The organism is Brevundimonas sp. FV2ps16 (genome assembly GCF_058681075.1).
The window spans coordinates 2,186,416-2,242,373 of the sequence record NZ_CM178728.1; the positions used below are offsets into that span (position 1 = coordinate 2,186,416).

A 55,958-nucleotide genomic window follows, 5' to 3' on the forward strand; every position below is an offset into this window, starting at 1 on the left:
CTATCTGAACACCCAGGACCAGTGGGGCGGCACGGTGGCGCTGCAGTATCGCCCGTCGTCCAACTTCAGCCTGGCCTTCGACGCCATGGTCGGCAGCTATGAGACCACCGAGGACGAATACGACGCGGCGGCCTATTCGGCCTCCAGCCGCTCGACCCTGGAGACCATCCACGAATATGACGCCACCACCCTGGCCGACTACGGCATGGTCGTGCTGCGCGACGTCTCCTACACCCAGACCCAGCACGAGTTCCTCAGCAAGGAGCGGATCAACAACACCGACTACCAGCAGTTCGGAACCGAGCTCAACTGGAGCGGCGACAGCTGGAAGCTGCACGCCATCGCCGGCTATTCCGGCGCCGAGAAGACGCTGGACAACGCCAACCTGAAGCACGTCGCCTATGCGCCGTCGCGGACGCGCTGGACGGCGGAAGGCGGCGAGACCATTCCGAGCGCCAGTTCCGCCGGCTTTGACATGTACAGCTCGCCGTCGCGCTATCTGTTCGAGGCTTACGAGACCAACTACGAAGCCATCAACGACGACAAGTACGCCGCTCAGATCGATTTCACCAAATACCTCGACTTCAGCTTCTTCCCCGCGCTGAAGAGCATTCAGGTCGGTGCGCGCTATACGGACAAGTCCAAGGAGCGTCAGTACGGTTCGCTGAACATCCAGGGTCCTTCTGCCGGCAGCACCGCCTGGCTGAACACCCGTACTCTGGCGCAGAGCGAACTGACCCCGATCGGCGATCTGGTGCCCGGTGGTGACTACAGCATCCGAGACCTGACCTGGAGCCAGGTGTCGAACGACTACGCCCGCCGCACCTTCCGCTATGATGGCTTCTTCACCCCGTTCAACGTGGCCGACTACTACGAGGTGACGGAAGAGGTCCTGGCCGCCTACGCCATGGCCGACCTAGAGTTCGACCTGGGACCGGTGCCGGTCGCGATCAACGGCGGCGCCCGCTACATCGACACCTCGATCACTTCGTCGGGCTATCACCAGATTCAGAACCCGAACGGCTCGACCGGCTATACTCCGGCTCCGGTGTCCAGCGACGGCAGCTATGACAAGGTTCTACCCAGCCTGAACATCACGGCTGACCTGACCGACAGCCTAATCTTCCGCGCCGCGGCTTCGGAAACCCTGATCCGCCCAGCCCTGACCGATCTTGCCTACAAGCGCACGGCCAGCTGGAACTCATTCCGCTTCACCGACGGCAACCCCAACCTGAAGCCGACCTACGCCAAGCAGTGGGAAGTGGGCCTGGAGCAGTATCTGGGCGACGGCGGCCTGCTGGCGGTCTCGTACTTCTGGAAGGAAATCGAGGGCGTGGTGCGCCAGGCCCTGACGGGCACGGTGCCGAACGTCACCAAGTACAACGCCAACGGCACGATCGACGGCGTGTACGAGTTCGACGTTTATCAGCCGATCAACCAGCCGGGTTCGTATGAAGTCAGCGGCGTCGAGCTGGTCGCTGTGGTGCCGTTTGGGCAGTTCTTCGCCCCGCTGGAAGGGTTCGGGATCAACGCCAACTACACCGTTCTGGACAGCTCGCTGACCGGTAACTCGACCCTGGGCATCCCGACCCCGCCGGCTGGTCTGGCCGACAACACCTACAACGTCACCCTGTTCTACGAGAACGCCAAGTTCCAGGCGCGCGCGTCCTACAATTACAAGGACAAGTATGTCGAAGGCATCGGCTACGAGATGTATCCGATCTGGCGCGAGGGCTATGGCCAGATCGATCTGTCGGCCAGCTACAATGTGACCGACAGCCTCCAGCTCAATGTGGAAGGCATCAACGTCACCGACGAAGCGACCAAGGGCTATACGATGGATCCGTCCTTCCCGACGATGTACGAGAAGTCGGGACGCCGCATCAACTTCGGCCTGCGGATGGAGTTCTGATCCATTCCAACGCGCGACTGTCATGTTGAAGGCGGGGGGCGATTGACGTCGTCCACCGCCTTTCCCGGCCGCGAGACCGCGTTCGCCCCTTGGGGCGGCGGGGTCACGCCTCGGAACAATGCCTGGCGCGACGCCCCTTCCGCGAGGAGGGGGCGTCTTCGCATATTCTCGCCTGACGCTCTGCAAAGAGGCGATGATGGCGGTTGATCAACTCTTCGCCGCCCTGCGTCGCGACCTGATGGCCTATGTCCAGCGCAAGGGGCTGTCGGTCGAGGACGCCGAGGACGTCGTGCAGGAAGCCTTCACGCGGTTTCATCGAGCCGGACATGACCTGTCCGGCCCCGACGCCCGGCCCCTGTTGTTCGTCATCGCGCGCAATCTGCAGACGGACCGTTGGAAGGCGGCGGGCCGGACGGGTGTTCGCGGGACCGACGATATTCATTCGCTGGACGCCGGGCCGCGCGCCGTCGCCAGCGACACGCCGGCCGCCGACCAGCATCTGATCGGACGCGAGAATCTGGCCGCCGCGGCCCGGGTGATCCGCGCCTTGCCGCCGCGAACCCGAGACGCCTTCCTGCTGCACCGGTTCGAGGATCAGACCTACGGCCAGATCGCCAAACGCCTGGGCGTATCGGTGAGCATGGTCGAGAAACATATCGCCGAAGCCCTCCGTCAGCTGAAGATTTCACGTGATGGCTGAGGTGTGCGGTGAAACTGTCGTTGTGAATATTGAAGGCGTCGGCGCCGTATCCCCCAGCCGCGCTCCGGAGCGTTCTGTTCGCGCATGATCCAGCGCCTGACATCCCTGTTCGATCGTCGGCCGCAGACTGCCGAAGCCTGGCTGGCGCGCATGCGTCGGCCTGCTGTTTCCGCGCGCGACCAGGCGGCTTTCCTCGAATGGCTGGAAGCGGACGAAGACCACCTAAGCCAGTATGAGGCCGCCAAGGCCGGCCTGGCGGAGCTGTCGCCGCTGAGCGGAGCCTTCTCGGCCGATCTGGCGCGGCTGCGGGGCCGCGGAACTGCCCGGCCGCAGAGGCGCCTTTTGATCGCTGGCGGCCTGGCGACGGGCGCGGTCGCGGCTCTGGTCGGCCTTGTCCTGGTTCTCCCCGGCCTGGGCCATGAGCCGCCTGTTCAGGCGGGTCGTCTCTATGCCAGCGCGCCGGGTCAGATCACCGATGTCGCGCTTGAAGACGGGTCTCGCGTCACTCTGGACGCCGATACGCGGATTCAGGTCGCCTACGGCCGTGACGCCCGGCGTGTGGTGCTGCTGCAGGGCGCGGCCTATTTCGACGTCGCCCATGATGCCGAACAGCCCTTCCAGGTCGCCGTCGAGGATCGCCGGGTGATCGTCACGGGCACGCGGTTCGCCGTCGCATTGAGGAAGGATCAGGCTGAGGTGTCCCTGCTGGAAGGGCGGGTCGCCATCGGCCGTACGGACATCGGCAAGGCGCGCGCGCTGGAGCGGGCCGTGGCCCTGGCGCCTGGCCAGCAGGCGGTGTTCACCCCGGGACGGGACGGACTGCGGGTTCGTCGGATCGACGTCGAGGCCGCCACCGCCTGGCGTGAGCGCAGGCTGGTCTTCCACGACACGCCGCTGTCGGTGGTGATTGATGAGGCGGGACGGTACGCCGGCAGGCCGATGGTCATCGCCGATCCCGCCCTGGCCGATATAAGAGTCACGGCCGTTCTGCCCCTGACAGGCGAGGCGGGCCTGATTGATCGCATGGACGCGCTGCTGCCGATCACTGTCGAGCATACCGCCGACGGTCGCGCCCTGATCCGCGCCGACTAGGTCTATCGCAGAGCTGTCACGCAAGCGCGCTAAGCGTTGCCTCTCTGTTGTTGCTCTCTTGTCGCAAGGCACGGCCCGCGTGAAACCGCCCGCACCATCGACGCCGTTCGGTGCGCGCCGTGGCGTGGTCGCGATGGTCGCAGCCCTGTCTTTCCTGACTGCCGGAGGATGGACCTCGTCCGCCCAGGCGCAGGAGGGAATGCGCGCCTTCGACATCCCCGCGCAAGACGCCCGACGCGCCCTGGTGCAGCTCTGCGTTTCGGCAGGATGCGAACTGGCGTTTGTCGCGCCTGCGGACGAAGTGCGCCGTAGTCGCGCGGTTCGGGGTCGAATGTCCTGGCGTGCGGCCGTGCGCCAGATGCTTGAAGGAACGGGCCTGAGGCACCGGTTCATCGGCGCCCGTGGGGTGCGCGTCTGGATGGAGGCCTCGGCGACGCCCGAGCCGCTGCCTGTCCTGGCTGCTGAGCTCGAATCGATCACTGTGGTGGGGCGGTTGTCCGAGCAGATTGAAGAGTCCCTGCGCCGCAAACAGGCCGCGGATGTCATATCCGACAGCGCGTCCTCGACCCGTATCGGCGAGCTTCCCGCCGCCAACCTGGCCGAGGCCCTGCAGCGCGTGCCGGGCGTGGCCATCGAGCGCGAGGTGGGCGAGGGGCAGTTCGTCAGTGTTCGGGGGCTGGGGCCGCTGTTTCAATCGGTCACGCTGAACGGGGCGCCGGTCGCCTTCAATGAGAACATCCGCAACTCGACCCAGAGCGGCCGGCAGTTCCGGTTCCGCGCCCTGTCAGCCGATCTGCTGGCGGGGGCGCAACTGACCAAGTCTGCGACGCCCGATCTGATCGAGGGCGGGATTGGGTCGAATATCGACATCGAGACCATCGGGGGGCTGGACGGCGATCCCTTTCTTAGCGTCAGGGCGGGTGCGGCGATCGAGGCCCGCACGCGCCGGCCGGAGACGGATATCTCCGTCGCGGGGCGGTTCGTGTCCGGGGGCGGGGACTGGGGGCTGGTCGGTGGGATGTCTCAGGAGGGGCGGTCTGTCCTCTACGACCGCTTCCAAGTCGGGCGCTATACGGCGGTAAGGATCGGCGGCGACGACGTCATGGCGCCGAACGACGTCCGCACGACCGTCGAACACGAAGATCGGTTGCGGCGCAGCGTTTTTCTGGGCGGGGAATGGCGGGCGTCGCCATCGGTTCGACTGAGGTTCGACAGCCTGGTGTCGACCTTCGACAACACTATTCGAGAGGACAGGATCGCCTATGGATTGGGTGCTCTGCTGGAGGCGGCCGATGCGACGGCGGTCATTCAGGACGGCGTGGTCACGGCAGGTTCTGTTCAGGCCGGCACGATCGACAACAACACCGAATTTTCGGACCAGGCGCATCTGAACGTCGTGGTGTCCGGCGTGGCGACGGTGACGCTCGGCGAATGGACGCTCAAGCCTCGGATCAGTCTGTCCCGCGCCCAATCACGGTTGGATACGCCGCTGGAGCGGATTTCCTTTCGGTCGATTGCGCCGCCCGCCTATGGGTTTGACGTCCGCGACGCCGCGTCTGATCGGCAGGCGGCGCTGCTGGAGACCAGCCTCGACCTCACCGACGCTTCGGCCATTGTATTTAGACGGCTGGGCGTGCGGGCGATCGAATCCGTCGACGACGACCTTACGGCGCTCGTCGATGTAAGGCGTCCGGTGGATGTGCCGCTGGGCGGGATGGAGTTTGTCGACGTGCGGTTCGGCGGCCAGATCAGCGACCGGTCACGGGACTATCAGAGGCGGGATCGCGAAGCGGCGCTAAGGCCCGGTGTGGAGATGACGCCCGCCTTTCTGGGCGCGCGGGTTCATGACGGCGTATTCGACGAATTGATCCGACGCCATCCGGGACGCTGGGCTGCGGCAGACTTCGACCTGTTTCAGGATGCCTTTTTGATTCTCGGGGAAAGCGACGCTCTCAGCGTGGGCCCTGACGCCCTGGTCCCAACCGGCGCGGATCTGCAGAACTCCTACGCGGTCGGAGAGCGTGTGGGCGCTGTATACGGCCGGGCCGACTTCGAGGGACAGGCCGCCGGAACACCCTTCTTCGGCAACTTCGGACTTCGTCTGGTCACGACGCGGACGGAAGTGAACGGGGCGTTTCTGAACGCGGGGCAGAACGGCGTGGCGGCTATCCGTCCGGTGTCGCACACCGGCGCCGACACGGCCCTTCTGCCCAGTTTCAACATCGCCTTCGACCTTGATCAGGGGCGGCGGCTGCGGCTCGCCGCATCGCGGACGATGACCCGGCCGTCTCTGGCCGATCTGCGTGTGGCGACCGTGCCCGCCAGTTCCCTCGTCTCGAAGATCTACGAGCGGGGACAGGCGGAGATCGACGCTCCGTCTCCCGGGTCGATCTTCACCGGGGTCGGCGGAAACCCGGATCTCAGCCCCTATATGTCGACCAATCTCGACGCCTCCTACGAGTGGAGCTTCCCGCAGGGCGCGCTCAGCATCGCGATCTTCCACAAGGCGATCGACGATTTCATCGGCCTGGTGGAGACCCCAGAGACCCTGGTGTTCGAGACCCGCGCCGGTCCCCTGGTGCGCGCCGCGGTGCTGATGTCCCGGCCCGCCAATCTGGGGCGCGCCACCAGCCGGGGGTTGGAGATCGGGCTTCATCGCCGGCTGCCCTCCGGTTTCGGCCTGTGGGCCAGCGGCACCTTCACGGACGGCCATGGGCCTGGAGGGCGCAGCCTGGCCGGGGTGTCGCGCCTGGCCTATTCGATCAATCCCTTCTTCGAACGGGGACCGGTCGCGGTCGGCCTGTCCTGGTCCTGGCGGTCCGCCTTCCGGTCCGAGGCCGACATGCAGGGGGGAGGGGTGTCCGACTTCACTGTCGGCGCCGCCGGCTATCTGGACGCCCAGGCCTCGTTCGATATCGGATCGGGCGGCGCCTTGGTGATCGCCGCCTCGAACCTGACCGACACGACCGACCTGGCCTACGAACACGACACGCGGCGCCTGCTGCAGTTGGGACGCGTCGGACCCAGTGTGACCGCCAGCCTGCGCTGGTCGCTGTGATCATCTTTCAAAGTCTATGTGAACTCGAGGAGTGCTTATGCTCAATCTGATGGCCGCCCTGATGGCGAGCTCGGCTCTGGCCGGCGCGGCGCCGGCCTGCGACCTGGACGCCGCCGACGTGCGGGCGGCGGGGGGGGACGCCTGCGCCGAGGCCTGGATGGACCGGAGCCTGGGCATGAACGACCTGACGGCCGTGGGCACCCACAACAGCTACAAACTGCCGATCCCGGACGCCGAGCTCCAGGCCATGATCGCCGTAAATCCCGCCGCGGTCGCCCTGGACTATTCGCACCGGCCCCTGGCTGAGCAGCTGGACGCCGGCGCGCGCCAGATCGAGATCGACGTGCTGAATGATCCGCAAGGCGGGCGCTACGCCCATCCCCTGTCCGCTCTGGGCCGACCGGGGCAGGGGGCGCCGGTCAGCGCGGCCTTCGCCGAGACCATGGCTCGACCGGGCTTCAAGACCCTGCACATGCCGGACGTCGATTTCCGCAGCACCTGCCTGACCTTCGTCGCCTGTCTCACCGAAATCCGTGACTGGTCCCGCGCCCATCCGGACCACGCTCCAATCCTGATCATGCTGAACGCCAAGACAGGCGGCGCCTCCATGCCGGGGGGGACGACCCCGCTGGACTTCGACACGGCCGCCTGGGACGCGCTGGACGCCGAGGTGCGTTCGGTCTTTGACGCCGACCGGCTGATCACGCCCGATCAGGTGCAGGGACGTCACGTGACTTTGCGTGAAGGCGTTCTGGCCGGCGGGTGGCCTAAGCTGGGCGCGGCGCGAGGCAAGGTCTTCTTCGCTCTGGACGAGGGGCCCGAGAAGGTCGCCGCTTATCGGGGCGCACGCCGTTCGCTGGAGGGCCGGGTTTTCTTCGTCAATACTGACGAGGCTTCGCCGACCGCCGCCTATCTCACGCTGAACGACCCCGTCGGCGAGCAGGCGCGCATACGGGCCGCCGTGCGCGCGGGCTTCATTGTCCGCACCCGCGCTGACGCCGACACCGCAGCGCCGCGGACGGGCGACGTCACGCAACGCAGCGCCGCTTTTGCCAGCGGTGCGCAATATGTGTCGACCGACTATATGTGGCCCGATCCGCGTTTTCCCGCCTATCAGGTGCGGCTGACGGGCGGCGCGGCGGCCGTCTGCAACTCGCTGCGGACCGAGAAGCGTTGCGACGGTCTGGCGGCCGAACGGACCGGCGAGGCGGCGCCGCGGGGCTATCTGGCCCAGGTGGAGCGGCCGGATCTGACGACCGTGCTGGCTCCGCCGCCCGAGCCGGGTTCGCCTCGCGCTGTCGGGGACCGGGGAGTCTTCGTCGAGACCCGGGCCTTGCAGGGCACGCCCCGATGGGCGCTGGCGACCTCTGATGTCTCGGGCGAGACCTATGACCACTTCGCCGAGGCGCTTGGCGTGCGCCTGACGCCAGAGGAGGCTCCCATTCTTACTGCTCTGCTAGACCGGGCAGGCAACGATCGGTCGGCGGTCGGGGACGCCAAGACGCATTGGGACACAAAACGACCCTATATCGGTACGGACCAGCCGATCTGCGAAGCCAAGACCGACCACCTGGCCGGCAACCCCGACTATCCGTCCGGTCACTCGGCCCACGGCGCCCATGTGGCCATGATCCTGGCCGAACTGGCGCCCCAGCGCGCCGACGCCCTGTACGCCCGGGGCCGCGAGTTCGCCGAGAGCCGCTACGTCTGCGGCGCCCACAGCTACAGCGCCGCCGAAGCGGGCATCTTGTCGGGCATGGTCATCTATGGCGCCGAGCAACGCTCCGACGTCTTCCGCCGCGACATGGAAGCCGCCCGGGCCGAGGTGCAGGCGGCGTTGGCGCGTGCAGGGTTGGCGCAGTAGGCCTGTGTGGGGTTCCGGCGGTCGAAAGGCCGGCGGATCCCGTTTTGCTCGCGCCGCAGTGGGGCGGAAGGATGCCTCAGGCGATGAGATCGAGCCTGTCGCAACATGTCCGCCGCCGAGCATGGCAGAGACTGAAAAATTGCTTCGGTTGTCTGGAAGAACAGCCCTGAACCCGTGCGCATCCCATCCTTGATCGCCTTATATGGGCAAGCCTAGGCTTGGTATTGGATGCAGGCCCTGATTCTACGGAGTGTTTGGCGCATTCGGCCTTCGAGTAGGTCGATCCGCAAGGCGTGTGACATTAGGCGTGCAATAAAAAACCATCAGATCCAGTTTTCGGCGCAGAATTGACCTTCATGCTCGGTCTTTTTCGTCCTGATCGGTCATAACCACTATGTCGCCATATTGACACAGCTACGTCCGAAACGTGTCGCGAACTCGGAGTATTGGCATTAAATTGGGCTCTTTGGGTGGTCATTGGTATTGACACCAGTCGCGCGTCTGGGCGTGTTTGGACACCGTCAGTTTTTGGCGGTCTTCGCGACTGAGGGGCACGATGAACAATACCATTTTGAAACTGATGCTGACGACGAGCTTGTTGGCCTTGGCGGGGCAGGTGCAAGCGCAGACGGTAAGCGCCGCCCAGAACACCGCGACCGCCGACGACAAGGCCGAGGTCGGCGAGGTGGTTGTGACCGGCACGCGGATCGTGCGGCCGAACAACCAGTCCGCAGCGCCGGTCACGAGCGTCACCGCAGCGGAAATCGAGGCTTCGGCCGCGGTCAACATCGAAGAAATCCTCAACCGGCTGCCGCAGGTCGCGCCGGACAGCCAGCAGAACTATCAGGATTCCGACGGCCGCCAGCGTATCAAGCTGCGTAACCTCGGCTTTGAACGCACCCTCGTGCTGGTGGACGGCAAGCGTCTCGGGACGATGAACGGCCAGGACGCCGGCATCATTCCGACGTCGATGGTCCAGCGGATCGACGTCCTGTCGGGCGGCGCCTCTTCGGTTTACGGTTCTGACGCCATTTCGGGTGTGGTCAACTTCATCCTGAAGGATGATTTTGAAGGCCTGCAGCTGGACGCGAACTACAGCTTCTACAACCACGAGAACAAGACCACGATCGTCACGCCGGTTGCGCAGGCCTCGGCCTTCCCCACGCCGATCGGCACGGTCAACGACGGCGGTCGCAAAGACATCACCCTGACCTACGGCAAGCATCTGTTCGACGACGCCCTGACCCTGTCGGGCTTCGTGAACTACCGCGATGCGGACCTGGTCCCCTATTCGGATCGGGCCACATCGGCCTGCTACCTGACGCAAAGCGTTGCGGACGGCCCGTTGAGCTGCCTGGCGTCGACCTATACGCCGGCCGGCTATCTTTCGCCCCAGGGCGGCAGCAATAGCGGGTCAGTGTATCTGAACAATCCGGATGGTTCGCGCACCTTCGTGCCTTATGGCCTTGGCGAAGGCAAAGCCGCCAACCCCTACGACGGCTACTCGTACCAGCGGGAATCGGAGCGCCTGAACGCCGGCCTCTTCGGCACCCTGAAGCTGAACGACAGCGCCGAGATTTACGGGAACGTCATCTGGTTTAAGGATGAATCGTACAACCGCTTCCCGACGCGGGTCTACAGCTACACGGCGTACGGCAGCACGCCTTACAGCGTGAACTGCGACAACCCCCTGATGTCCGCTGCGCAAGCCACAGGGATCTGCGGAACCCAGGCCGGCACCTCGGCCATGATGCCGCTGGAAGTCCGCTATCGCTTCGACGAGCTGCCCTATACGTTGGCCACCTATGTGAATGAAGGCGTGCGGGCCACCGGCGGCGTTCGCGGCGTGTTCGGCAACGTCTGGAACTATGACATCGGCGGCGTCTATGCGCGCAACCAGATGGACTCCAACGGCGGCGCCTTCGCCGACTTCGCCAAGGTCAATCGGTCCTTGAACGTCGTCAACGTCAACGGCACGCCGACCTGCGTGTCAAAGGTCGACGGCACCGACCCCAACTGCGTGCCCTTCGACGCCTTCAAAGCGGGCAATAACGATCAGGCGCTGGCCGACTATCTGTTCACCGGCCAAAACGGCACGAGCACCGGCGTCGGCACCCTGTACGACCTGGTCGCCACGGTTTCGGGCGACCTAGCCGAGTACGGGATCGTCAGCCCCTGGGCGGATCAAGGCGTCGCGGTTTCGGCCGGCCTCGAGTACCGAGAAGAGCATTGGGAATCGACGGCTGACGCGATCTATCGTCTTGAAAACGGCGGGTCCGACGTCAGCCTCTCGCAGAGCGTCGTCGAAGGAAACATCGAGTTCCAGGCTCCGCTGATGGAAGAGCGCAAATATGCGCACCTGCTTCAGGTCAACGGCGGCTATCGTCTGTCGCGCTACGACACCAACCCGGAGACCTTCAGCACCTGGAAGATCGAAGGTCTGTACGCGCCGGTTCAGGACGTGACCTTCCGCGCCGCCTTCAACAAGGCCCAGCGCGCCCCGACGGTGATCGAGATGTCGCAGGCGTCGAACATCAGCTTCACGACCCAGGGCGGATCGCAAAACGACTTCTGCGCGGGCATCGCTCGCCAGATTCAGGATCCCAACGACCCGACGAAGCAAATCACCGTCATCGACGCCCCGACCGCTTCGCGCGAAGTCTGCCGTGCGACCGGCCTCAGCGACGCCCTGTACGGCAGCACCAGCCTGTCGTGCCCGAACTCGCAATGTACGGTTCGGACCGGCGGCTTCACGGTCGATCCCGAGACCGCCAATACGACCACCTTCGGCGTGGTTCTGCGCCCGCACTTCCTGCCGGGTCTGACCCTTTCGATCGACCGGTTCATCATCGATCTGGACGACTCGATCAACTACAACGACTATAGCTACTACCAGAACGGGTGCCTGACCAGCGGCGGCGATGCCTACTTCTGCGACAAGATCGTTCGCGATCCGGTCACGGGCGTCCTGTACAGCAGCGCCGCTTCCGAGCCGACCTCGGGCTTCATCAGCCAGGGCACGACCAACGCCTACAAGTCGAAATCCCATGGCTGGGACTTCCAGGGCCAGTACGGCCTCGAGCTGGAGCACATCGGCAAGTTCGACTGGACCTTCAACGGTTCGCTGTCCACGCGTCAGAGCGGCCAGGACTCGCCCCTGCGGCCCGAGATCAACTGCATCGGCTACTTCGGCTCGTGCGGTGGTCAGTTCGTGCCGGAATGGACGCACGGCCTGCGTACGACCTACACCATCCCGAACGATCGTCTGAGCGTGTCGGTGAACTGGCGCTACGTCTCGTCGCTGACCCACACGGCGAACTCCGGCGATCCTCTGCTGGGCTGGGTCGCAGGCAAAGAGCTGAAGACCTTCTACCGCATTCCGGCCTACAACTACTTCGACGTGTCGGTGGCCTATAAGGTGACGGATGATGCGTCGCTGCGGGTGTCGGCCAACAACATTCTGGATGAAGAGCCGCCGATCGTCCCGAACTCCTACAACGTCAGCCTGGCGCGGAATAACACCCTGCCTCAGCGCTATGACTCGCTGGGACGTCAGATTTCGATCGGCCTGACGGTCAACTTCTAAGCGGCTGATTCCAGCCTCCAAGGCCTGAGTCGTTTCGGCGGAGCTGCACCCTGCAGCTCCGCCGATTCAATTGGCGAAGAGCATGGCTTGTGTCGGCTGCAGGGCTGCTGCGAGCGTGGTTGGCCGTGGATCTAAGTGGGCGCCCTGGGGGCGCGTGGCGGCCGCACCGCTTCTCGACATCCATGACGCAGTTGCCGGAGCACTGTGTGGAGGCCGTTTTAAATTGAGGATCAGCGCCGCTTCGTCGCGTGACCGATGCGGCGAGGAAGCGCCGTATAGGGTCAGCCCTAGGCTGTCTCTTCTGCTCTAACGAAGAATGGCGGAGAGGGTGGGATTCGAACCCACGGTACCCTTCCAGGCACGCCGCATTTCGAGTGCGGTACATTCGACCACTCTGCCACCTCTCCGCGGTGCATAGTCGCTTGGTCGAGCGAGCGGCTTCTCTAATGGCAGGCGCGGCGTACCGCAAGCGCTCTGTGAAAGAATTCCGACCTATCTTTGCGCGGGCAGGGAAAGGCCCGGCGCGGCGCCGGTTTGGGGATCGACGCCCTTGAATCGAAACAGTTCCGCCGGGCGGCCGCCGGTGGCGGAGGATAGCTGTCCGGTGGGTTCGACGAGGCCTGTCCGTTCGACGCCGCGGCGGAAATTCTGTTTGTGCAGGGTGAGGCCCGAGACGGCCTCTGCGGCGGCCTGGAGCGTCGACAGGGTGAAGACGCCTGGGGTCAGGTCGAACAGGACCGGGCGGTACTTCAGCTTGCTGCGCAGACGGCCCAGGCCGGTCGCCAGGATGCGGCGGTGGTCCGAGGCCATGGTCATGCCGGGAAGGGCTGGGCCGGGAAGGGCTTGGCCGGGAAGAGCCGGGCCGGGCAGGGCAGGGGCCTTTGGCGGCTGGCCGGCGTCGCGCCAGGCCTCGGCGACCAGCCGGGCCTCGTACAGAAGCTCATAGCGTTCCAGCACCCGTTCCTCGTTCCACCGGTGGTCGGGCGTCAGGGCGAACAGGGCGCGGGCGCGGGCTTGGCGTTGGTCGTTTTCGCCGGCCCAGAGCGCTAGGCCTTGCGAGAGAGCCGCGCGCAGAGCCGGGTTGTCGGTGCGGCGATCTTCCCACGGGAAGATATCGAACACGGCGTCCCAGCGGGCGTCGTGGGTCTGGCCCTGTGTTTGGGCTTGGGCGGCGTCGGGGGTCAGGGCCAGATAGCCGACCGAGACCTCGCGTCTCTGATCGGCGGCGGGCGTGGCGCGGGGCGTGGCGCGGCCCGCGTCGCCGAAGGTGTAGAGCTGTTCGACGAAGCCGAGACGGAAGCCGGTCTGGTCGGTCACGAAGTCGCGCAGGGCCCGTTCGAAGGTGCGGTCGCGCACGGGATCGAAGGGGCCAAAGGGCAGGGCGCGGGCGCCGTCTTCGCCCTGGGTCGTCAGGACGACGGCCCGACGGTCCTTCAGCGCCATGACGACCACCGACAGGCCGATGCGCACGCCCTGATCCGCCGGTCCCGTCATCGCCTATTCCGTGTGCCAGGCGTCGTCGGCGGGCAGGAGGCCGACCGCCTTGGCCAGGACCTGATAGCGCTCCAGATAGCGGGCCTGGGCGATGGAGGCGGGCTGGGGCTCGATGATCAGGCTGTAGCCCGGCGGGGGAGAGCCGAAGAAGCCCAGCGACTCCTTTTCGTTGAACCCGGCCAGCTGCGTCGCCTCGAAATAGGCGCAGGCCTTGTCGGCCTTCTTGATCAGGGTCTTGATCGTCTGGGGCGTCTTGGGCGGCAGGCCGTAGCGGACGTGGATGGCCGCCTCGAGCCGCGCTTCGAAATCCTTGTAGCCCGAGCCCAGGGCCGCCTTGAACGGCGAGATCATGTCGCCGATCACGTATTCCGAGGCGTCGTGCAGCAGGGCGGCCAGGCGCCATTTGGGATCCAGGCCCGGCTTGATGTGGGCGGCGATCTCTTCGACCACGACACTGTGCTGGGCGACCGAGAAGGCGTGTTCGCCGATGGTCTGACCGTTCCAGCGGGCCACGCGGGCCAGGCCGTGGGCGATGTCCTCGATCTCGATGTCGAAGGGCGAGGGGTCGAGCAGGTCCAGGCGTCGACCGGACAACATGCGCTGCCAGGCGCGGACTTCGGTCTTCTTCTTGGGGCGCTCGGCCAAATCTTCGATCCTGATCGCATGTGGGCTGGTCAGGTGACGCAAAGCGGCGCGGGGATCAAGACTTGCGGGGCGATCCGGGCGGGTCGGATGCGTCCTGGCGTGAAAAAGTCGTCAGTCCCCGACGTTCAGGGCGACCAGTTCCTTGGCGGATTCGAAGACGCGGCCGTTCTTGGCCTTGGAACGCACGGTGGCGATGACCAGGGGGCCGCCGGCGGGGCCGCGCGCGACGAAGCCGACCTGACGCCAGGCGCCGGCCTCGACGCTGTCGTCGGCGAGCAGGAAGGTCATGCGCGTCGCTTCGCCCGGCGCCTGGGTGCGGACCTGGGTGGTTTCGCCGTCGGTCTGAACGCTGACCGCGCTGGTCTCCGTTCGCACGCCCTGGCCATCCTTGGACTCAATATTGATGCCCGCGATCCGCACGGTGGCGTTGTCCCCCTGGGTCTCGATATGGAGACCGGGCAGGCTGACGGTGGCGTCTTCGCCCTTGGTCTTGATGTTGACGCCGGGCGCCTCGACCGAGGCGTTTTCTTCGCCCGCCTCTGTCTCACGGGCGTCGATCCGCACCGCCGCCTGGGGGATCTCCGCCGAGAGACGGCGCTCATAGTCCCGCAGGACGTCTTCCGCCGTGCGGCCGTCCAGCTTGACCAGATAAAGCACCACCTCGGCGCCGCGCGGTCCGCCGTAGGTGCAGGAGCCGCCGCCGGGACTGGCCGATCCCTTGCGGGTCAGGACGCTGACGGTGTCGGGGCATTGCAGCCCGTCAACCACCTTCAGCACGCCCTGCGAGGCATTGTCCGAAGAGCGGGTGGTGGAGGTGGTGATGCGGACAGCGTTTTCGCCGTCGCACGCCGCCAGGCCGGCGCTGAGCATCGCAGCCGAAAAGCCGGCGGCCAGAAGACGATACGGGACGGTAACGCTCATGGTGCTCATTGTGATCGCTAAGCGCCGGTGATCCAGTGAAATCGCGGTAATGCCGCTCAGCCGCCGGGACGGGATCCGTCGCGCCGGCCCAGGAAGGCCAGCCGCTCGAACAGATGGATGTCCTGCTCGTTCTTCAGCAAGGCGCCGTGCAGGGGCGGGATCAGCTTGTTCGGCGTCTTCTCGCGCAGGGTCTCGGCGTCGATGTCGTCGACCAGCAGCAGCTTCAGCCAGTCCAGCAGTTCCGAGGTCGAGGGCTTCTTCTTCAGGCCCTGCGTGTCGCGGATCTCGTAGAAGGTCTTCAGCGCTTCCGACACCAGCCGCGGCTTGATGCCGGGGAAGTGGACATCGACGATGGCCGACAGGGTCTCGGCGTCGGGGAAGCGAATGTAGTGGAAGAAGCAGCGGCGCAGGAAGGCGTCGGGCAGCTCCTTTTCATTGTTCGAGGTGATGATGACGATCGGGCGGACCTCGGCCCGGATGGTCTCGTCGATCTCCTGAACATAGAATTCCATCCGGTCGAGCTCCTGCAGGAGGTCGTTGGGGAATTCGATATCGGCCTTGTCGATCTCGTCGATCAGCAGGACGGGGCGTATCGGGGCGGTGAAGGCCTCCCACAGCTTGCCCTTTTTCAGATAGTTGCGAACGTCGTGGACACGTTCGTCGCCCAGCTGGCTGTCGCGTAGGCGGCTGACGGCGTCATATTCGTACAGGCCGCTGTGGGCCTTGGTGGTCGATTTGACGTGCCAGGTGATCAGCGGGGCGTCGAAGGCCTTGGCGACCTCATAGGCCAGGACCGTCTTACCCGTGCCCGGCTCGCCCTTGATCAGCAGCGGACGCTCCAGCGCCACGGCTGCGTTCACCGCGACCTTCAGGTCCGGGGTGGCGATATAGTGGTCGGTGCCTTCGAACCGGCTCATGAAAAACCCGCTCCGTGAATGTCACGAAGCGGGTTAGCCGATCACTGCCGATATGAACAGCGATCAGGTGATCTGTTTGGCGGAGACGGGGTCGCTGGCGGGGAAGGTTTCCTCGATGCCTTCATCGACCAAGGCTTCTTCGCGGGACACGCCTTCCTTCATCCTATCCTCCAGTTGGTCCGGCTTGCCTTCTTCTGGGGCGATCTTCCGGGCGAACGGTGCATTTGTCGAAGCGTCGGTCTTGGCGTGATTGTCACTCATGGGTGGTCTTTCTCAGATTGTGGGTTTGTCTGCGTCTTGGTCTGGCGCGTATCCAAGCTGCTCGACGTCGTCGTCGTCGAGACGCCGGGCCTCCCAGTGGGCTGCGCTGGCCTGGGCGCCGCGCTCGTTTTCCATCAAACCCGAATAGACGAGTTCGATCTCGTCCTCGGACCGTGAACCGTTGCCATCTGCGTCCGACTGGCTGAGCGTCTCGCCGTCAGCGCCTAAAAGGGCGTCTGCCTCTCGTTCGACGCCGTCCAAGGCGAGCTGATCGTCCAGGTCGATATCGTCCTCGTCGAACTCATCCTCGTCGGCGTCGCCGTCGGCCTGGGTCAGGTCGAGAACCTGATCGGCTTCGTCCAACAGGATGTCGCCGTCGCCTTCGTCGTCGATATGGGTCTCGTCGAAGGTTTCCGACTGTTCCTGATCGTCCTGATAATCATTGTCCGGCATGGTCGCCTCCTGTGCAGACAGGAAACGTCGCGCCGGGTCAGGTGTTCCAGCGTCGCAGACAGACAAGAGATGGTTAACTCTCTTGGCTTAAGGTCCTATTCACTGGGATGGTCCATGATCGATGGGTTCCGCCAGTGGGGAGTTCGGTCGTCCATGGCCCTGAAGCTGTCGCTGAAGCCCGGCGAGAAGTTCGTGTTGAACGGCGCGGTGGTCCAGAACGGCGACCGCCGCGGCGTGCTGATCCTTCAGAACCGCGCCAGCGTGCTGCGCGAGAAGGACATCATGCAGGCGGAGGAAGTCACCACGCCTGCGCGTCGGATATATTTCCCGATTATGATGATGTATCTGGAAGAGGCGTCTGCGGCCAAGTTCTACGACGAGCTGGCGCTGCGCATTTCGGAGTTCATGGGGGCGACGAAGAACCCCGCCATTCTGGCCGAATGCGTCTCCGCCTCGCGCCACGTGCTGGCGCGTGAATACTACAAGGCCCTGATGGCCGCCCGTAAAATTGTCGAATACGAAGAGAAGGTGCTGAATGTCGCTTCAGGCGTACGCAGCGGCGACGACGCGGGCTGAAACCCCGCGCGATATGGAGTACCGGCTGTTCGGCCAGGTAACCCGCGCGCTGGTGCATGCCTCGACGGTCGACCAACGGGATTTGGCCACGCGCATCGACGCGCTGGATTGGAACCGGCGTCTGTGGTCGACGCTGGCCGCCGATTGCGGTGATCCGTCCAACGTGCTGCCGGCGGCTGTGCGGGCGCAGATCATCTCGCTGAGCCTGTTCGTCAATCGACACTCGTCGGCGGTCATGCGGGGCGAAGAGACCTTCCAGGACCTGATCGACATCAACCGGATGATGATGCAGGGGCTGGCGGCGGGCGTGCAGCAGGCGGCCTAAGCGCGCCTGACTTCACGAAATCGCGAAGCCTATTGTTGCAAGGCCTTGAGACGTCTTACCTTTCGAATCCCTGTTGAACAGTCGAAAGGAGGTGATCCAGTGTCTCATTGTCATCAATCGCGTGCGGTGGCCGCGACCCTGGTCCTCGTTGGAGGCCTGGCCTGATCCTTTCGGGCTGAGTTGCGGTCCGGCCGTTCGCGGTCAGACAATGAAGGGCCGTCGCGGCGACGCGGCGGCCCTTTTGTCATTCAGTGCAGCAACTGGCCGAACCAGCCGGCGACGTGATGCGCCACTTCGAACACCGTGCGCCAGATGAGGAACAGGTATAGGGCGCAGGCGGCGGTGGCGAGCGCGCCTAAAAGAATGGCGACCCCGTCTCTCTGCATCATCCCTAGGGCGAAGAAGACTAGGGCGATGCCGGGAAGGGCGTCGCCGAACGGGATGGGCAGGGCCATGATCAGCGCCAGGATCACGCAGATCAGGCCCGTGACCATATCGGCGACCTCGCCGGTCAGGAACGGAATACGAGGTTGGGTCAGATTCTCGACATACCGCACCGTCTTCATGATCCGCGACACCCCCGCGCGATAGGCCGCGCGACTGATGGAGGTGCGCAGCGCCCAGCGCGGCAGCCAGATCGAGCTGCGCTGAAAGGCCAGTTCCAGCGACATCAGGATGATCGGAACCGCGAACACCGCCTTGCCGCCCGGCGGCCAAGGCAGCAGGGCCAGCATGGAGAGGATCAGGATCATGGCCCCGAAGCCGCGCTCGCCGAAGGCCGCAACCAGCTCCTCGAGCTTCAACTTGGGGTCGTCGCCTTCGCCAAGCTCCTCGATCACGTCCGAGAAGAGCCGCAGGTCGTCGTTCGGCTTGTCGTGGGCGGGCATCAGGCGCGGGGCTCAGGAGAGGAGTTTCGCCATTTAGGCGCAGAGAGGTTTCACCGCCACTTAACGAACGGCAACAAAGCCGAATAATCGCGCCTGAGGCGGCTATTTCTTCGCCGCGTGCTCGGGTTTGCCCTTCCGCCTGGTGTGGGCGAAGTCTTCGAGCAGCTTTTCGCTCATCGACTCGACCATCGACTTGGACGCGCCTTTCAGTTCAGACTTGGGCGTGTCGCCGCGCTTGGCCGACAGGGCGGCGCCGGCGGCCTTTTGCTGGGCGGCGGATTTTGCAGGCATGGGATGTCTCCTTCCGCCCGGAACAAGCCGTCAGCCGCCCAGCAGTTCCCGACCGATCAGGAAGCGACGGATCTCGTTGGTGCCGGCGCCGATGTCATAGAGTTTGGCGTCGCGGACCAGGCGTTCGACCGGCCATTCCTTGGTGTAGCCGGCGCCGCCGAGAGCCTGGACGGCCTCCAAGGTGACCTTCACCGCATTCTCGGAAGCCAACAGGATGGCGCCGGCGGCGTCATAGCGGGTGGTCAGGCCGGCGTCGCAGGCGCGGGCGACGGAATAGACATAGGCCCGGGCGCTGTTCAGGGCGACGTACATGTCGGCCACCTTGGCCTGCATCAGCTGGAAGCTGCCGATCGGCTTGCCGAACTGTTTGCGGTCGCGGACGTAGGGCAGGACCACGTCCAGCGCGGCCTGCATAATGCCCAGCGGGCCGGCGGCCAGGACCGCGCGCTCATAGTCCAGGCCGCTCATCAGCACGCCGGCGCCGCCGCCCAGCGGGCCCATGATGTTCTCCTCAGGGACCTCGCAGTCCTCGAACACCAGCTCGGCGGTGTCGGAACCGCGCATGCCCATCTTGTCCAGCTTCTTGGAGACGCTGAAACCCTTCATGCCCTTTTCGATCAGGAAGGCGGTGCAGCCCTTTGATCCGGCGTCGGGATCGGTCTTGGCGTAGACGACCAGGGTGTCGGCGTGGGGCGCGTTGGTGATCCAGAACTTGGTCCCGTTCAAGACGTAGCGGTCGCCCTGTTTGTCGGCGCGGGCGCGCATCGACATGACGTCCGAGCCGGAGCCGGCTTCAGACATGGCCAGAGAGCCGACGTGCTCGCCGCTGATCAGCTTGGGCAGATATTTCTGCTTCTGCTCGGGCGTGCCCCAGCGGCGGATCTGGTTGACGCACAGATTGGAGTGGGCGCCGTAGCTGAGGCCGATTGAGGCCGAGGCGCGCGACACCTCTTCCATCGCCACGACATGTTCCAGATAGCCCAGGCCCAGGCCGCCGTAGTCTTCCTCGACCGTGATTCCGTGCAGGCCCAGCTCGCCCATCTCGGGCCAGAGTTCGCGTCGGAAGGTGTTGGTCGCGTCGATCTCGGCGGCCAGGGGCGCCAGTCGGTCGGCCGCCCAGCGGGCGGTCGTGTCGCGAATCGCGTCGGCGTTCTCGCCGAGGCCGAATTCCATGGATTGGGGCGCGAAGGGAATGCTCATGCGCGAAGGGTTAGCATCGTGCATGAGCTTTCGCAAAACCCCTGTCAGGCGCGATCGACGCGCCCCCAGCGCTGGTACAGGTTGAAGCCCGAGACGCCGACGCAGGCCAGGGCGATGACCACCAGAAGCCAGCCGATCAAGCCCGTGTCGCCGTTCGACTGGGACGACTGGCGGAAGGCCGCCATGGCGGCGCCGAATGACAGCAGGCCGATGCCGCCCATGACCAGGAAGGTCAGGGTTTCGGTCCATTCGAACTTGAAAGAGGGTGCGGTCGGACGCGCGGGCGGCTCTGCCGCGCTTTCCTGCTCCACCAAGGTCGCTTCCTGCTCGAAGAGGGGCGTTTGGTCGGGGTGCGTCAAGTCGTTGTGTTCGGGCCAGACCAGGCGCGTCTCGGTAGACGAGGGCTGAGCCTCCGGCGCACCCGTCAGGGCCAGGGGCGCGACTTCAAATGGCGCGACCGTCGGCTGGGCGGCGGACACGAAGGTCGGCACTTCCACGGGCGGTTCGCTCGATTCGACGGCGGGCGCCGACGGGGACGTGGACGTCGGCGCTTCTATTGCCTGCGCGGCTTCGTCTGGCTCCGCCTCGTCGGCGACCTCGATCTGCTGTTCGGCGTCGTCGGGTTGGGCGAAGAGCGTGGTCGCCGCAGTGGGCTCCGCCTCAGGCTCTGGTGTCGGCTTGATCTCCGCGTGGATTTCGGCGGCGGGCAGATCCGCCGCTGCCTCTTCCGACGGGGTTTTCGGAGATCCAGACACCAGATCGGCGGGCGGGGCGTCGTTGGCCGCTGCAGCCGGAGCAGGAGCCGGAGCCGGGCGGGGCGCGCGAATGCCGAAACCGGACAATGGGCCCAGGGCGCGCACCGCGTAGGGCGAATAGAAGGTCGCCGCGCTGGTCATCACCGGCGACGCCGGTCTGGGCGAAGGGGAAACCGGCTCGGCAGGCGCAGACGGTTCGACGGCGCCATCGGCCGCCTGAACCGATTCGCCCTCTTTATCCTCGACCGGCGTGTCCTCGGGCGTGACGTCGGGCGCCGCCGCCTCGGCCGAGCCATCGATGTCGGCTTCGGAGGGCGACGGGGGCGTTTCGAGGACAGACGAGGTTTCGGTCTTGGGACTCTCTTCAATCGCTTCAACCGACCCGTCGTCCTCGACATCCCCCAGCAAGGCGGAGACGGCGGCTTCCCGCGTCATCGGCGGGGGAGCCTCGGACGTTTCGACCACGGCGAGTGACGGCGGGAAGGCCGGGAAGGGCGCAGGCGCGGCGGAGTCCGTCTCTGCCTCGTCAGAGCGAGGCTCCGCCTCGACCGTGCTTTCCACCAGGGTGGCTGTGGCGGGAGGCAGGGGGGCGGCGAGCAGGTCGGCCAAGGACGCCGGCGTTTCAGGATTTGCGACGAACAGGGCGCGTTCGGCGGCGCGGCGGCGCGGCGGGGTGACGACATCAACGTCTTCCACCCAGGACATCAAGGCGTCAGCGGCCTCCAATGGCGCGCCGGCGTTCAGGCGCGCCAGGACATCGGACGTCTTGAAGCGGTCAACGCCCACCGAAAAGGCGAAACTGGCCAGGGCGTCGAACTGGTGCTGGTTTAGAGGCGCCTGGATCGCCTTGACCGTCTGCGCCACTGGAATGAGGTCGTACTGGAGCAGGAGTTCGGCGTCGCTTTCGGACACCGTCAGGCCTTCACGCGCCGACTGGGTGTGCCCGTAGCCGATGGTCCAGCGGCCGTCGGCGCGCTGAATGGCTCGCGGGCGGAACCCCTCGAAGCTCTTGATCAGAATGACCCCCTCGCGGGAGATCTTGGTCGGTTTCGATGTGTCAGACACAGATGTTGCCCCAAAGCGAGACGGCGGCGCGGCTTGTACCCCCCGTCCAGCAAACATGGGGCCAGCAAACATGGGGTCAGATATTTACAACAGAACCATGGTGGCGAGACCGAGGAAGATCAGAAAGCCGAAGAAATCTGTCGTCGCAGTCACGAAGACGGCGGACGAGACGGCAGGGTCGAACTTCAGCTTCGACAGGGTCAGCGGCGTCAGCACGCCGATACAGGCCGCAACCAGCAGGTTCAGGATCATGGCCGCGCCGATCACCAGCCCGATCCGCCAATCCTCGTCGCGGAACCAGAAGCCCGCCGCGACGCCGATCAGGGGGGCCAGGACCATGCCGTTGGCGACGCCCACCGCCAGCTCGCGCAGGAAGGTGCGCATGGCGTTGGCCGAGTTCAGTTCGCGCGTGGCCAGGGCGCGCACGGTGACGGTCAGGGCCTGGGTGCCGGCGTTGCCGCCAATGGCCGAGACGATGGGCATCAGGACCGCCAGGGCCACGATCTGCTGGATGGTGCCTTCGAACAGGCCGATGACGCTGGCCCCCAGGGCCGCCGTCGCCAGATTGATGGCCAGCCAGGGCACGCGGCCGCGCACGATCTCGGAGACGGATGAGCCGCGATCCTCATCGGCGACGCCGGCCAGGCGCAGGATGTCCTCGCGGTTCTCTTCCTGAATGATGTTGACGATGTCATCGACGGTGATCTGACCCACCAGCCGTCCGGCCGCGTCTACGACCGGGGCCGAGATCAGGTGATATTTCTCGAAGATATAGGCGACCTCTTCCTGGTCCTGATCGACGGCGATCTCGTTGATCGGCTCCATCAGGTCGGCCAGGGCGGCGCTGCGCGGCGCGCGCAGCAGGCCGCTGATCGGCACGCCGCCGACGGGGCGGTTCAGCGGATCGACCACATAGATGTCGAAGAACAGCTCCGGCAGGTCGTCGCCCTGTTTGCGGATGTGGTCGATGGTGTCGCCGACGCTCCAGAACTGGGGCGCGGCCATCACCTCGCGTTGCATCAGGCGGCCTGCGGACTCCTCGTCGTAGCCCAGGCTGTTTTCGATCGCGGCGCGGTCGACGTCGGGCATGGCCGCCAAGACGCGTTCGCGCTGGTCGTCCTCCAGGTCCTCGACCACGGCGGCGGCATCGTCGGAATCCAGCTCTTGCAGGGCCTCGGCCAAGGTTCCGTGCGGCACCCGCTCCAGCACCTCTTCGCGAATGCCGTCGTCCAGCTCGGGAAGGGTTTCCGCCAGCAGCTCAGGCGGCAGCCACAGCACCACGACAGCGCGGTGTTCCGACGTCAGGAAGCCCATCAGGTCGGCGACGTCGGCGGGGTGCAGATCCTCCAACAGCGACCGCAGCCGCATGCCGTCGCCGTCGTCGGCGGCGTCCACGACTTTTTCGACGAATTGAGGGGTGAGGACATAGTCCTCGTCCAGGGCGGCGTGGTCTTCGTTATCGGGCGCTTCGGCTGGAGCGAAGGCGGAGTCCGTGGTGCTCACGTGGTCGCCTCCCTTGGTAGAATGTCCAGCCGTAGTTAGCCGATGAATCGCCCTGTTTAGCCAGATGGTGCGGTCGAGAAGACTCGAACTTCCACGGGTTGCCCCACAGCGACCTCAACGCTGCGCGTCTACCAATTCCGCCACGACCGCTCGCATCGGAGCGGCGGCGAATAGACGAAGCCGCCGGAAAAGGAAAGGGGAATTGAGCAAGGCGCAGCGCATGAAATACGGCGCGGAAAATCGCGCGCCTATTTGCGGCCTGAAGTCACGCCGAGCCTGCCATGAAGTCGTACAGGTCGGCCGGACGGGTGACTGTGATGGCGATCCGGTCGTCGCGAATCTCGATCTCGCCACGGGCGACCGGGTGGTTGTTCGCCAGGATCCAGACTTCTTCGCCCTCGGCCGCATCCAGGGGAATCACGGCGCCGCGACCCATCCGCAGCAGTTGCGACATCGGCAGCACCATACGGCCCAGCACCACTGAAATTTCGACGTCGACGGCGTTGATCTGGGACACAGGCGCTCTCTTTCACTGCGAGGTCGTCACTTGCGCAAACGCCTCGGGCTGCACATTGAAGCCTTATGCTTGCCGACCCGTTAAGTCCTGACCTTTCGAAGCTGCGCCGCGACGATGATCAACCCGTCGAATGGGTCGTGTCCTCGAGCTATGTCGATTATGCCGCAGCCGAGGCCTTCATGGAGGCCCGCGTCGCCGCCATTGCGGCGGGGGAGGCGGGCGAGATGGTGTGGCTGCTGGAGCATCCGCCACTTTATACCGCCGGGGTCTCGGCGCGGGACGAGGACCTACTCGACGCGGGTCGGTTTCCCGTCCACCGGACGGGGCGGGGCGGGCAGTTCACCTATCACGGGCCGGGCCAGAGGGTCGCCTATGTGATGCTGGACCTGAACCGCCGCGGGCGAGATGTGCGCACCTTCGTGCGAGGCCTGGAGCAGTGGCTGATCGGCGGCCTGGGTCAGTTCGGGGTCAAGGCGGACGTGCGCGAAGGTCGCGTCGGTGTTTGGGTCGAACGCAAGGGCGCCGGCTGGGCGCGCGAGGACAAGATCGCCGCCATTGGCGTCAAGGTGCGCAAATGGGTCAGCTTCCACGGTATCAGCCTGAACGTCGAACCGGATCTGGACCATTTCGGCGGCATCGTGCCCTGCGGCATTCAGGAGCACGGGGTCACCAGCCTGGTCGATCTGGGCGTTCTGGCGACGATGGATGAGGCGGACGCCGCCCTGAAGTCCAGTTTCGCGCGCCTGTTCGGCGCGGTGATAGAGCGCCCGGCGCCGCTTTGAACACCGGCCGGATCGGCGCAATCGGTGTGACATTTGGGCGAAAGGGGGGCAGCAGGGGTTGGCAAGCGTAGGAGGCTTAAGGTTTAACGTCGGCGCCAAGCTTATCGCCCAAGCCCAGGAGCCTCCATGAACCGCCTGATCGCCGCCGCTTCGGCCGCCGTCCTGTCCCTGACCCTGGCCTCCGGCGCCGCCTCGGCGCAGGACTTCCGCGCCCTGGCGCAGCAGGACCTACAGACCGTCCATGACACGCTGGCCGCCAACCACCCCGCCGCCGTCGTGCCGGGCGCGCCCAGCGAAGCCTTCCGCGCCTGGATCGACGCCGGTCTGGCTGACGCCCAGTCCAAGGTCGGCCGCGTCAACAGCGGCGACAGCCATGCCTATCTGCTGCGCTATTACGCCAACGGCTTCCGGGACTCGAACATCTCGGTAACCCCGACCTATGAAGGGCTCGGCCCTTTCTTCGCCGTCGGCTGGTCGGGCGTGACCATGGCCTGGCGTGACGGCAAATATGTCGTCGCCAATGTGAAGCCTGGCGTCCGCAACCTGCCGCCCGTCGGTTCGGTTCTGATCGACTGCCTGGGCAAGAGCGCCGCCGACCTGGCCGCCGAACGTCTGGATCGCTGGGAAGGCGATCTGACCACCGAGGCGGATCGGGTCCGCACTGCGCCTTATCTGCTGTGGAACCGCAACAATCCGTTCGCCGGCGGCTTGCCGCCCTTGTGCAACTTCCAGACCGGCCGTCGCACCAAGGAATATCAGCTGCAGGGCCAGCCGGCCGACGCCGCCGCCCTCGAAGCGGCTTATCGCGCCACCGTGTACACGCCCGGCGCGACGCCTTTGGCGATCGAGAGCGTAAACGGCCGCCCGTGGCTGCATGTTCACACTCTGGGCGACAAGGCCGATTTTGACGCCTTCTTCGCCGCCGTCGACGCCCAACTGAGCGCGATCCGTGGACCGCAGGGCTTTGTCATCGATCTGCGCGGCGCCAATGGCGCATCGCTGAACGCGACGGGACGCGGCTATGTTCTGGCCAACCATATCTGGACGCCGGAATTCACGGTCAGCCGTCAGCCTGAAGCGGGGTCGATCACCTATCGCGCCACGGCCGCCAACCGTCAGTGGTTCGCCGACACCCTGGGTCGGATGCAGGCCGATCCGCGCTTCGTTCAGGAGTCGGGCGCGGTGATCGAACAGACCCAGGCCATCGTCGCCGCCTTCGACTCGGCCCTGGCCGCCGGTCAGGCCACCTTCACCCTGCCGGGCCGTCCGTCGGTGCCAGATACCGGCGCCGCCAATCCGGTCGCCGGGCCGGTGATCGTTCTGGTGGACGGGGGCTGCACCAGCGGCTGTCTCGACACGCTGGACCTGCTGACCCGCCTGCCGAACGTGCGTCTGGCCGGATCGACCACGGCCGAAGACACGATCTTCATCGAGCCGACGGTACAGCGCCTGCCGTCCAACTATGCGGACCTCACCTATGGTCATAAGGCCTGGATGACCCGTCAGCGCGGCAACGACGCCCCGTTCGTCCCGACGCAGGGCCTGGCCTACACCGGCAACCCGACGGATGAAGCCGCCGTTCGGGCCTGGGTCGGCACGCTGTTCCAGTAAAATCGTCCGCAAAGCGCGGGCTATGGGGGCGGGCAGGGGTGGAACCTCGGCCCGCCCCTTCTTATTTGAGATCCATGACCGATCTCGCCTCGCCCACTGACCGCCTCCGTTCGCCTTCGGGCTATGATCTGACCCCGCCGGACGAGACGGAGCGCGCCCGGCTGGAGGCCGACCTGAACCCCGAGGAAAAGCGCGTCCTGCTGTCGCACGGCACCGAAGCGCCCTTCTGCGGCACATTGCTGGGCGAGAAGCGGGCCGGGGTCTTCTGCTGCCGGGAATGTGGTCTGCCTCTATTCAAGAGTGGGACCAAGTTCGAGAGCGGGACCGGCTGGCCCAGCTTCACCGAGCCGGTCGATCCGGCCCATGTCAACGAGGTCCGCGACACCAGCTATGGCATGGTCCGGATCGAGACCCAGTGCGCGCGCTGCGGCAGCCACCAGGGCCACGTCTTCCCTGACGGACCTCCGCCGACCGGGAATCGCTACTGCATCAACTCGGTGGCGCTCAGCTTCGTTGCTGCGGGCGAGCCCCTGCCGGACCCGTTGCGGCGGGGTGATGGAAACGCCTGACCTTGGCCTTATTCGCCGTGCTAGGATGATGTCGAAGGGAGACGGCGCATGTTGATCGCAGGATTATTGGTCGCCATGACCATGACGGCTTCGGACGGCGACCCTGACGGCGTGGTCGCCACCGCGCCTTCGAACGCTCCGACCCTGGCTCAGGCCATGAACGCCGCTCCGGAGGCTGCTGTTGCGGCTCCGACCGCCCAGGACGCCCAGCCGCACGGCCTGACCACCGAACAGCAGATCCAGCACTGGCTGGACAGCCGCACGCCGGGCGCCAGCTTCGACGAAGCCTCCGTGCCCGGGCCCCAGGACGACCGCCAGATGCACGGCATGGTCGAGGCGGGAATCGGCACCGGCGGCTACCGCAGCTACGGCGCGGCGGTCTCTATGCCGATCGGCGAGAACGGCCGTCTGGACCTGGCGTATCGCGAGGGACGCAACGAACCCTGGGGATACGGCTACGGCGGTGGATACGGCCTGCGCGGGCCGGGCTTCTATTCGCCCTACGGCGCGGTTCGCGGTCACGGCGCCGATTCGACCAGCAAGTCGCTGTCGATGGGGTTCAGTTGGAGCAAGGATAAGGACGCGGACGAGCGGGATTCGTGGCGGCGAGGGCTGTCGGCTTACGATTGAACGCGGCCTAGCGTTTCTACCGACCCAGAAGTGCAAAAAAGGCCCGGCGAAAGCCGGGCCTTTTTCAGTCTCAGATGGTGCCGCCGGGGGGAATCGAACCCACGACCTCAGCCTTACCAAGGATGCGCTCTACCACTGAGCTACGGCGGCCCCGACTGAGGAAGCGGCCGTATAGCCAGAGGCTTCCGGGGAGGGAAGCGGTTTTTTGACGATCTGAAAGAAAGTTTGGACAAGGCCCCTGATCACGGCATTCTAGCGCCATGACTCGCCCCCCGCATGACGCCGATATCCCGCCTGCCGCGACCATCGCAGCGCCGACCGCCGAATCGAGCGCGCCGTCGGAGGTGGAGCGGGCGCGAGCCGAGCGGGCGATCCGGCTGGCCTCGGCCCTGCGGGCCAATCTGAGGCGACGAAAGGCGCCGGCCCGCACGGCGCCCAGGCCCAAAGACAGCAACTGAAAGTCATCGGCTCGCGCCCGCTCCGCCCTTTGGCAAGCGGGCTCCGGCTTGCTAGAGAACCATCCCCCCCCCGAGGCGTTTCCTTCGGGCGCGCTTCAAGGACGTCATGGACAGTATCGCCATTCAGGGCGGCGCCCAGCTTTTCGGGGATATTCCCGTCAGCGGCGCCAAGAACTCCGCCATCAAGCTGATGGCCGCCTCGATCCTGACGGATCAGCCCCTGTTGCTGACCAATATGCCGCGCCTGGCGGACACGCGGTTCCTGGGTCAGCTTCTGCGCCAGTTCGGCGTCGAGGTGACCGAACGCGACGGTGCGGACGGGCAGGAGAGCCTGTTCCACGCCCAGACCCTCAGCTCCACCTTCGCCCCCTATGATCTGGTTCGGCAGATGCGGGCCTCGTTCAATGTGCTGGGGCCGCTGCTGGCCCGGACCGGCGAGGCCAAGGTGTCGTTGCCCGGCGGCTGCACGATCGGCGCCCGTCCGGTGGACCTGCACCTTCAGGCCCTGACGGCCCTCGGCGCCGAGATCGAGCTGGAGGAGGGCTATGTGACCGCCAAGGCCCCGTCCGGCTTGAAGGGCGCAGAGATCGAGTTTCCGTTCGTCTCGGTCGGCGCCACCGAACACGCCCTGCTGGCGGCCGTGCTGGCCGAGGGGACAACGGTTCTGCGTCGCGCCGCGCGCGAGCCTGAGATCGGCGACCTGGCCCGCTGCCTGATGGCGATGGGGGCGAAGATCGATGGGATCGACACCGACGTCCTGACCATCACCGGGGTCTCGTCGCTGAGCGGCACGACCTGGTCGGTGATTCCCGACCGCATCGAAATGGGCTCCTACGCCGTCGCCGCCGCCATGGCGGGCGGAGAGGTGCGGCTGACCAAGGCGCGGGCCGATCTGATCGCCGCCCTGACCGACAAGATGATCGAGGCCGGGGTCGAGGTGTCGCCGACCGACGACGGCGTCCTGATCAAGCGGGACCCCAAGGTCCGGCTGCAGGCGGTCGATATCGAGACCGCCATCTATCCCGGCTTCGCCACAGATCTGCAGGCCCAGTTCATGGCCCTGATGACCACCGCCGACGGCGTCAGCACCGTGCGCGAGACCATTTTCGAAAACCGGTTCATGCATGTGCCGGAGCTGGCGCGGCTGGGGGCCGAGATCTCGGTCCACGCGGGCGAGGCACAGGTTCACGGGGTTGAGATGCTGCACGGCGCCCAGGTGATGGCCACCGACCTGCGGGCCTCCATGTGCCTGGTCATCGCCGGCCTCGTCGCCCAGGGTGAGACGACCGTCGGGCGCGTCTATCATCTGGATCGCGGTTTCGAGCGTCTGGAAGAAAAGCTCGGTGCGTGCGGCGCCGATATTCGTCGGATAAAGGGAACGGGTGATGAGCACTGAGATCGACGCCGTCCCTCCCGTTCCCAGCACGCCGGTCGAGCCGCTGCGCCTGCTGGCGGAGGACGCCGACGATCTGCAGATCATCTCCGCCGCCCTTCAGGACGCAATCCTGAGGCCCGTCGACATCGTCTGGGAGAAACAGGCGCGCACCCTGACCATCGCCTTCAGCCGCTTCTGCTGGGAATGTGGCGGCACACGGGTGATGTGCGCCATGCAATTCGGGGACGTGATGGCGGTCAAGAGCCGCCGTCTGTCGCGCAGTCCCGACGCCTCTTTGGAACTTCTGGCCCTGGACTTCCTGCCGGCCGAGGCGCCGGGCGGACGGGTGATTCTGATGTTCGCGGGCGGCGGCGATCTGCGGATCGACGTCGAATGTCTGGACGCAGTGGTCACGGACATCTCGGAGCGGTGGCCGGCGCGGGTGGCGCCGACCCACCTGGACGCCCCCGAACTGGATGAAGGGAATGCGGCATGAGCGGTCCCCAAAGGCTGGCTTCGGTCCAACTGGACACGGTCACCCTGCCGGCGGCGACGGCCGAGATCGAACATGAGCGGCGTGTCGCCATCTTCGACCTAGTTGAGAAGAACAGTTTCGAGCCCGTGGGGGCGGAAAGCGGACCTTACCGGTTGAAGCTGTCGCTGCAGGACAATCGGCTGGTGTTCGACATCGACGGCGAGGGCTTCGCCCGGACCTACGCCATCAGTCTGACGCCGCTGAAGAACGTCATCAGGGACTATCTGCTGATCTGCGACAGCTACTATGAGGCCCTGCGCGGCTCGTCTCCCAGCCAGATCGAATCGGTCGACATGGGCCGTCGCGGCTTGCACAATGAAGGCGCCGATCAGCTCAAGACGCGTCTGGACGGCAAGATCGTGGTCGATCACGAGACCGCGCGACGGCTGTTTACGCTGCTCTGCGCCCTCTACCGTCGCGGCTGACCTCGACTATCTCTGCGTTTTCGGGCATTAGGCCCGTCCATTCCGCCCCTCGCGCCCGCCCGGCGTGGGGTCGAACGCATATTCAACGGGCGCGAGAGGCCGCATGGCTAAGGAAGAACTGCTCGAGTTTCCCGGCACCGTCAGCGAACTGCTGCCGAACGCCACCTTCCGCGTGACGCTTGAGAACGACCACGAGATCATCGCCCACACGGCGGGCAAGATGCGCAAGAACCGTATCCGCGTGCTGGCCGGCGACAAGGTCCTGGTGGAAATGACCCCCTACGACCTGACCAAGGGTCGCATCACCTATCGCTTCAAGTAAGGGACGGCTCGTATGAGCCGGCTTGAGCTGGTGCTGGCCTCGGCCAGCCCGCGCCGCATCGAATTGCTGGCGCAGGTCGGGATCAAGCCCGACCATATCGACCCCGCCGACATTGACGAGGCGCCGCTGAAGGGCGAGACGCCCACGCGTCTCGCCGAACGCCTGGCGACCTCAAAGGCCCAGGCTGTTGCGGCTCGGCGTCCGGATGCGGTGGTGATCGCCGCCGACACGGTCGTTGCGGTGGGGCGGCGATTCCTCGAGAAGGCCGCAGACGAGGCGGAGGCGACCCGTTTCCTGAAACTGCTGTCCGGGCGCAATCACCGGGTCTTCACTGGCGTGGCGGTGGTGCGCGACGGCAAGCTGTCTTCGCGAGTCAACGAGACGCGCGTGACCTTCAAACCTCTGTCGGACCATGAGATCGCCGCCTATGTCGCCACGGGCGACTGGCGCGGCAAGGCCGGCGGTTACGGTATTCAAGGCCCGGCCGGGGCCTTCATCCAGCGAATCGTCGGCAGCCATCCGTCGGTGATGGGGTTGCCGCTCTACGAGGCGGTTCAGTTACTGCACGGCGTCGGCTGGCGGGCATGAGCGGCGAAATCGAGGTTTTCCTCGACGAAGCGCCGGGCGAGACCCGCGGCGCGGTGATGCGCGACGGCCGCTATACCCACCTGCTGATCCATCGTGACAGCGATCCGGCCCAGCATCGTCTGGGGGCCCGATCCGTCGGTCGGGTGACCGAGATCAATCCGGGCCTGCGCGGCGCCTTCGTCGATCTCGGCTCCGGCGTTCCGGCCTTTCTGCCTTTTCATCGTAATGAGCGCCTGACCCAGGGCGAACGGCTTGAGGCGGCGGTCGTCGCGGAGCCGCGCGCCGGCAAGGGGGCGGTTCTGCGTCGCCTCGGGCCGGGGGAGGGGGCACCCCGGTTGCTGGAGGCGGCGCCGAGCATCGCCGCCCAGCTGAGGGACCTCGCCGGCGGCGGGGGCTTGACCACAGGTCTCGCCGCTATCGATGCGGTGACGGAGGCGGAGGAAGAGGCGCTGGCGGCCAGTCATGTTTTCACCTCCCACGGAATCGACCTCGCCATACAACGCACCCGCGCCCTGATCGCCGTCGACATCGATCACACGGCGGGGACAGGGCGTGATCCGAAACAGGCGCGTGCGGCTGCGAATCGCCAGGGGCTGAACCAGGCCGCACGTCTGATCGGCCTGCGGAACTGGGGTGGTCTGATCGTCATCGATTTGGTCGGCGACGCCGAAGACGCAGCGGCCGGGGACAAGGCGGCCCGCGCGGCCTTCGCCCATGAACCCCAGGCCGTGTTCGGCCCCATCAGCCGGTTCGGTCTGTTGCAGATGTCGCTGCCGTGGCGGCGGACGCCGATCGAAGAGCTTCTGTTCGAGGGCGGCAGTAGGCGTTCGGTCCAGACCGAGGTCCTGGCCCTGGCGCGTGCGCTGCGCCGGCGACTGTTGTCCGACACGCGGTCTCCACGCGTCGTCGCGCGCTGTGCGCTGGATGAGGCGGCCCTTCTGGCCCCTCTGGCCGCCCGAATGGGCCCGCGCGCCTTGGTGCGGGCTGACGCCGACGTGCGGCGCGGGTGCGGTCGTATCGAAGGACCTGATCGATGAGCACCTGTCCCATCTGCCGCAAGGCCGAGCCCGATCCCAAATACAAGCCCTTCTGCTCGCGGCGCTGTTCCGAGGTCGACCTCCAACGTTGGTTCACCGGCGCCTACGCCATTCCGGCCGCCCTGGACGAAGGCGCCGAAGATGATGGCGAAAAGGACTGAAACGACGCTGGACAGGCCGAAAAGCCTCGCCTATAGACCCGCCTCTCGCGACGCCGCGTCGGCGCCTGGATAGCTCAGCTGGTAGAGCAGCGGATTGAAAATCCGCGTGTCGGTGGTTCGAACCCGCCTCCAGGCACCATCTTTTATTTGGCCGCGAATAACGCTTCAGCCTTCCGTTTGCGCGCAGACCCTGCGCAGGTCGCTGCCTGCGTCATGGCGCCGCGATGGGCGCGAGGGGACGGATGACCCGAGAACTCCCTTCGCTGAAGTAAAAAACTGCGTGGGATGGCGCTTTCGAACAAGCTTGCGCCAACTGCTTCAAATTCATCACGGAAATGTCGCGTTTCGGCGACGGGAAGCCCGGGGGCGGCAAGATCTGACTGATCTTCGTGCCTTAGGGGAAAACCCGCTCTTGTCCCTTGACGCTCCGGTAAGGGTTCGTCAAAGGGGTTGCGACGCTCTCCCATAAAGGCGTCAGACGGATTCTCAGGAGGCGCGTTCTCCAACGGTTCGAACATCGGAGGCGGTACGGGCGACCGGACACGTCTCCACTCAAGAATTCAGCGACCGATTGATCCCGATGGGACATTGGGCGTTGAAGGAAACATTTCAGGTTGGGGGGCGGCCCTTTGACACGGCCGCACCTTTGGTTCCACGAGTCAGACCAAGCAGGAACTGGCGAATTATGCTGAACAGCAAAAAGACGAACATCATTCTCGCCATGGCCGGCGTCGCCGTGCTGATGGCGAGCTCGCCGGTTCTGGCCCAGGCCCCGGCCGAGCCGACCCCGGCGGCCGCACCTGCGGCGGCCCCCACGGCGATGGCTCCGGCCGCCGACGCGGCGAACCCCGAAAGCGTGAACGAGGCCGTCGGCGGCGGTCACGGCGGCGACATCACGCCGATCTCCATGTTCATGGAAGCGACCATCATCGTTAAGGTCGTCATGATCGGCCTGCTGTTGGCGTCGATCCTCTCCTGGACCCTGCTGCTCATCAAACTGTTCGAGTTCGGCGCTCTGAACCGCAAGACCGACAACTTCCTCGAAACCTTCCGCGGCGCCCGCACCATCGCGGACATGCGCGCTGTTTCGACCCAGGAAGAGTTCGACGGCAACCCGCTGGCTGACATGGCCGCTGCGGCGACCGAAGAAGTCGAGATGTCGCGTCAGGCCGGTCTGTCCGTCACGGGCGATCACCTTGACTCGGCCCTGGGCCGCGCTGCCGCCGCCGTCACCGCCGTTCAATCCGGTCTGGCCCTGCGCCTGTCGGGTGGTCAGCAGTTCCTTGCTTCGGTCGGTTCGATCGGTCCGTTCGTCGGTCTGTTCGGGACGGTTTACGGCATCATGAACTCCTTCATCGGCATCGCCCAATCCAACACGACCAACCTGGCCGTCGTTGCTCCGGGTATCGCTGAAGCCCTGCTGGCGACCGGTATCGGCCTGTTCGCCGCTATCCCGGCCGTTGTCTTCTATAACTACTTCAACACCCGCATCGCCGCCTACGGCACCCGTGCCGACGGCTTCGCCGCCGAGCTGCTGAACGGCATCTCGCGTCAGCTCGACAAGGGGGCGTAAGACGGATGGCCGCCAAGATCAAATCGGGCGGCGGCGGCAACAAAGTCGAGGCCAACAGCGATATCAACGTCACGCCTTTCGTTGATATCATGCTGGTCTTGCTGATCATCTTCATGGTTGCGGCTCCGCTCGCCTCCGTGTCGGTGCCGGTAGAGTTGCCGATCGCCGTCGCCAAGGCGGCCCCGAACCCGCCCAAGCCGGTCTATATTTCGATCCAGAACGACGGCGACGTCTTCGTGGGCGATTTCCAGACCGACGTCGGCTCCCTGGGCGACGATCTGCTGAAGCAGATCGGCGCCCGGAACCCGGCGGATGAGCGGATCTTCATTCGGGGCGACCAAAACACCCGCTACGGCGACTTCATGCAGGTCATGAACGCCTTGCAGGATAACGGCTTCTACAGCGTTGCACTGGTCGGCGAAGACCAGGCGACGAGCTAGAGTGCGGAGATAGTATGACAGACGTCGCATATCATCGCAGTCGTTACGACGTACCGAAGAAGAAGGGCTTCATGGGGGTCTCATACCCCGTGCTGATCGCCTGCCTTGTGGTCGTTACGCTCCTGTTCGCCCTGCTGATCTTCTTCCTTCAGCAGTCGAAGTTCAAACTGAAGGAGTTCAACTACGTCGACGAGTCCGTCGAGGTCGAGTTGGTCGAGCCGGTTCCGCCGCCTCCGCCGCCGCCGCCCCCGCCGCCTCCACCGACGGATACGCCGCCGCCGCCGAAGCTTCAGGTGCGCGTCCCGGCCCCGATCCCGAACGTTGTGCCTCCGCCGCCGGTGAACATCACGCCGACGCCGAAGGAAGAGCGCGTCGAGTACAAGGGGCCGCCGGTGAACATCCCCGGACCGCCGCCGCCTCCGGCTCCGCCGGCGCCGCCGCGTCCCCCGGTGATCTCGAACCCGCGCATCACGCGCCAACCTGACCTGGCCCGGTTCTACCCGGACCGCGCTCTGGAGCGTGAACAGTCGGGCCGCACCGTCCTGGAGTGCCAGGTCGAAACGAACGGCTCGCTGACCAACTGTTCGGTGGTGAGTGAATCGCCGTCGGGCGCTGGCTTCGGCCAAGCCGCTCTGCGCGCGGTGCGGACCATGCGGATCGAGCCCGCCATGCGCGACGGTCAACCTGTCGTTGGGCGTGCGACCATCCCGATCAATTGGCGTCTCGGCTAAGTCGCGACATCGGTGAAAGACGAGGCCCCGACGGGAAACCGTTGGGGCCTTTTTCTTTGTCGCGTGCACGTCAGAAATCATTTGATCGAAGGACGCAGGGCCGGTAGAGAACGCCCCTCGCGATGCGCGGGCCGCCTTAGCTCAGTTGGTTAGAGCGCCGGTTTGTGGAACCGGAGGTCCTCAGTTCAAGCCTGAGAGGCGGTACCATCGTTTGACGCGGCCGAGCTTGCGGCCCGCCGCTTCGACGACCATCTGTAGCTCCGTCGGCGTCGTCGCCGATCCCCCACATCGACAGGAGAGCGCAGATGAAGACGCGCAAGCTGGGTCCGAACGGTCCCGAAGTCTCGGCCATTGGCCTGGGCTGTATGGGCATGAGCGCCTTTTACGGCGGCGGCGACGACGCCCAGTCCATATCCGTTATCCACCGCGCGCTCGATCTGGGGATCACCCTGTTCGACACCGCCGAGATGTACGGCCCTCATACCAACGAGGTTCTGGTCGGTGAGGCGCTGAAGGATCGGCGCGAGCAGGCCTTCATCGCCACCAAGTTCGGCATCAACTACAACGCCGACCGCTCCAAGCTGCTGGTCGACGGCAGCCCGGCCAATGTGCGCCGCGCCATTGAAGGCAGCCTCCAGCGCCTCGGTGTCGATCACGTCGACTTCTACTATCTCCACCGCGTCGATCCCGACACGCCGATCGAGGAGACGGTAGGGGCGATGGCCGATCTGGTTCATGAGGGAAAGGTCCGGTTCCTGGGCCTGTCCGAGGCTGCGCCCGAGACCCTGCGCAAGGCCCATGCGACCCATCCGATCACGGCGCTTCAGACCGAGTATTCGCTATGGACGCGGGATCCGGAAGATGAGCTGTTCAAGGTCACGCGGGAACTGGGCATAGGCTTTGTGCCTTACAGCCCCCTGGGGCGGGGCTTCCTGTCGGGAGACATCAAGTCAGTCGATGATCTGGCCGCCGACGACTTCCGCCGCACCAATCCGCGCTTCATGGGTGAGAATTTCCAGAAGAACCTGGATCTGGTCGAGGCGGTGAAAGCCATCGCCGCCGACAAGGGCGTCACCGCCGCCCAACTGGCCCTGGCCTGGGTATTGGCCCAGGGCGAGGATTTGGTTCCGATCCCCGGCACGCGCCGTATCGCCACGCTGGAGCAGAACGCCGCCGCCGCGGACATCGTCCTGATGCCGGAAGATCTCGCGCGCATCGACGCCGTCTTCCCCAAGGGGGCGGCCGTCGGGCATCGGTACGCCGAGGCGGCGCGCGCGGCGCTGAACCGCTGAGGCCGGGCCAAACCCAGGCATGAAAAGGCCCGGCCGGATCGCTCCGGCCGGGCCTTCATCTCGTCTGAAAGGCGGATTACTGGACGCGGGTCCAGGTCTGGGTCTTGCACAGGGGGGCTACGACGCAACCGCGCAGGTTCAGGCTGTTGTCGTTGGTCATGGTGATGGTGCCGCGATAGGTGCGGCCGTCCGCCGGGTTATAGACCGACCCGTTGCGCCACTCGGTCGGACCGCCGGTGAAGCCGGTCAGCATGGGCAGGTTGCGCAGCGTGCGGCTGCGCAGGGCAGTATCGCGGTTCTCCGTGTCGCGAACATTGGCGTCGGCCCGGATGGCGTTCGAGGTGATCAGGGTCCCGCACAGAGCCTGGCCGCAACGGGCGATGCGCACCTGGCCGCCGTTGGTCGGGGTCTGCCAGAGGCCGGTCGGATCGGCCGCCAGGGCGGGAGAGGCGAGGGCGGTCGCCAGGGCGGCGGCGGCGAGCATCATCTTGGTCTTCATGGTCGTTCCCTTTGCTCGGACCGGTTTTCCGGCCCGTTGAGAGGCAGGGTGATCCGGGTTTCGGTTCAAAACAAGGCTTAAGCGATCACCTTATCGCAATGAAAACCGGACCTTAGGGAAGGTTTGTTGTGGCTTGCCGGCCCGAGGTGCGCGCGGGGCGATGACAGGGGCGCCGGTTGGAGCTTCTTCTGATCTGCATCAAGGATGGCCGGTCCCGGATCGGTCATTCTGTCATCGCTCTCTGATCCGTCTGTCCGGAGAGCATCTCCCAGGCGGGCGGGCCGGTGTCCTGCTTCCGGTCCGCCTGTTCCCCCAAAATCGACGAGGATGTTCCATGCCCAGAACCATGAAGGCCGCTGTCGTGCGCGCGTTCGGTCAGCCGCTGACCATCGAAGAAGTCGCAGTTCCCGAACCGGGTCCGGGCCAGATCCAGGTCAAGATCGAGGCCTCGGGCGTCTGTCACACCGATCTGCACGCCGCCGAGGGCGACTGGCCGGTCAAGCCGAACCCGCCCTTCATTCCGGGCCACGAGGGCGTCGGCTATGTCTCGGCGGTGGGAGCGGGGGTCACCCTGGTCAAGGAGGGCGACCGGGTCGGGGTGCCGTGGCTGTACTCGGCCTGCGGCCACTGCAAACACTGCCTGGGCGGCTGGGAGACCCTGTGTCACGATCAGCAGAACACCGGCTATTCGGTCAACGGCGGGTTTGCGGAATACGCCATCGCCGACCCCAACTACGTCGGCCATCTGCCGGCCAATGTCAGCTTCACCGACATCGCCCCGATCCTGTGCGCCGGGGTGACGGTCTACAAGGGGCTGAAGATGACGGACACCAAGCCGGGCGACTGGGTGGTCATCTCAGGCATCGGCGGCCTGGGCCATGTGGCGGTCCAGTACGCCAAGGCCATGGGGCTGAACGTCGCCGCCGTGGACGTGGACGACGCCAAGCTAGATCTGGCGCGACGGCTGGGCGCGACCGTGACGGTCAACGCCAAGACGTCCAACGACCCCGCCGCCGACATCAAGGCCCAGACCGACGGCGGCGCCCAGGGCGTGCTGGTCACGGCCGTCTCGCCCAAGGCCTTCGAACAGGCGGTCAACATGACGTCGCGGGGCGCGACCGTGGCCCTGAACGGCCTGCCGCCTGGTGACTTCCCTCTGTCGATCTTCGACATGGTTCTGAACGGCACCACGGTGCGCGGCTCCATCGTCGGCACCCGTCTGGACCTTCAGGAGGCGCTTCAGTTCGCCGCCGACGAGAAGGTCAAGGCCACGGTCTCGGTCGAGCCGTTGGAGAACATCAACAGCATCTTCCAGCGGATGCGCGACGGCCAGATTGAGGGCCGGATCGTCATGACGATCTGAAATAGACGGAATCCACTCCAAAAAAATGGAGTCCATTTTCGTCTATTCTCGACGCCCAAGGCGGTGCATCAGGGATGTCCAATCGCGATGTCAAAGACCTGGCCGAGATTGTAAGGCCGTTTGCTAACGTGCTGGGTTGGCGGCTTGAATCATTTTCAAGCCGCTGATCCGACGGCGGTTTTGCTGCGGAATTAGGCGCGCTGGGCGGTCCCAGCCCTCTTCGGCTTCACCCCCAGCAACAGACCCAGCCATCCGATCCGGCGCGCGATCTCGTAGGCGAGGAGGCAGCCCAGGGCAGTGATCAGGATCAGCAGGCCGGCCTCCACGCCCAACGGCAGGTGGAGCGTGGCCAGATTATAGGCCGCCACGACCGTCACGGTCTGGTGGACGATATAGAAGGGGAAGACGCCCACCGAGAGATAGCGCAGGACCGGGCCGCCCCGGTTCAGCCATCGTGCGCCGAAGCCCAGGATGGCGGCGATGAAGCCCGCCTGGTCAAGCGCGTAGACGATCCGCATCGCCTGCCTGAGCGGCTCGGCTGGATTGACGTCGCCGCGGTACGTCCAGGCATAGGTCGCCCAGGCCGCCCAACTGCACAGGGCGATGATCAGAGCCGGCCAACGCAGCCGCATCAGCGTCTGACGCGCCGCCTCGGACCGGGCGATCAGATAGCCGAATAGGAAGGCGCCGAAGCTGAGGGCGTGGTTGTACCAGTCGTCGGTCAGGGCGTGGGTGATCTCGAACCGCGGCGCCAGGAACCAGCGGATCAGGATCAGATACAGGACCGGCCAGACCATCAGCCCCCATCCCCGAAAGACCCGATCCCCCGCCGCCTGAAGAGCGCGCCGGACGGCCGGAAAGGCGATCATCGCCGCCAGCAGCAGGCTGTAGGGCAGCAGATAGGCGATGAACCACAGGTGGTTCCACGTCGGCGTGGTCAGACAGCCGTCTGCGTCGCACCAGTGGCCGGTCGAGGTGGCGTACCGCACCCAGAAGTTCTCGAGCACCGGCGCGTGGGCGGGGTCGGCGATCCCCAGGCCCTTGGCCGCTTCGACGATCTCGTAATAGCTCTGGGGCGGCACAATCACGAACATGCCGAACAGCAACGGCGGCAGCAGGCGCAGGGTGCGCGATCCGGCCAGCGCCCATCCGCCTTGCCCGCGCGCCTCGAACCCGTCCGCCAGGAACCGGGTTGCACAGCCCGAGACCAGAAACAACAGGGTCAGCCGCCACGGGCCCGTCATCATCATGATCGGCTCGAGCGCCTCGATCTGACGCGGACTCTTCACGTGCCAGTCCCAGGGCACATAGAACATGCCGACGTGATAGAGGATCAGCAGCATGAAGGCGCCGACACGGATCCAGTCCAGATCGTATCGTCGGCCCGACATCGCGGACGATGACACGAGCGGGGGCGGAACAGACATGCGAGAACTCCATGGCGAATGATGCAGGCCCCGTCGTCGCGGAACGACGGGCGGGTCGGCAATCGTCCGGGGCCGTGCGGTCGCCTGGCGGGGACGGCGCCGGGGTCGTCGGGACGAACGGCGCGCGTGTCGTGACGAGTGGATGGGCGGCTATGGCGCGACGCCTGAACGGTCGCGACCTGTGGCGGTGCGCCCTGGCGGTGCTGGCCTTTTCGCTCATCAACACGCCGGTCAACATCCTGACCGCTCAGGCGGACAATCCGGATGTCGCCGCCTGGAAGCCCATGGTCTGGGAAGTGTCGAGCACCCTCACCCTGATGGCGGTGATCTGGATTCCCTGGCTGGCCGCCAGTCTGGCGCCGCCGGACGAGGCGGCGGGCGAGGGATGGCGGCCCAAGGCGCGGTTCGCTGTGATCCATCTGACGGCGCTTCTGACCTTTTCGGCCCTGCACGTCGGCGGTTTCGTGGCGCTGAGGAAGCTGGGCTATGTCGTCATGAACGCGGGCGTCTATCAGTTCGGCGACCGGTTCCCCTATGAGCTGCGCAAGGACCTGGTGACCTATGTGCTGCTGGTCGGTGGCTTCCTGCTGACGGCCTATCTCCGGCGGCGGCGCGATGAACCGGTGCGGCCGGTCAGTTTCGACATCCGCGACGGCGCCCGCATCATCCGCGCGCCCCTGGCCGACATCCTGGCCGTCAGTTCGGCGGGGAACTATGTCGAGTTCCTGCTGGCGGACGGGCGGCGTCCGCTGATGCGCGCGACCCTGGCGGCGGTCGAGGCCGAACTATCGCGGTTCGGCTTTGTGCGCGTCCATCGCTCGTGGCTGGTCAATGCAGAGCGCGTCACTGGTCTGCAACCCGACGGCTCCGGCGACTGGACCGTGGAACTGGGGGCGGTCAATGCACCCCTGTCACGCCGCTATCCCGCCGCCCTGGCGACGCTGCGCGGCTAGCCGATCAGGGCCAGCCACTCGTCCTCGGTTAAAACCTGAACCCCGTGTTTCTCGGCGTCCTTCAGCTTGGAGCCGGCGCCGGGGCCGGCGACGAGGTAGTCGGTCTTTTTGGAGACGGAGCCCGAGACCTTGGCGCCCAGGCTTTCGGCGCGGGCCTTGGCTTCGTCGCGGGTGAAGCGTTCCAGGGCGCCGGTGAAGACGACGGTCTTGCCCGCGACCGGGGTGTCGGATTTGGGCCGTTCGGCGTCGAGGATCTGGGTCAGTTCGGCCTCGAGCGCGGCGACGACCTGAAGATTGTGCGGCTCGTGGAAGAAGTGGGCCAGGGCCAGGGCGGCGACGGGGCCGACGCCGGTGACGCCGGCGATCTGGTTCAGGATTTCGGACGGGCCTTCTTCACGCGCCACGCGGGCCAGTTCGAACAGGCCGGACCAGTCGTTGGTCATCGTGGCCAGAGACCGGCGGGCCGGGGCGGCCATGCCGGGGAAGGCTTGGCTGATCTTCATGTCCATCGTCGCCTCGGGCCAGGGATCGGCGGCGGGGGGCGTGGCCTCGGCCATCAGGGTCAGGACGCGGGGCGATATGGCGTGGGCGGCGGCCAGGGCGGTCCAGGCGTCGGACGGCACGCCTGATGCTGCCTGGAGACAGGCGGCCTTCAGCGCGGGCCAGCTCTCGAAGGCGCGGGCCAGGACGATGGAGGTCTGTTCGCCGATATCGCGGATGCCCAGGCCGAACAGGAAGCGGTCCAGCGAGATGACGCGGCGGGCGTCGATGCCGGCGACCAGGTTGCGGATACTGGTCTCGCCATAGCCGTCTTCGCGTTCCAACTCCTTCAGCCGCGCCTCGTCGCGGGCCAGGCGGAAGATGTCGGCGGGCTCTTTGATCCAGCCGCGTGCATTGAAAGCGACCAGTTGTTTCTCGCCCAGGCCCTCGATGTCGAAGGCGCGGCGGCCGACGAAATGTTTGAGCCGTTCGACGATCTGGGCGTCGCAGATCAGGCCGCCGGTGCAGCGGCGCTTGACCTCGTCGCCTTCGCGCACCGCTTCCGAGCCGCAGACCGGGCATTTGTCCGGGAAGACATAGGGGACGGCGTCGGCGGGACGCAGGTCCTGGACCACGCTCAGGATCTGGGGGATGACGTCGCCGGCGCGTTGCAGACGAACGGTGTCGCCGATGCGGACGTCCAGACGTTCGATCTCGTCTTCATTGTGCAGGGTGGCGTTGCGGACCACGACACCGCCGACCGTGACCGGATGCAGGCGCGCGACGGGGGTCAGGGAGCCGGTGCGGCCGACCTGGATGTCGATGCCTTCCAGCACTGTGGTCGCCTGTTGGGCGGGGAATTTGTGGGCGATGGCCCAGCGGGGGCTGCGGGCCACGAAGCCCAGGCGGCGCTGCCAGTCGATGCGGTCGACCTTGTAGACCACGCCGTCGATGTCATAGCCCAGGGTCGCGCGGTCGCGTTCCAGCTCGCGATAGACGGCGATCAGGCCTTCCGCGCCCTCGACCCGGCGCGAGCGGGCGTTGACGGGGAAGCCCCAGGTCTTGAGCTTTTCAAGGGCCTCCCACTGGGTCTCGGCGAAGTCGGTGGAGTGTTCGCCCCAGGCGTAGGCGAAGAAGTTCAGCGGGCGTTTGCCCGTGATCCGGGCGTCCTTCTGGCGCAGGGAGCCGGCGGCGAAATTGCGGGGGTTGGCGTAGGTGCGGCGGCCCTCGGCTTCGGCTGCGGCGTTGAAGGCGGCGAAGGCGTCGTTGGGGGCGTAGACCTCGCCCCGGATCTCGATCCGGTCGGGCCAGTCGACGCCGGCTAAAGTCTGTTTCACATCGGCGATGGTGTTCAGATTGGCGGTGACGTCCTCGCCCGCACGCCCGTCGCCGCGGGTGGCGCCGATGGTCAGCCGACCGTCGACATAGAGGAGGTTGGCCGACAGGCCGTCGATCTTGGGCTCGGCGACGAAGGCGATGGGTTCGTCGGCGGGCAGTTTCAGGAAACGGGCGATGCGGGCCACGAAATCGCGCACCTCGCCCTCGTCGAAGGCGTTGTCCAGCGACAGCATGGGCACGCCGTGGCGCACCTCGGCGAACTGGCTGGAGGCGACGGCGCCGACCTTGTTCGACGGGGAGTCGGGGCGGACCAGGTCGGGGAAGGCGGTCTCGATCGCCAGATTGCGGGCGCGCAGGGCGTCGTAGTCGGCGTCGGAAATCTCGGGCGTCGCCTCGTTATAGAGGGCGTCGTGGCGGGCCATTTCGGCGGCCAGCCAGGCCAGTTCCTCGGCCGCGGTGTCGGCGGTCAGGTTTTCGACGGGCGGGAAGGAGGGAATCGCGCTGGACATGTCGTCGTCTCATTACCACGGGCTGACGCCGGACGATCCGCGCGCTAGGCTGAATCGTCATTTACGGAGTCGTCCATGTCGCCTGCCGCCGTCCGATCCCTTCTGCTCGGCGGATGCGCCGCCCTGGCCCTGAGCGGGTGTGTTGAGCCGATCAGTCCGCCGCCGCCCGCCCCGGTTCCCGCCGTCCAATACGCCCAACTGCTGGACGACGTGCGGATCCTGTCGGCGGACGACATGGAGGGGCGGGGAACCGGCACGCCGGGCGGGGAGCGGGCGCGGGCCTATGTCGTCGCGCGGCTTGAGGCGCTGGGCGTCGCGCCCGCGCCCTTCGGGCGGCTGCAGCCGTTCGAGGGGACGGGGCCTTCGCCGCAGGGCCCGGTCACCTATCGCGGGGTCAATGTGCTGGGCCTGATCCCCGGAACCCGTGTGGGCGACCGCTATATCGTGGTCAGCGCCCACTATGATCACGTCGGCATGCACGACGGCCAGATCTACAACGGCGCCGACGACAACGCCTCGGGTGTCGCCACGATGCTGGAGTTGGCCAAACGGCTGAAGGCCCAGGCGCCGGAGCACAGCGTGCTGCTGGTCGCCTTCGACGGGGAGGAGCGGGGACTGCTGGGCGCGCGCGAGTTCGTCAAGGCGCCGCCGGTGCCCCTGTCGTCCATCGCCCTGAATCTGAACTTCGACATGACGGCGCGGGCCGAGACCGACGGCCATCTGTGGGTCACGGGCACCTATCAGCACCCGAACCTGCGCCCGATCCTGGAGCCGCTGGCGCCGGTCGGCCCGGTCAGCTTCGCCTTCGGCAAGGATACGCCGCAGGACGAGGGGGAGAACAACTGGGTCTCAGCGTCCGATCACGGCGCCTTCCACGACAAGGGTGTGCCCTTCCTCTATATGGGCGTCGACTATCACCCCGATTATCACCGCCCGACCGACGACTTCGAGCGGATCAAGCCCGAGGTCTTCACCTCGGCGACGGAACTGGCCATCGCCGGATTCCGGGCTCTGGACCGGTCGCTGGATCGGTGATGCGGCGTCTTGTCCCTCCTCTTCTGATCGGCCCCCTTCTGATCGGCGTGGCGGCCCTGGCCGGCTGCGAGCGGCGTGAGGCGCGGCCCCAGGCGCCGGCGTCAGCACCCGAGCGAGAGGCCGATTTCCGCCATCGGCTGGAGGGGGACGTCTCCGGCGACTATCGGCCTGTGGCTGAGACGGGAGAGGCCTGGCGGATCGAAAGCCTGTTCATCGGCCAGGCGTCGGCGTTCGAGGCGTGGGAGGGCGGACGGCGCGAGGCGTCGCCGTTGATCCTGACCCTGGCCGGGCCGGACGGCGCCATCAGGTTCACGCCGCGCGCCTATTCGGTGACCGACGAGCGTCTGACCCTGGTCGCCGTCGCGCCGGGCGGACGGGAGGCGAGGCTGGAGGCTCGGATCGACCCCGGCGCCCTGGCCACTGCGCGTCGCAATCTGGGCGACCGGACAGCGGTTATCAGCGGAACGGTGACCGTGGAGGGGCGGAGCCTGCCGGTCAGCCTGGGTTGGTGGAACGGCGACTGATCAGGCGAAGGCTCGGGCCAGCAGCCATCCCAGCACCGCCACCAAAATCCAGAGCAGGGCGCCCAGCCCGATCATGACGACAACCGAGCGACGGCCTGACCAGCGGGGCTCCGCCGGCGGGGGCTCGACGAGCCGGAGCGAGGGGCGACGTGGAGGTTTGGGGTCATTAGAGGGCACGATGCAACCTATGATAGGCTGTGCGCGTAGGTCAACCGACTGATGATCCTGCAACCCAAGATAAATTCGATCCCTCCCGGGTTGCCATTTACACAACCTTAAGAAATATTCCTGTCTCCGGGGAGGGGCGGGCATGACGACCGTTGAGGCTGCGCTGCGCAGCATAGGCGCGGAGGGACAGGTCTCGGGAAGGTCCGGTCGCGGCGTCAGGACCCTTATCCGTCTGATGGATGTATTGGCGGCGTCGGCGGCCCTGCTGTTCTTCCTGCCGAGCTTGCTTTTGATCGCTTTGGCGGTGCGGACGCAGGACGGCGGGCCGGCCCTGTTCCGCCAGCAGAGGATCGGTCGCGATGGCCGTCCGTTCGCGTGTCTGAAATTCCGGTCCATGACCCCGGACGCGGAGGCGCGGCTGCCCCAGTTGGCGGATGGAGAATGGGCGGAGCGCCGCAAGTTTAGGCGCGACCCGCGCGTGACGCCGCTGGGGCGGGTCCTGCGCCTGTCGAGCCTGGATGAGCTGCCGCAACTGATCAATGTGCTGGTCGGGGACATGTCCCTGGTCGGGCCGAGGCCCATCGTAGCGGATGAGGCGCCGCTTTATGGCCGTCGTTTCGCCGCCTATTGCACAGTGCGGCCTGGGTTGACGGGCCTGTGGCAGGTGTCGGGGCGCAACGATGTATCATATCCGCGGCGGGTGGCCATGGATATGTGGCTGGTTCGCAACCTGACGATAGGGACCTATCTGGCGCTGATCCTACGCACCGTGCCGGCCGTGCTGGGGCGAGAAGGCGTCTACTGATTGGGCGCGAAAGTGATTTGGTGACGGACCAAATATTGCAAAATAGATGCGAATTGGCCGTAAAACCTCCGCCGAACCTTCATCTCAGGGCGCATGCGCCGTCACATGGCCTGACTATGACTGAAGTTGGGCAGGAGGGACGAACACGTCATCGCGGCCGGGCATGAGCTCGACCGTCCCCTGTCATAGCTCTTTGACCAGACACGGTGGACTGACGATGACCGGCCTTCAGATGAAAACCCTTCTCGTGACGGCGGTCAGCGCCCTCGCGCTCGCCGCTTGCGGCTCCGCCGAAGTGGCCTCTCCCGGCGAAGGTGATTTCGGCAACGGTACGCCGACCACCCCGACCACCCCGACGACGCCCACCCCCGGCACCCCCGCCGCCGACTGCCCGACGGGCCTGACCAACACCGGCACCATCGCCAACGGCACTCTGCGGGTCTGCCAGCTGCCGCAGCAGGTTCTGGGCAATCTGACCCTGTCGGTTCGCGCCGGCACCATCTACGCGATCAGCGGCCGCACCGAAGTCGGCACCGACCGCGGCGTCGATCCGGCCTCGACCACGGGCACGCAGGGCATCCTGACGATCGATCCGGGCGTGAAGGTCTTCGCCTCGAACGGCGGCGACTATCTTCTGGTCAACCGCGGTTCGCAGATCTTTGCCGAAGGCACCGCCACCAACCCCGTCATCTTCACCAGCCGCCAAGACGTTGAAGGCACGACCACGCCGACCTCGCAAGGTCAGTGGGGCGGCATCGTGATCGCGGGCCGCGCGCCTGCGGCCAACTGCCAACTGACCGCGCCGGTCACCTGCACCGGTCAGGTTGAGGGCACCAACGCCTTCTTCGGCGGCAACACTCCGGCCGATAACTCTGGCCGCCTGCGCTACATCCAGATCAAATATTCCGGCTTCGAAATCGCGACGGGCAACGAGCTTCAGGCCCTGACCCTGGCCGGTGTCGGTTCGGGCACGACTCTGGACCACATCCAGTCGTACAACAGCTCGGACGACGGCATCGAAATCTTCGGCGGCAACGCCAATCTGAAGCATATCGTCATCAACGGCGCCGACGACGATGGTCTGGACACCGACACCGGCTGGCGCGGCGGCGCCCAGTTCGGCATCGTGACCCAGCGCGCCCCGAACTCGACCAGCCGTTCGGCCGGCTTCGAGTTCTCGTCCGCTCCGACCGCGACGCCTTACGCCTCGCGCTACCTGTCGCAGCCCCGGATCGCGAACTGGACCCTGGTCGGCCGTAACTCGCCCACCGACGCCCACACGGTCATGCACTTCGACACCGGCACCAACCCGAACCTGATTAATATCGTCGCCACCTCGACGGCGGGCTCGGTCGCCGGCTGCTTCGACATCGCCGACGGCGACACCCAGACCAGCTTCGACAGCGGTTCGACGCCTTCGCTGCGCTCGATCTTCATGTCCTGCTCGATCTCTTATCGTCCGGCCAACGTCGCCCGCTCGACGGCGGTGTTCACCAATGCCCGCAATACCAATGTCACGGCGTTGGGGACCTCGACCTTGACCGCTCCGGCCTCGGGTACGTCGATCACCAACCAGAACCTGGCCTTCATCAACGGCGCGAACGAAAACGCCGTGACGCCGGTCAACGCGAACTCGGTCTACCCGTTCTTCACCAGCACCACCTACATCGGCGCCGTGCAGAACGCCTCCGACACCTGGTGGCAGGGCTGGACCTGCGGCCTGACCGCCGGCTCGACCTGCTGACGATGACAGCGCCGGCGGCGACCCTGAGGTCGCCGCCGGTTCTTCGCGTTTCCTGACCCCTTCAAGGCGCAGACCATGAATAGACTTACTCTGACCCTGAGCGGGGTCCTTCTCGCCACCAGTGCGCTGATCGCGCCCGGCCTGGCGTTCGCCCAAACCGCATCACCGACGGCCCAGACCCCGGCCGAACAGGTCGAGGAACAGGCTGCCGACGTCGGCGAGATCGTCGTCCTGGGCCGCTATATTCCCGAACCCAACCGCGAGAGCTCCGAAGTCGCGGCCTTCCTGACGTCCGAGGATCTGGAGCGCACCGGCGACAGCAACGCCGCCGCCGCCCTGACCCGCGTCACCGGCCTGTCGATCGTCGAAGGCCGCTTCATCTATGTCCGCGGTCTGGGCGAGCGCTATTCGTCAGCCCTGCTGAACGGTTCGCCCCTGCCCAGCCCCGAGCCGCTGCAGCGGGTCGTGCCCCTGGACCTGTTCCCCTCCAGCATTCTGGACGGCGTGACGGTTCAGAAGACCTATTCGCCCAACTTCCCCGGAGAGTTCGGCGGCGGCGTCATCGACCTGCACACCATCGACGCGCCCAACCAGCCCTTCTTCAACATGAAGCTGTCGCTGGGCGGCAACACCGAATCCACCGGCCAGGAAAACCTGATCTATTACGGATCGCGCACCGACTTTACCGGGTTTGACGACGACACCCGCGAAGTGCCCGGCGCCATCGCCATCGCCTTCAATCAGGGCAAGCAGATCAACAGCGCCAACTTCACCGCAGACCAGCTCCAGACCATGGGGCAGTCGCTGGTGAATGCGCCCCTGCGCCTGCTGCAACGTGAAAAGACGCCGATCGACGGCGGTGTGGAACTTGCTGGCGGCTTCTCGCAGGACACGGGCTTCGGCACCCTGGGCCTGATCGCTGTCGCCGGATACGACAACAGCTGGCGCGCGCGTAGCGGCGTCCAGGAAGAGGGCCAGTTCCAGGGCGAAGTCCTGGTGCCGGTTTCGACCTATGCTGTGGACTCGAACCAGAACGACATCCGCCTGAACTTCCTCGGCGGCCTGTCGCTGTCGAACGCCGACCACGAGGTCAAGTGGACCAACCTCTATGTCCGCAACACGACCAAGGAAGCCCGCTCGGTCGCCGGTCCGGATTTCGACGCCGGCGGCAGCGTGATCCGCAACGACTATACCGAATGGTTCGTGCGCCAGCTTTGGAGCAGCCAACTGGCCGGCGAACATCAGTTCATGGACGGGGCGCTGGAGATCGACTGGCGCGCCGCCTACGCCAAGACCTCGCGGGACGCGCCCTATGAATCGCGCTTCCAGTACGGCGTCAACGCGGACGGCGACTATATCCACAACGTCCAGGGCAATCTGATCTCGTTCAGCGAACTGGACGACGACATCGTCTCGGGCGGCGTGGACGTGGCCTACACCCTGCCGCTGTCCTCGGCGCGCGAAGCCATCATCAGCGCCGGCGTCGCCACCCTCGACAACAACCGCGAAGCCAGCCGCCACGACCTGCAGTTCGAAGCGGTCAACGGCCTGACGGATAGTCAGCGCATGTCGCGCATCGACTATCTGTTCTCGGACTACAACATCAATCCGACCACGCTGCAGCTTCGCGAAATCGCCGGCAACAACGGCGCCAGCGCCTATGACGCCGAGCTGCAGGTCAACGCAGCCTACGCCATGGTCGATGCGGAAATCATCCCGCTGGTCCGCACCACGGTGGGCGTCCGCTTCGAGGATGGTCAGCAGAGCGTCACGCCGCGCGACGTGTTCGGCGGAACCTCGACCTACGCGGCCACCGAGATCGAGGAGCAATATTGGCTGCCCTCGCTGACGGCGACCTGGAACTTTGCCGAGGATCAGCAGCTGCGCTTCGGCGTGTCGCAGACGATCGGCCGCCCGCAGTTCCGCGAACTGGCGCCCCAGGCCTATACCGACCCGGAAAGCGACCGCATCTTCATCGGCAACCCCTATCTGGTGGACACCGAGCTGCTGAACCTGGATGCGCGGTACGAATGGTACTTCGCTCGCCAGCAGTTCATCACCGCCGGCGTCTTCTACAAGGACATGGACAAGCCGGTTGAATCCGTCATCGTCGAAGTGGGCAACCAGCGCCAGCAGTCGTATCTGAACGCGCCCAAGGCGACCATCATGGGCGCCGAGGTCGAGGTGAAGAAATATTTCGACTTCCCCGACCAGCCCATGTCCTTCATCGCCAACAAGCGCTGGCTGGTGCAGGCCAACTACACCTACTCGGACTCCGAGGTTAAGGTCGGCGACGGCGACACCGTCCTGACCCTGGGTGGCGCGGGCACGCCGGAACAGGCCTCCTTCTTCATCCAGGACGGCAGCCGTCTGCAAGGCCAGTCGGACCATGTCGCCAACCTGCAACTGGGTTGGGAAGACGATACGGCCCGCTCGCAGGCGACGATCATCGTCAACTATGTCAGCGACCGGATCACCGCCCGCGGCGCCGGCACCGGCGCGAGCCGCGAGCCGGACTTCATCCAGGAACCGGGCGTCTTCCTCGACTTCGTCTATCGCAAGGACTTCACGGTCATGGCCCGCGACATGGGCTTCGCCCTGGAACTGCGGAACCTGCTGGGCACCGAGTTCGACGAATACCAGGAGCTGGGCAACAAGATCCGGGTCAACAACTACGACCTGGGCCAGAGCGCCTCAGTCAGCCTGACCGCCCGCTTCTGATTTCAAGAACAGGCGACGCGTTTGCGACCGGGAGGCTTTCGGCCTCCCGGTCGTTTTCGTTTCTGAAACGATCCGTACGGGTTGTGACTGTCACGATATGTTCTTCGTGTCTTCACACATCGGTGCGGCCCGCATACGGACGATTAGTCTAGATCGCGCCATGGCCGTGTGGGGGCCGGAACAGGCATGGCGTCGTGATCGCGGCTTTCCGTAGTTTTAACGTCTCCTCGGCGACCGACCGTCTGCGGCGTTTGCCGCTGCGCCGCCTCGTTGAGGGCGTGCTTATTCTGTTGCTGCTGGTTCAGGCCGGGCGGCTGGTCTGGCTGTTCGCCGCACCGACGCCGAAGCCCGCCGCCGAAGCCGCCCATTCGCCCCCCGCCGTCGATCTGAGCATCCTGTCGCGTTTTGACGCCTTCTTCCGCACAGGCGGGCAGGGGGGCCTGGCCGGCGCCTCGGGCGCGGACGCCAGCCAGATGCGGCTGTTCGGCGTTCGCTCCGGCGGCGTCGGCGGCGGGTCGGCCATCATCGGTCTGGCCGACGGACGCCAGATCTCGGTCGGCGTGGGCGAGGAGGTCGAGCCCGGCCTGGTGCTGCAGAGCGTCGGGCCGGACTTCGTGACCCTGGCCCGGGGCCAGTCCGTCAGCCGTCTTGAGTTTTCCGAGGCCCCGGCCGGCGCGGCCGGGCCGCCGCCGCCGCCCGCCGCGCCCCAGGTCCTAGGTCCGCCCCCCGCCCCGGCCCCGGCCCCGGCCCCGGCGTCTGGCCAGGCTGCCGTCGTCGATCCCCAAAGGCTGATGGCCCAGGCCTCGCTGCGGCCGCGAATACAGGGGCTGAGCGTCAACGGCTTCACCGTCTCCTCGGCCGGGAATGCGTCGGAACTGCGCAGCGCGGGGCTTCAATCAGGCGACGTCATCCTGTCCGTCAACGGCGTGGCGCTGAACAGCCCCCAGGCCATCGGCGCCCTGCGCGGTCAGCTGGCCAGCGCCCCGTCCGCCGAAATCCAATATGAGCGCGCGGGCGAGACGCGCACCACCACCATAAGGACGCGTCCATGACCGCCTCTCTGCGCACTCGCCTGAAGCGTTCCGGCGTCGGCGCCCTCGCCGCCGTCCTGGCCCTGCAGGCGCCGTTGGCCGCCGCGCCCGTCATGGCGCAGGAGGCGCGCCAGACGCTGAACGTCCAGGGCGCCGACATCCGCGCCTTCATCCAGGACGTGGCCCGCACCACCGGCCGCACCTTCATCGTCGATCCGGCCGTGACCGGGACGGTGACGGTGACCAGCGACCGGCCGCTGGGCCGCGCCCAGCTGTTCGAAGTCTTCCTGTCGACGCTGCGGGCCAACGGCCTGGTGGTCACCCCGACCCAATCCGGCGCCTATCGCATCAGTCCGGCTCAGGGCGCGGCCCAGGGGCCGTCCACCGTCGGCGCCGAACGGTTCTCGACCGAGGTCTTCCAGCTGCGCAACATCGACGCGGCGTCCGCCGCCGAGACCATCCGGCCCCTGGTCGGGGCCCAGGGCCAGGTTTTGGCCAATCCCGGCGCCAACAGCGTGGTGGTGGCCGACTTCTCCGACAATCTGGCCCGTATCCGCTCGTTGATCGGCCGGATCGACGTGGACCGGTCCAGCTATGAGGTGGTGGCGCTGGAGAACGCCTCGGCGCGCGAGATCGCGGGCGTGCTGCAGCAGGTGATGGCCGCGCCGGGCGGCGGCGGGCAGGGGATGGTCACGGTCACGGCGGTCGAGAGCTCGAACTCCATCGTCCTGCGCGGCGACGGTCAGGCCCTGGCGCGGGTGCGCGGCCTGATCCACGACCTGGACGGCCGGTCGCGCGCCAGCCAGGACGTCAATGTCGTCTTCCTGGAGCACGCCAACGCCGAGCAACTGCTGCCGGTGCTGCAACAGGTGGTCGGCCAGCCGGTCACGGCCTCGACCAGCACGAGCCAGGGCTTGCGCACCGCCCCGACCGGTTCCACGACCGGCGCGTCCAGCGGCCTGTCTCGCACCGCCGCCAGCCTCGGGGGCGCAGAGGCCAGCGCCGGCGCCATCGGCTCATCCACCGTCACCGCCACCGGCCAGCGCGCCACCATCGCCCGCTTCCCCGGGGCCAACGCCCTGGTCATCGCCGGCCCCGCCGATATGCAGAGGACCCTGGCCGACGTGATCCGGCGTTTGGACGTCCGCCGCCAGCAGGTGCTGATCGAGGCCATCGTGGTCGAGCTGAGCGACAACGCCGTGCGCGAACTGGGCGTCCAGTGGCTGTATGGCGGCGAGAACGGCGTCGGCCTGACCAACTATACCGACAACGCCACCCCGCTGGTGAACGTCGCCGGCGGCGCCTATGCGGGGCAGCTGGACGAGGACGATCCGCTGCGCGAACAGCTGCAGACCCTGGCCCTGAACAGTCTGGTCGGCGCCAACGGCTTCGTGGGCGGCGGCGGGTTCGAGGTCGGCGACGGCCTGTTCGGCTTCATCATCAATGCGGCCAAGACCGACAAGGGCTCCAACCTGCTCCAGACCCCGTCGATCATGACGCTGGACAACGAAGAGGCCACCTTCCTGGTGGGCCAGGAGGTGCCGATCACCACGGGCCAGACCCTGCTGGACGGCAATTCCAACCCCTTCACCACGACCGACCGAAAGGACATCGGCGTGCGGCTGACGGTCAAGCCGCAGATCAACGCCGGCGGCTCCATCACCCTGACGCTGCGCCAGGAGGTCTCGGCCATCAACGGCGGGTTGAGCAGCAGTTCAACCGACCTGGTGCTGGACAAGCGCGAGCTGCAGACGACACTGGTGGTCGATGACGGCGACATCGCTGTGGCCGGCGGGCTGCTGGACCAGAACGATATTATTCAGACCGACAAGATCCCCGGCCTGGGCGACCTGCCGGGGGTCGGCGCTCTGTTCCGCTCGAACAGCCGCCAACGGGGGCGGACCAATCTGATGGTCTTCCTGCGGCCCACCATCGTCCGCACGCGCGAAGAGGCTCAAGGCCTGGCCGCCGACCGCTGGGGCTATATGCGCGATCAGCAGCAGGCGGTGCAGCCGGATCGCGAGCCCAGCCTCGACGCCCTGGTGCGGGACTATATGCGGACCCAGGCTCCGGCCGCCCCGGCGACGGGCCAGCCGATGGTGATCGCGCCGACCGGCGTGACGGCGCCCGTGGCCCCGGTCGAGGCTGCGCCGCTGCCGCCTGCTGGGAACTGATCCCATGATCACCCTGGTCAGCCCCAGCCTGCCCTATGGGTTCGCCAAACGGCACGGCGTCCTGCTGCTGGACGCCGGCGATGTGGCGCGCGTGGGCCTGCGCGAGGGCGCGGACCCGAAGGGGCTGATCGAGGCGCGAAGGGTGCTGGGACGGCCCCTGGTCGTCGAGCCGCTGGCTCAGGCCGCCTTCGATCGGCAACTGTCCGAGGTCTATGCGGGCGATCATCTGGCGGCCGCGGACGGCGAGGATCTGGACATGCCGGCCGGGCTGGACAGTCTGATCGACGACATCCCGGCGGCGGCCGACCTGCTGGATACGGCCGACGACGCGCCGGTGATCCGGCTGATCAACGGGATCATCGCCGAGGCGGTGCGGACCGGCGCCTCCGACATCCACCTGGAGACCTATGAGAGCGCGCTGCTCGTGCGGATGCGCATCGACGGGGTGCTGCGCGAGGCATTGAGCCTGAACCCGCGCATCGCGCCGCTTCTGGTGTCACGGATCAAGGTCATGGCCCGGCTCGACATCGCCGAGAAGCGGGTGCCGCAGGACGGGCGCATCCCCCTGGCCCTGGGCGGCAAGTCGCTGGACGTGCGGGTCTCGACCCTGCCGTCGCGCGGCGGCGAGCGGGTGGTGATGCGGATTCTGGACAAGGATCAGGCCGGACTGACCCTGGACCGTCTGGGCATGGCGCCCGACGCCCTGGTCGCCTTCCGCGCGGCCCTGGCCGAGCCGAACGGCATCATCCTGGTCACCGGTCCGACGGGCTCGGGCAAGACCACCAGCCTGTATGCCGGCCTGGCCCTGCTGAATGACCAGACGCGCAACATCCTGACGGTCGAGGACCCGGTCGAATACGCCATCGACGGAGTCGGCCAGACCCAGGTCAACACCAAGGTCGGCATGACCTTCGCGGCGGGCCTGCGGGCCATTCTGCGCCAGGACCCGGACGTGGTCATGGTGGGAGAAATCCGCGACGTGGAGACGGCGGGAGTCGCGGTCCAGGCCGCCCTGACCGGCCACCTGGTCCTGTCCACCGTCCACACGAACGATGCGGCGGGGGCGGTGACGCGGCTGCGCGACATGGGGGTGGAGCCCTTCCTGCTGGCCTCGACCCTGCGGCTGATCGTGGCCCAGCGGCTGGTGCGCCGGCTGTGCGACCACTGCCGCGCGCCCGAGATCGCCGACAAGCCGACCGCCAAACTGATCGGCGCCAAGGCCGGGGTTCGGGTCTGGCGTCCGCACGGCTGCGCCCATTGCGGAAACACCGGCTATGTCGGTCGGGTCGGGCTTTATGAGGTGCTGAAGATCGACGACCGCGTGCGCCGCCTGATCGCGGCCGAGGCGGACGAGGACGCGGTGGTCGCCGCGGCCTTCGCCGGGGGCGGAACCCTGACGGAACGCGCGCGCGCCCTGGTGCTGGACGGCGTGACCTCGGTCGAGGAGGCGGTGCGCGTCGCGCGGCAGGAGACCGCGACCGATCCGGCGGAGGCGGCCTGATGGCGGCCTTCGACTATGTGGCCGTGGACGCGGCGGGCCGCACCGTTTCGGGCGCCGTCACCGCTTCGGACGAGGCGGCGGCGCGGGGGCAGTTGACGCGGCGCCGGCTTATGCCGCTGGAACTGACGCCGGCCCGGATCGCGGCGCGGTCCGAACGGGGCGGTTCAGGTTCGGTCCGGGGCGACCGGCTGAACGCCAAGACCCTGGCCCTGACCACCCGCCAGCTGGCGACCCTGATTTCGGTCTCGCCGATGGAGGAAGCCCTGCGCACCCTGGCGCTTCAGGCCGACCGGCCGGTGGTGCGGCGGGTGCTGGAAGGGGTTCACGCGGGGGTTATGGAGGGGCGGCGCCTGTCGGACGCCATGGCTCTGCAGGGCCAGGCCTTCCCGCCGCTGTACCGGGCCATGGTCTCGGCCGGCGAACAGTCCGGCGCGTTGCAGCCCATTCTGGAACGTCTGGCCGACGGGCTGGAGCGGGACCAGCAGGTGCGCGGCAAGGTGATCACCGCCGTGGTCTATCCCAGCGTCCTGGCTGTGGTGGCCCTGGGCGTGATCGCTATTCTGATGACCTTCGTCGTGCCCAAGGTGGTCGATCAGTTCGAGAGCATGAACCAGACCCTGCCGCTGCTGACGCGGCTGGTGATCGGGGTCTCGGACCTGATGCGGAACTGGGGCTGGCTGTTCCTGCTCTTGTTGGCCGGGCTGATCGCCGGGGGCGTGGTCGCGCGGCGCCGACCCGAGATCCGCCTGCGGATCGACCAGGCGATGCTGCGGCTGCCGGTCGTAGGCCGCCTGACTCGCGACCTGCACGGGGCGCGGATGGCGCGGACCCTTTCGACCATGATCGCCGCCGGCTTGCCGGTGCTGGAAGGCCTGACCATCACCGCACGGACCGTGTCCAACATGGCCCTGCGACGGGCCACGGAATCCATGAGCGAAGCCGTGCGCGAGGGCGGGGGGCTGTCGGCCGCCATGCGTCGGGCCGACGTCTTCCCGCCGCTGCTGGTCTATATGACCGCTTCGGGCGAGAGCAGCGGACGGCTGGAGCCGATGCTGGAGCGCGCCGCCGACTATCTGGAACGCGAGTTCGCCACCTTCACCGCCGTGATGCTGAGCCTGCTCGAGCCGGCCATTAT

At 66.4% G+C, this 55,958-nt stretch carries 50 protein-coding genes and 5 tRNA genes (2 of these 55 only partly in view); 37 read left to right on the plus strand and 18 right to left on the minus strand.

The window, feature by feature from the left end; genetic code table 11:
* The 6 genes from ACW170_RS10585 to ACW170_RS10610 form a co-directional block, all read left to right on the plus strand.
* Window positions 1–1,912 carry the 3' portion of a TonB-dependent receptor gene (locus ACW170_RS10585; protein ID WP_492086652.1) on the plus strand. 857 nt of this gene lie to the left of the window's left edge, so the window shows 1,912 of its 2,769 coding nt (coding positions 858–2,769); its start codon lies off the left edge, out of view; it ends in the stop codon at window positions 1,910–1,912.
* A 193-nt stretch (window positions 1,913–2,105) separates the two neighbouring features.
* Entirely contained in the window at window positions 2,106–2,612 is a 507-nt protein-coding gene (locus ACW170_RS10590; protein ID WP_492086653.1) for an RNA polymerase sigma factor, read from the plus strand.
* Between the two features lie 84 nt (window positions 2,613–2,696).
* Window positions 2,697–3,704: a FecR family protein gene (locus tag ACW170_RS10595; protein WP_492086654.1), complete on the plus strand. Its 1,008-nt coding sequence runs from the start codon at window positions 2,697–2,699 to the stop codon at window positions 3,702–3,704.
* A 199-nt stretch (window positions 3,705–3,903) separates the two neighbouring features.
* Complete coding sequence (locus ACW170_RS10600; protein WP_492086655.1) at window positions 3,904–6,762, plus strand: TonB-dependent receptor; 2,859 nt, start codon at window positions 3,904–3,906, stop codon at window positions 6,760–6,762.
* A 37-nt stretch (window positions 6,763–6,799) separates the two neighbouring features.
* Window positions 6,800–8,626 (plus strand): Ca2+-dependent phosphoinositide-specific phospholipase C, encoded by a 1,827-nt coding sequence (locus tag ACW170_RS10605; RefSeq protein WP_492086656.1) that lies wholly within the window; start codon window positions 6,800–6,802, stop codon window positions 8,624–8,626.
* Window positions 8,627–9,182: 556 nt separating this feature from the next.
* Window positions 9,183–12,212: a TonB-dependent receptor domain-containing protein gene (locus ACW170_RS10610; protein ID WP_492086657.1), complete on the plus strand. Its 3,030-nt coding sequence runs from the start codon at window positions 9,183–9,185 to the stop codon at window positions 12,210–12,212.
* 317 nt (window positions 12,213–12,529) lie between these two features.
* On the opposite strand, the gene ACW170_RS10615 is transcribed toward ACW170_RS10610, so the two are convergent.
* The 7 genes from ACW170_RS10615 to ACW170_RS10645 all read right to left on the minus strand — a co-directional run bounded on the left by ACW170_RS10615 (window position 12,530) and on the right by ACW170_RS10645 (window position 16,903).
* Window positions 12,530–12,619 (minus strand) — tRNA-Ser (locus ACW170_RS10615).
* Window positions 12,620–12,704: 85 nt separating this feature from the next.
* The gene (locus ACW170_RS10620) at window positions 12,705–13,706 is read right to left on the minus strand and encodes an NUDIX hydrolase (protein ID WP_492086658.1); all 1,002 of its coding nucleotides are present in this window, start codon (window positions 13,704–13,706) and stop codon (window positions 12,705–12,707) included.
* A gap of 3 nt (window positions 13,707–13,709) precedes the next feature.
* On the minus strand, window positions 13,710–14,303 hold the full coding sequence (locus ACW170_RS10625; RefSeq protein ID WP_267516743.1) for an HD family hydrolase: 594 nt from the start codon (window positions 14,301–14,303) through the stop codon (window positions 13,710–13,712).
* Between the two features lie 159 nt (window positions 14,304–14,462).
* Window positions 14,463–15,272, minus strand: a complete 810-nt coding sequence (locus tag ACW170_RS10630; RefSeq protein ID WP_492086659.1) for a methyltransferase type 11 — start codon at window positions 15,270–15,272, stop codon at window positions 14,463–14,465.
* A 56-nt stretch (window positions 15,273–15,328) separates the two neighbouring features.
* On the minus strand, window positions 15,329–16,189 hold the full coding sequence (locus ACW170_RS10635; protein WP_492086660.1) for an AAA family ATPase: 861 nt from the start codon (window positions 16,187–16,189) through the stop codon (window positions 15,329–15,331).
* Between the two features lie 63 nt (window positions 16,190–16,252).
* Window positions 16,253–16,450 (minus strand): hypothetical protein, encoded by a 198-nt coding sequence (locus tag ACW170_RS10640; protein WP_492086661.1) that lies wholly within the window; start codon window positions 16,448–16,450, stop codon window positions 16,253–16,255.
* A gap of 12 nt (window positions 16,451–16,462) precedes the next feature.
* Entirely contained in the window at window positions 16,463–16,903 is a 441-nt protein-coding gene (locus ACW170_RS10645) for a hypothetical protein (RefSeq protein ID WP_492086662.1), read from the minus strand.
* A 153-nt stretch (window positions 16,904–17,056) separates the two neighbouring features.
* Here ACW170_RS10645 and flbT point away from each other — a divergent pair, with 153 nt between their 5' ends.
* Window positions 17,057–17,479: a flagellar biosynthesis repressor FlbT gene (flbT, locus tag ACW170_RS10650; protein WP_267516745.1), complete on the plus strand. Its 423-nt coding sequence runs from the start codon at window positions 17,057–17,059 to the stop codon at window positions 17,477–17,479.
* Window positions 17,439–17,804 carry a flagellar biosynthesis regulator FlaF gene (gene flaF / locus ACW170_RS10655; protein ID WP_492086663.1) on the plus strand — a complete coding sequence of 122 codons (366 nt, stop codon included), beginning with the start codon at window positions 17,439–17,441 and terminating at the stop codon, window positions 17,802–17,804. Before flbT ends, flaF begins: the two co-directional genes overlap by 41 nt.
* A 248-nt stretch (window positions 17,805–18,052) precedes the next feature.
* On the opposite strand, the gene ACW170_RS10660 is transcribed toward flaF, so the two are convergent.
* The 7 genes from ACW170_RS10660 to ACW170_RS10690 all read right to left on the minus strand — a co-directional run bounded on the left by ACW170_RS10660 (window position 18,053) and on the right by ACW170_RS10690 (window position 23,971).
* Window positions 18,053–18,691, minus strand: a complete 639-nt coding sequence (locus ACW170_RS10660) for an exopolysaccharide biosynthesis protein (protein ID WP_492086664.1) — start codon at window positions 18,689–18,691, stop codon at window positions 18,053–18,055.
* Window positions 18,692–18,793: 102 nt separating this feature from the next.
* Window positions 18,794–18,982 (minus strand): DUF3008 family protein, encoded by a 189-nt coding sequence (locus tag ACW170_RS10665; protein ID WP_492086665.1) that lies wholly within the window; start codon window positions 18,980–18,982, stop codon window positions 18,794–18,796.
* Window positions 18,983–19,012: 30 nt separating this feature from the next.
* Complete coding sequence (locus tag ACW170_RS10670; RefSeq protein ID WP_492086666.1) at window positions 19,013–20,182, minus strand: isovaleryl-CoA dehydrogenase; 1,170 nt, start codon at window positions 20,180–20,182, stop codon at window positions 19,013–19,015.
* A gap of 44 nt (window positions 20,183–20,226) precedes the next feature.
* Window positions 20,227–22,002, minus strand: coding sequence for a lysozyme (locus ACW170_RS10675; protein WP_492086667.1), 1,776 nt, complete (start codon window positions 22,000–22,002; stop codon window positions 20,227–20,229).
* Window positions 22,003–22,086: 84 nt separating this feature from the next.
* Entirely contained in the window at window positions 22,087–23,505 is a 1,419-nt protein-coding gene (gene mgtE, locus ACW170_RS10680) for a magnesium transporter (RefSeq protein WP_492086668.1), read from the minus strand.
* A 65-nt stretch (window positions 23,506–23,570) separates the two neighbouring features.
* Window positions 23,571–23,655: transfer RNA gene (locus ACW170_RS10685), tRNA-Leu, on the minus strand.
* 115 nt (window positions 23,656–23,770) lie between these two features.
* Window positions 23,771–23,971, minus strand: coding sequence for a FliM/FliN family flagellar motor switch protein (locus ACW170_RS10690; protein ID WP_373997434.1), 201 nt, complete (start codon window positions 23,969–23,971; stop codon window positions 23,771–23,773).
* A gap of 116 nt (window positions 23,972–24,087) precedes the next feature.
* On the opposite strand from ACW170_RS10690, the gene lipB reads away from it, so the two are divergent.
* The 4 genes from lipB to ACW170_RS10710 all read left to right on the plus strand — a co-directional run bounded on the left by lipB (window position 24,088) and on the right by ACW170_RS10710 (window position 27,614).
* A complete protein-coding gene (gene lipB / locus ACW170_RS10695; RefSeq protein ID WP_492086669.1) occupies window positions 24,088–24,804 on the plus strand; it encodes a lipoyl(octanoyl) transferase LipB in 717 nt (238 codons plus the stop codon).
* Window positions 24,805–24,930: 126 nt separating this feature from the next.
* Window positions 24,931–26,415, plus strand: a complete 1,485-nt coding sequence (locus tag ACW170_RS10700) for a hypothetical protein (RefSeq protein WP_492086670.1) — start codon at window positions 24,931–24,933, stop codon at window positions 26,413–26,415.
* A 74-nt stretch (window positions 26,416–26,489) separates the two neighbouring features.
* Complete coding sequence (gene msrB, locus ACW170_RS10705) at window positions 26,490–26,984, plus strand: peptide-methionine (R)-S-oxide reductase MsrB (protein WP_492086671.1); 495 nt, start codon at window positions 26,490–26,492, stop codon at window positions 26,982–26,984.
* A gap of 48 nt (window positions 26,985–27,032) precedes the next feature.
* Window positions 27,033–27,614, plus strand: a complete 582-nt coding sequence (locus tag ACW170_RS10710) for a hypothetical protein (protein WP_492086672.1) — start codon at window positions 27,033–27,035, stop codon at window positions 27,612–27,614.
* A gap of 75 nt (window positions 27,615–27,689) precedes the next feature.
* On the opposite strand, the gene ACW170_RS10715 is transcribed toward ACW170_RS10710, so the two are convergent.
* A tRNA-Thr gene (locus ACW170_RS10715) sits at window positions 27,690–27,764 on the minus strand.
* Window positions 27,765–27,874: 110 nt separating this feature from the next.
* Between ACW170_RS10715 and ACW170_RS10720 the strand changes: the two genes are divergently transcribed.
* The 14 genes from ACW170_RS10720 (at window position 27,875) to ACW170_RS10785 (ending at window position 36,551) form a co-directional block, all read left to right on the plus strand.
* A complete protein-coding gene (locus ACW170_RS10720; protein ID WP_492086673.1) occupies window positions 27,875–28,072 on the plus strand; it encodes a hypothetical protein in 198 nt (65 codons plus the stop codon).
* A gap of 106 nt (window positions 28,073–28,178) precedes the next feature.
* On the plus strand, window positions 28,179–29,468 hold the full coding sequence (murA, locus tag ACW170_RS10725; RefSeq protein ID WP_492086674.1) for a UDP-N-acetylglucosamine 1-carboxyvinyltransferase: 1,290 nt from the start codon (window positions 28,179–28,181) through the stop codon (window positions 29,466–29,468).
* The gene (locus ACW170_RS10730; RefSeq protein WP_492086675.1) at window positions 29,458–29,943 is read left to right on the plus strand and encodes a DUF2948 family protein; all 486 of its coding nucleotides are present in this window, start codon (window positions 29,458–29,460) and stop codon (window positions 29,941–29,943) included. Before murA ends, ACW170_RS10730 begins: the two co-directional genes overlap by 11 nt.
* On the plus strand, window positions 29,940–30,407 hold the full coding sequence (locus ACW170_RS10735; protein WP_492086676.1) for a UPF0262 family protein: 468 nt from the start codon (window positions 29,940–29,942) through the stop codon (window positions 30,405–30,407). Before ACW170_RS10730 ends, ACW170_RS10735 begins: the two co-directional genes overlap by 4 nt.
* A gap of 103 nt (window positions 30,408–30,510) precedes the next feature.
* Complete coding sequence (gene infA / locus ACW170_RS10740) at window positions 30,511–30,729, plus strand: translation initiation factor IF-1 (RefSeq protein ID WP_008261544.1); 219 nt, start codon at window positions 30,511–30,513, stop codon at window positions 30,727–30,729.
* A gap of 12 nt (window positions 30,730–30,741) precedes the next feature.
* Window positions 30,742–31,317 carry a Maf family protein gene (locus ACW170_RS10745; RefSeq protein ID WP_492086677.1) on the plus strand — a complete coding sequence of 192 codons (576 nt, stop codon included), beginning with the start codon at window positions 30,742–30,744 and terminating at the stop codon, window positions 31,315–31,317.
* The gene (locus tag ACW170_RS10750; protein ID WP_492086678.1) at window positions 31,314–32,354 is read left to right on the plus strand and encodes a ribonuclease E/G; all 1,041 of its coding nucleotides are present in this window, start codon (window positions 31,314–31,316) and stop codon (window positions 32,352–32,354) included. The genes ACW170_RS10745 and ACW170_RS10750 overlap by 4 nt, the downstream gene beginning before the upstream one ends.
* Complete coding sequence (locus tag ACW170_RS10755; RefSeq protein ID WP_492028026.1) at window positions 32,351–32,515, plus strand: DNA gyrase inhibitor YacG; 165 nt, start codon at window positions 32,351–32,353, stop codon at window positions 32,513–32,515. The genes ACW170_RS10750 and ACW170_RS10755 overlap by 4 nt, the downstream gene beginning before the upstream one ends.
* Before the next feature lie 63 nt (window positions 32,516–32,578).
* Window positions 32,579–32,654: transfer RNA gene (locus tag ACW170_RS10760), tRNA-Phe, on the plus strand.
* A gap of 546 nt (window positions 32,655–33,200) precedes the next feature.
* Window positions 33,201–34,088, plus strand: coding sequence for a tonB-system energizer ExbB (gene exbB / locus ACW170_RS10765; RefSeq protein ID WP_492086679.1), 888 nt, complete (start codon window positions 33,201–33,203; stop codon window positions 34,086–34,088).
* Window positions 34,089–34,093: 5 nt separating this feature from the next.
* Window positions 34,094–34,528 carry a biopolymer transporter ExbD gene (locus ACW170_RS10770; RefSeq protein WP_492086680.1) on the plus strand — a complete coding sequence of 145 codons (435 nt, stop codon included), beginning with the start codon at window positions 34,094–34,096 and terminating at the stop codon, window positions 34,526–34,528.
* Window positions 34,529–34,542: 14 nt separating this feature from the next.
* Window positions 34,543–35,259, plus strand: a complete 717-nt coding sequence (locus ACW170_RS10775) for an energy transducer TonB (protein WP_492086681.1) — start codon at window positions 34,543–34,545, stop codon at window positions 35,257–35,259.
* A 130-nt stretch (window positions 35,260–35,389) separates the two neighbouring features.
* Window positions 35,390–35,466: transfer RNA gene (locus tag ACW170_RS10780), tRNA-His, on the plus strand.
* A gap of 98 nt (window positions 35,467–35,564) precedes the next feature.
* Entirely contained in the window at window positions 35,565–36,551 is a 987-nt protein-coding gene (locus tag ACW170_RS10785; RefSeq protein WP_492086682.1) for an aldo/keto reductase, read from the plus strand.
* 76 nt (window positions 36,552–36,627) lie between these two features.
* On the opposite strand, the gene ACW170_RS10790 is transcribed toward ACW170_RS10785, so the two are convergent.
* Window positions 36,628–37,050 carry a DUF2147 domain-containing protein gene (locus tag ACW170_RS10790; protein ID WP_492086683.1) on the minus strand — a complete coding sequence of 141 codons (423 nt, stop codon included), beginning with the start codon at window positions 37,048–37,050 and terminating at the stop codon, window positions 36,628–36,630.
* A 334-nt stretch (window positions 37,051–37,384) separates the two neighbouring features.
* Here ACW170_RS10790 and adhP point away from each other — a divergent pair, with 334 nt between their 5' ends.
* Window positions 37,385–38,413: an alcohol dehydrogenase AdhP gene (gene adhP, locus ACW170_RS10795; RefSeq protein ID WP_271166456.1), complete on the plus strand. Its 1,029-nt coding sequence runs from the start codon at window positions 37,385–37,387 to the stop codon at window positions 38,411–38,413.
* Between the two features lie 191 nt (window positions 38,414–38,604).
* Here adhP and ACW170_RS10800 read toward each other — a convergent pair whose 3' ends face one another.
* A complete protein-coding gene (locus tag ACW170_RS10800) occupies window positions 38,605–39,840 on the minus strand; it encodes an acyltransferase family protein (RefSeq protein ID WP_492086684.1) in 1,236 nt (411 codons plus the stop codon).
* Window positions 39,841–39,992: 152 nt separating this feature from the next.
* Between ACW170_RS10800 and ACW170_RS10805 the strand changes: the two genes are divergently transcribed.
* On the plus strand, window positions 39,993–40,793 hold the full coding sequence (locus tag ACW170_RS10805; RefSeq protein ID WP_492086685.1) for a LytTR family DNA-binding domain-containing protein: 801 nt from the start codon (window positions 39,993–39,995) through the stop codon (window positions 40,791–40,793).
* On the opposite strand, the gene ligA is transcribed toward ACW170_RS10805, so the two are convergent.
* The gene (ligA, locus tag ACW170_RS10810) at window positions 40,790–43,120 is read right to left on the minus strand and encodes an NAD-dependent DNA ligase LigA (RefSeq protein WP_492086686.1); all 2,331 of its coding nucleotides are present in this window, start codon (window positions 43,118–43,120) and stop codon (window positions 40,790–40,792) included. The genes ACW170_RS10805 and ligA overlap by 4 nt on opposite strands.
* Window positions 43,121–43,195: 75 nt before the next feature.
* Here ligA and ACW170_RS10815 point away from each other — a divergent pair, with 75 nt between their 5' ends.
* From ACW170_RS10815 to gspF, 9 genes are all read left to right on the plus strand, one after another.
* Window positions 43,196–44,155: a M28 family peptidase gene (locus ACW170_RS10815; RefSeq protein WP_492086687.1), complete on the plus strand. Its 960-nt coding sequence runs from the start codon at window positions 43,196–43,198 to the stop codon at window positions 44,153–44,155.
* Window positions 44,155–44,679, plus strand: coding sequence for a hypothetical protein (locus ACW170_RS10820; RefSeq protein WP_492086688.1), 525 nt, complete (start codon window positions 44,155–44,157; stop codon window positions 44,677–44,679). The genes ACW170_RS10815 and ACW170_RS10820 overlap by 1 nt, the downstream gene beginning before the upstream one ends.
* 310 nt (window positions 44,680–44,989) lie before the next feature.
* A complete protein-coding gene (locus ACW170_RS10825) occupies window positions 44,990–45,652 on the plus strand; it encodes a sugar transferase (protein ID WP_492086689.1) in 663 nt (220 codons plus the stop codon).
* Window positions 45,653–45,884: 232 nt separating this feature from the next.
* The gene (locus tag ACW170_RS10830; protein ID WP_492086690.1) at window positions 45,885–47,396 is read left to right on the plus strand and encodes a beta-helix domain-containing protein; all 1,512 of its coding nucleotides are present in this window, start codon (window positions 45,885–45,887) and stop codon (window positions 47,394–47,396) included.
* A 75-nt stretch (window positions 47,397–47,471) separates the two neighbouring features.
* The gene (locus ACW170_RS10835; protein ID WP_492086691.1) at window positions 47,472–50,117 is read left to right on the plus strand and encodes a TonB-dependent receptor domain-containing protein; all 2,646 of its coding nucleotides are present in this window, start codon (window positions 47,472–47,474) and stop codon (window positions 50,115–50,117) included.
* A gap of 194 nt (window positions 50,118–50,311) precedes the next feature.
* Window positions 50,312–51,169, plus strand: coding sequence for a type II secretion system protein N (locus ACW170_RS10840; protein ID WP_492086692.1), 858 nt, complete (start codon window positions 50,312–50,314; stop codon window positions 51,167–51,169).
* A complete protein-coding gene (gspD, locus tag ACW170_RS10845; RefSeq protein ID WP_492086693.1) occupies window positions 51,166–53,322 on the plus strand; it encodes a type II secretion system secretin GspD in 2,157 nt (718 codons plus the stop codon). The genes ACW170_RS10840 and gspD overlap by 4 nt, the downstream gene beginning before the upstream one ends.
* Before the next feature lie 4 nt (window positions 53,323–53,326).
* The gene (gene gspE, locus ACW170_RS10850; RefSeq protein ID WP_492086694.1) at window positions 53,327–54,823 is read left to right on the plus strand and encodes a type II secretion system ATPase GspE; all 1,497 of its coding nucleotides are present in this window, start codon (window positions 53,327–53,329) and stop codon (window positions 54,821–54,823) included.
* A protein-coding gene (gspF, locus tag ACW170_RS10855; RefSeq protein ID WP_492086695.1) for a type II secretion system inner membrane protein GspF crosses the window boundary here: on the plus strand, window positions 54,823–55,958 show its 5' portion. Its footprint extends 85 nt past the window's final position; 1,136 of the gene's 1,221 nt are visible here — the first part of the coding sequence; it begins with the start codon at window positions 54,823–54,825; its stop codon lies off the right edge, out of view. Before gspE ends, gspF begins: the two co-directional genes overlap by 1 nt.

Excerpts from the sequence above, each read along its gene's own strand:
- ACW170_RS10590 (WP_492086653.1), top strand. The coding sequence starts at position 2,106 with ATGATGGCGGTTGATCAACTCTTCGCCGCCCTGCGTCGCGACCTGATG.
- ACW170_RS10595 (WP_492086654.1), top strand. The coding sequence starts at position 2,697 with ATGATCCAGCGCCTGACATCCCTGTTCGATCGTCGGCCGCAGACTGCC.
- ACW170_RS10600 (WP_492086655.1), top strand. The coding sequence starts at position 3,904 with ATGCGCGCCTTCGACATCCCCGCGCAAGACGCCCGACGCGCCCTGGTG.
- ACW170_RS10605 (WP_492086656.1), top strand. The coding sequence starts at position 6,800 with ATGCTCAATCTGATGGCCGCCCTGATGGCGAGCTCGGCTCTGGCCGGC.
- ACW170_RS10610 (WP_492086657.1), top strand. The coding sequence starts at position 9,183 with ATGAACAATACCATTTTGAAACTGATGCTGACGACGAGCTTGTTGGCC.
- ACW170_RS10620 (WP_492086658.1), bottom strand. The coding sequence starts at position 13,706 with ATGACGGGACCGGCGGATCAGGGCGTGCGCATCGGCCTGTCGGTGGTC.
- ACW170_RS10625 (WP_267516743.1), bottom strand. The coding sequence starts at position 14,303 with ATGTTGTCCGGTCGACGCCTGGACCTGCTCGACCCCTCGCCCTTCGAC.
- ACW170_RS10630 (WP_492086659.1), bottom strand. The coding sequence starts at position 15,272 with ATGAGCGTTACCGTCCCGTATCGTCTTCTGGCCGCCGGCTTTTCGGCT.
- ACW170_RS10635 (WP_492086660.1), bottom strand. The coding sequence starts at position 16,189 with ATGAGCCGGTTCGAAGGCACCGACCACTATATCGCCACCCCGGACCTG.
- ACW170_RS10640 (WP_492086661.1), bottom strand. The coding sequence starts at position 16,450 with ATGAGTGACAATCACGCCAAGACCGACGCTTCGACAAATGCACCGTTC.
- ACW170_RS10645 (WP_492086662.1), bottom strand. The coding sequence starts at position 16,903 with ATGCCGGACAATGATTATCAGGACGATCAGGAACAGTCGGAAACCTTC.
- flbT (WP_267516745.1), top strand. The coding sequence starts at position 17,057 with ATGGCCCTGAAGCTGTCGCTGAAGCCCGGCGAGAAGTTCGTGTTGAAC.
- flaF (WP_492086663.1), top strand. The coding sequence starts at position 17,439 with ATGTCGCTTCAGGCGTACGCAGCGGCGACGACGCGGGCTGAAACCCCG.
- ACW170_RS10660 (WP_492086664.1), bottom strand. The coding sequence starts at position 18,691 with ATGCCCGCCCACGACAAGCCGAACGACGACCTGCGGCTCTTCTCGGAC.
- ACW170_RS10665 (WP_492086665.1), bottom strand. The coding sequence starts at position 18,982 with ATGCCTGCAAAATCCGCCGCCCAGCAAAAGGCCGCCGGCGCCGCCCTG.
- ACW170_RS10670 (WP_492086666.1), bottom strand. The coding sequence starts at position 20,182 with ATGAGCATTCCCTTCGCGCCCCAATCCATGGAATTCGGCCTCGGCGAG.
- ACW170_RS10690 (WP_373997434.1), bottom strand. The coding sequence starts at position 23,971 with ATGGTGCTGCCGATGTCGCAACTGCTGCGGATGGGTCGCGGCGCCGTG.
- lipB (WP_492086669.1), top strand. The coding sequence starts at position 24,088 with ATGCTTGCCGACCCGTTAAGTCCTGACCTTTCGAAGCTGCGCCGCGAC.
- ACW170_RS10700 (WP_492086670.1), top strand. The coding sequence starts at position 24,931 with ATGAACCGCCTGATCGCCGCCGCTTCGGCCGCCGTCCTGTCCCTGACC.
- msrB (WP_492086671.1), top strand. The coding sequence starts at position 26,490 with ATGACCGATCTCGCCTCGCCCACTGACCGCCTCCGTTCGCCTTCGGGC.
- ACW170_RS10710 (WP_492086672.1), top strand. The coding sequence starts at position 27,033 with ATGTTGATCGCAGGATTATTGGTCGCCATGACCATGACGGCTTCGGAC.
- ACW170_RS10720 (WP_492086673.1), top strand. The coding sequence starts at position 27,875 with ATGACTCGCCCCCCGCATGACGCCGATATCCCGCCTGCCGCGACCATC.
- murA (WP_492086674.1), top strand. The coding sequence starts at position 28,179 with ATGGACAGTATCGCCATTCAGGGCGGCGCCCAGCTTTTCGGGGATATT.
- ACW170_RS10730 (WP_492086675.1), top strand. The coding sequence starts at position 29,458 with ATGAGCACTGAGATCGACGCCGTCCCTCCCGTTCCCAGCACGCCGGTC.
- ACW170_RS10735 (WP_492086676.1), top strand. The coding sequence starts at position 29,940 with ATGAGCGGTCCCCAAAGGCTGGCTTCGGTCCAACTGGACACGGTCACC.
- infA (WP_008261544.1), top strand. The coding sequence starts at position 30,511 with ATGGCTAAGGAAGAACTGCTCGAGTTTCCCGGCACCGTCAGCGAACTG.
- ACW170_RS10745 (WP_492086677.1), top strand. The coding sequence starts at position 30,742 with ATGAGCCGGCTTGAGCTGGTGCTGGCCTCGGCCAGCCCGCGCCGCATC.
- ACW170_RS10750 (WP_492086678.1), top strand. The coding sequence starts at position 31,314 with ATGAGCGGCGAAATCGAGGTTTTCCTCGACGAAGCGCCGGGCGAGACC.
- ACW170_RS10755 (WP_492028026.1), top strand. The coding sequence starts at position 32,351 with ATGAGCACCTGTCCCATCTGCCGCAAGGCCGAGCCCGATCCCAAATAC.
- exbB (WP_492086679.1), top strand. The coding sequence starts at position 33,201 with ATGCTGAACAGCAAAAAGACGAACATCATTCTCGCCATGGCCGGCGTC.
- ACW170_RS10770 (WP_492086680.1), top strand. The coding sequence starts at position 34,094 with ATGGCCGCCAAGATCAAATCGGGCGGCGGCGGCAACAAAGTCGAGGCC.
- ACW170_RS10775 (WP_492086681.1), top strand. The coding sequence starts at position 34,543 with ATGACAGACGTCGCATATCATCGCAGTCGTTACGACGTACCGAAGAAG.
- ACW170_RS10785 (WP_492086682.1), top strand. The coding sequence starts at position 35,565 with ATGAAGACGCGCAAGCTGGGTCCGAACGGTCCCGAAGTCTCGGCCATT.
- ACW170_RS10790 (WP_492086683.1), bottom strand. The coding sequence starts at position 37,050 with ATGAAGACCAAGATGATGCTCGCCGCCGCCGCCCTGGCGACCGCCCTC.
- adhP (WP_271166456.1), top strand. The coding sequence starts at position 37,385 with ATGCCCAGAACCATGAAGGCCGCTGTCGTGCGCGCGTTCGGTCAGCCG.
- ACW170_RS10800 (WP_492086684.1), bottom strand. The coding sequence starts at position 39,840 with ATGTCTGTTCCGCCCCCGCTCGTGTCATCGTCCGCGATGTCGGGCCGA.
- ACW170_RS10805 (WP_492086685.1), top strand. The coding sequence starts at position 39,993 with ATGGCGCGACGCCTGAACGGTCGCGACCTGTGGCGGTGCGCCCTGGCG.
- ligA (WP_492086686.1), bottom strand. The coding sequence starts at position 43,120 with ATGTCCAGCGCGATTCCCTCCTTCCCGCCCGTCGAAAACCTGACCGCC.
- ACW170_RS10815 (WP_492086687.1), top strand. The coding sequence starts at position 43,196 with ATGTCGCCTGCCGCCGTCCGATCCCTTCTGCTCGGCGGATGCGCCGCC.
- ACW170_RS10820 (WP_492086688.1), top strand. The coding sequence starts at position 44,155 with ATGCGGCGTCTTGTCCCTCCTCTTCTGATCGGCCCCCTTCTGATCGGC.
- ACW170_RS10825 (WP_492086689.1), top strand. The coding sequence starts at position 44,990 with ATGACGACCGTTGAGGCTGCGCTGCGCAGCATAGGCGCGGAGGGACAG.
- ACW170_RS10830 (WP_492086690.1), top strand. The coding sequence starts at position 45,885 with ATGAAAACCCTTCTCGTGACGGCGGTCAGCGCCCTCGCGCTCGCCGCT.
- ACW170_RS10835 (WP_492086691.1), top strand. The coding sequence starts at position 47,472 with ATGAATAGACTTACTCTGACCCTGAGCGGGGTCCTTCTCGCCACCAGT.
- gspD (WP_492086693.1), top strand. The coding sequence starts at position 51,166 with ATGACCGCCTCTCTGCGCACTCGCCTGAAGCGTTCCGGCGTCGGCGCC.
- gspE (WP_492086694.1), top strand. The coding sequence starts at position 53,327 with ATGATCACCCTGGTCAGCCCCAGCCTGCCCTATGGGTTCGCCAAACGG.